Genomic DNA, 57,671 nt, shown 5'->3' with positions numbered 1-57,671 from the left:
GCCCTCCGACGCCGAGACGGTGGTTTTCGTCGAAGGTATCGGCTACGGCCGCTGGATGTGGCTGTGGCAACAGGAGGCACTCGTCGACGAGTACCAGACCCTCGTATGGGACAACCGCGGCACCGGCGACTCCGAGGAGCCCGACGGGCCCTACACGATGCGCGAGATGGCCAGCGACCTAGAGGCCGTACTCGACGACGCCGGCGTCGAGCAGGCCCACGTCGTCGGGGCCAGTATGGGCGGGATGATCGCCCAGCAGTACGCACTGGAGTACGATCGGGCGCAGTCGCTGACGCTCATGTGTACCTCGCCAGGCGGGCCGGAAGCCAAGGCGGTCCCCGAGGAGACCCAACAGCGGATGTTCAACGTACCCGAGGACCTCGACAAGCGCGAACTCCGGCGGTACAAAATGCAGCCCGCGCTTTCGGATCGGTTCATGGGCACCCACGAAGACCTCATCGAGCGCATCATCGACTGGCGCATCGACAGCGACGCCAGCGACCAAGCCCTCGAATGGCAAGGCGCGGCTGTGCAGGCCCACGATGTGTCGGACCGCCGCCAGCAGATTACGGAGCCGTGCCTGGTCATCCACGGGACCGCTGACGAGGTCGTCCCCTACGAGAACGGGAAACTGCTGGCGCGGGGCTTGCCAAACGCCGACTTCATCACCGTCCACGGCGGTCCGCACCTGTTGTTCATTGAGGAGTACGACCGCGTCAACACACAGATACGGGAGTTCATCGACGATGTCTGAGGGGACGCCACAGGAGTGGGTCGGTGCCTGGAGCGAGCGCCGGGCCGCGCTCACGCCGGACCGCGAGGGATTGGTGGATGCGACCACCGGCGAGCGGTTCACCTACGCCGAACTGGACCGGCGAGCGAACCGGACCGCTCGCCTGCTCCGGCAGTACGGCGTCGGCGCGGACGGCGACGACGCCCGCACTGCGACGGACGCCACGGCGGCAGCCGGCACCGTCGCCGTCGTCTCGCGGAACCGCCCCGCCGTCGTCGACCTGTTCTTCGCCACGGGCAAGACCGGGAGCCGACTCGCCCCGCTGTCCCATCGGCTCGCGCCCCCTGAACTCGCCGAACTCCTTGACCGCGTGGACCCTGAAATCCTCGTCGTCGAGTCCCCCTTCGCAGAGACTGTCTCGACCGCTCTGGAGACAGCTGACGCGACTGCGCCCGAAATCATCCAGCTCGAAACCACCGACGGCGCGTCCTCGGATTCCACGCTCGACAGCACGCCCTACGCTTCGGCCCTCCCCGAGGACGACGCGCCCGTCGAGACGGCGACTCCCGCCCCCGGCGACACCCACCTCCTCCTCCACACCGGCGGGTCGACGGGGACGCCCAAGGAGACGGAAATCACGCATCGCGGCATCGTCTGGAACTCCCTGAACACGATCACGGCCTGGGGGCTGCGGGCCGACGACGTGACGCCGATGGTGTTCCCGATGTTCCACACCGGGGGCTGGAACGTCCTCACCGTCCCGCTGTGGCATCTGGGCGGAACGGTCGTCATCGCCCGCGAGTTCGACCCCGGCGACGTGCTGGAGACCATCGATACTGAGGGTGGGACCGTCCTCGTCGCCGTCCCCGCAGTGCTGCGAATGATGACGGACCACGACCGCTGGACGGAGACGGACCTCTCGACGCTGCGCTTCGCCAAGTCCGGCGGCGGCCCCTGCCGCAAGAGCGTGATGGAGGCGTGGTGGGACCGCGGTGTCGACCTCTCACAGGGCTACGGCCTCACCGAGTGCGGCCCGAACAACTTCGCGATGCCGGAGGGCTGGCCCCGAAAGAAGGCCGATTCCGTCGGCAAGCCGGCGATGCACGTCGACGCCAGAGTCGTCGAACCCGACGACGGTGACAACGGCGATGGTCCCTCCGACGCGCGAAAGACGGTCGACCCCGGCACCGTCGGCGAACTCCAGTTGCGCTCGCCCCACGCCGCGACGGGCTACCTCGACAACCCCGAGGCCACCGCCGAGACGTTCGGCGACGGCTGGGTGTCGACTGGCGACCTCGCCCGCGCCGACGCGGACGGCTACTACTACATCGAGGGTCGAACCAAGCATATGTTCGTCAGCGGCGGCGAGAACGTCTATCCCGCGGAGGTCGAGGACGCTATCGCCGACCATCCGTCGGTCGGTGAAGTCGTCGTGATTCCGGTGCCCGACGACAGGTGGGGCCAGGTCGGCAAGGCCGTCATCGAACCTGCGACCGATAGCACGACAGGCGGGGCCAGCGACCGGTCGCTGACACTCGACGGCCTCCGGACGTTCCTCGACGACCGACTAGCCCGGTACAAACACCCCCGTGAGATTGCGTTCGTCGAGGCGATGCCGACCAGCGGTCCGGACAAGATCGACCGGGGTGCAATCTTGGACCGGTTCGGGGCGTAATCCGTCAATGCAGGCGTATCTTCAAGAGGGGTGATGCAGTTCCACTTACACAAGATGGCTGACACATATGCGACGACGGATTCGATACATGTGTTGCAGGTGGACGACACCCCGCTACTCGACGAGACTGTCGAGTTCCCGGATGGACGAGACCCGGACTCGCTTACCCTGACTACGACTGACCGGGCTGACAGTGCGCTCGAACGTCTCGAAGACAACGCTATCGATGGTATCGTTACCGCGGACGACCTCCCGGACCGGTCCGGCCGTGAATTCGCTGAGATAGTCCGCGAGCGGGATAGCAATGTCCCGGTACTGCTGCTGACCGAGTCGGAATCCGTCGCCAGTGACGCGGTCTCGAACGGAGTCACCGACGTTTTCAGCAGAGACACGGCTCTCGGGCGTGGCGATCTCCTCGCCAATCGGATTCGGCTGCTCGTCGAACACCACCAGTCGACAGAAACCGCTAGCCGGACCAGACGGCAACTCACAGAACTGGCGGAACAGTCGAACGAACTGCTGTGGGTGTTCTCCGGGGACTGGACCGAGATACAGTTCGTCAATTCGGCATACGAAACGCTCTACGGCCGCTCCGTGGAGTCCCTGCAGGCTGACCCCGCAGAGTTCATGACAGCGATTCACCACACGGACCAGGAGAGAGTCATGCAGGCGATGCAACGCGTGTCAGCCGGCGAATCCGTCGACCTCGAATTCCGTATTACCAAACCAGATGGCGAACAGCGCTGGGTGCGGGCCGAGGCGCAACCGATCGTCGACGACGGCACAGTCACCAGAATCGTCGGGGCCTCGTGCGACATCACCGAGCGGAAGCGACGCGAGTCCGAACGCGTCACGGAACTGGATAGCCCCGACGCGCCGGTCGATGCAGTGCCGGATCTGTTCTATGAACTCGACGAGAACGGCGATCTGGTTCGCTGGAATGATGCACTGGCGGCAGCCACCGAGCACGAAGACGCTGACCTCGAGTCGATGGCTCTGACAGCCCTCTTCGCCCCGTCCGACCGCGAGACGGTTCGTCAAGGTATTGAGACGGCGTTCGAGACCGGTGAGGCGTCGTTCAAAGCCGACCTGCTGACCGCCGACGGAACGACAGTCCCGTACGAATTCACCGGCGGCCGGATAACGGCTGCTGACGGCTCGACGCTCGGCGTGGCCGGTATCGGACGGGAGATCTCTACCCTCGACAGCCGTCAACAGGCTCTCGAACAACAAAACGAGCGCCTCGACGAGTTCGTCAGCGTCGTCAGTCACGACCTCCGGAACCCGCTTGACGTCGCCCGGGGCCGGCTAGAACTCGCACAGATGGAACACGACAGCGAGCATCTCGATGCAGTCGAGCGAGCCCACGACCGTATCGGCCAACTCATCGAGGACCTCCTGTCGCTGGCCCGGAACGGCGAGGCCGCGCTCGACAGCGAGTCAGTGCCGCTCCAGACCGTCGTCGAGCAGTGCTGGCAAACCGTCGAGACCGGCGACGCGACACTGGAGCTACGGACCGCTGCCGTGGTCCGCGCGGCCCCCAGCCGGCTCCGGCAACTGTTCGAGAACCTCATCCGCAACAGTGTGGAACATGGACAAACGCCACACACCGAGAAACAGGGAGACACCGGCGAGCAGCGTGCGACAACCTCGATATCACAGTCGCAGGGAGCGGCCACCGACCTGACGATAACTGTCGGCGAACTGAACGACGGCTTCTACGTCGCGGACGACGGCGTCGGGATTCCGGCCGACGAGCGCGAGGACGTGTTCGAGGGCGGGTACTCGCTGGCTTCGGGTCCCGGGTTCGGCCTCCGAATCGTCGATGAGATCGTCGACACCCACGGCTGGTCGATAACGGTCGCAGAAAGCGACGCCGGCGGTGCTCGCTTCGAGATCACCGGCGTCGAATTCGATGCGGCGTAACTGTGCCGCCGTGATATCGGGTGACCACCACGTCACCCGGTGCCGTCCCAGTCAACACCAACAGATGGGGGGCTGAACTTACGCTTCGTCGAAGACGGTGTCGCCCTCGACGACGTGCTCTTCGACGGCGTCGAGATCGAGCGTCAGACCGAGACCCGGCTCTTCCGGAATCTCGATGTAGCCGTCCTCGATGACGGTCTCCTCGACTAGGTCCTCCCACCAGCCGAGTTCGTAGGAGTGGTACTCGACGGCGAGAGAGTTCGGGACAGACGCCCCGACGTGGGCGCTCGCCATCGTCGCAATCGGCGAGGAGACGTTGTGCATCGCGACCGGGATGTAGTACTGGTTCGCCACATCGGCGACCTTGCGCGTCTCGCGCATCCCGCCGACCTTCGGCATGTCCGGCGCGATCATGTCGACGGCCTGGTTCTCGATGAGCCGCCGCTCCTCGGTGACGCGGTAGCGGTTCTCGCCCACGGTAATCGGCGTGGTCGTGGACTTGGTGACTTCCTCCTGCACTTCGAGATTCTCCGGCGGAACGGGGTCTTCGAGCCACCAGACGTCGTACTCCTCGATGGCGTCGGCGAGGCGCTTCCCGGAGCTGCCCGAGAACGTCCAGTGACAGTCGAAGGCCACGTCGGCCTCGTCTTTGACCTCCTCGGTGACCTTCTCGACGATCTCGGCCTTGTGGCGGATTTCGCCCGGGCGGAGGTGGCGGTTCGCGCGGTCCTTTTCGAGGCCGCTCGGCACGTCGAGATCGAACTCAACGCGTCGTAGCCCAGTTCGTCGACGACGCGGCGCGCCTCCTCGGCGCAGGCGTCGGCGTCAGCCTCTTCCTCGGTATGGCAGTCGCAGTACACGCGCATCTCGTCGCGGTACTTGCCGCCCAGGAGCTGGTAGGCCGGCACTTCGAGGATCTTGCCCGCGAGGTCGTGCAGTGCGACCTCGATGCCAGCGATGGCCGTCACGGTGACGCCCTCGACGCTCCCCTCGCCGCTCATCTTCTGGATGAGGTGCTCATAGAGGCGGTCGATGTCCAGCGGGTTCTCGCCGACGACGAACGGCTTCATCCGCTCGATGAGTTCCGGGACGCCCGCGCCCCAGTATGCCTCGCCCGTACCGACGATGCCTGCGTCGGTGTAGATCCGGACGAGCGTCCACGGGAAGTTCCCGTCGACCATCGTCGTCTGAACGTCTGTGATCTCCACGTCACGGCCGCCACCGCGCTTGGCGGTGACGCCCATTGTCTCCGCAGAGAGCTCCCGCATGGTGTACTCTGCGTTCGGGTCGTGCAGGTCAGCGTAGTCTACGTCGTTTGCCTTTCCCATACCCCTCGCTTGCTATCGGCATTACAAAAGTGTAGAGGAAATCGGTCTCGTTCTGGCAGGGCCGCACAAATCACAATTTGGCTGTCAGCCTTCCTCTGCTTCCGCCTTGGGTGTCTGATTGATGCTTCCGTCAACCACTGTGGCAGCGCAACCCTCGCGGCCCGTATGAAACCGCTGCTGTCCAGTTGTATTCCTTGCACAAAGCCTTGAAGTGGGACCGCCGAGATTCGAACTCAGGTCCGACGGACCCCATCCGCCGAGGATACCGCTACCCCACGGTCCCGCACTCTGGGAGAAGAGGGTGTTTTAATTAAGGGCTTCGCTTTGGTGGCGAGAGTGGCAGCCCGTGACGGGGTAGGCAATGCCGGCGTGTCTGCTTCACTCGGCGACTTTGATATCGGGGCTGTCGATGGTGACGTTCTCAAGCGACCAGCCCTCGCTCGCGGAGCGGGCGTCGACACCGATGGCATTCTGCTCGGCGGTCACGGAGACGGTCGATTCAGAGACAGTCCACGACGCGTTGGTCTTGACGGCGTGGATTCCCTGTTGCCGGCTTTCGATGATCGTATTCTGGATGGTCCACGCGCCGGTCGTTCGAGCGCTGAAGACCCCGATATCCCGGGTTTCGAGGGTGGCATTTTCGAGCGTCCACGCACCGCCCGAGAAAGCGGTCACCAGGCCGGTGTCGCTCCGGCGGACCGTCAGGTCGGTCACCGTCCAGTCGCCGTCGCTGTCGATAGCTTTGACGCCGGTATCGCTACGACGGACCTCCGTGTTCTGGACCGTCCAGTCGCCAGTTGTCCCGGAGGCATCGACGCCGTCCGCGCCGGACCGGTCGACGACGACCGCTGCGACCGCCCAGTCGCCGGAAGACCTGCGGACGTCGGCGCCGTCGCCGCCGACAGCGACGAAGCGAGTGTCGCGAATCGTCCAGTCGCCGCTGGTCTCGCGGGCGAACACGCCGCTGTAGGTCGTGCTGGCGACGGCGGCGTCCTCGATAGTCCAGTTCCCGGACGAATTCGGCGCGTAGACGCCGACGTCGGCAGCGATAACGGTCGTATTACTGACCGTCCAGTCGCCATTGGTCCCGTTGGCCATGACACCGAAGCGGTAGTTCCGCACGGTAAATCCGGTGACGGTCGGTTCGGCTGGGCCGGCCACCGTAACGCCGGTACCGTTGACGAACCGCGAGCCGTCCAGTATCGCCCGGTCGGGTGCGACGAGGGAGATGTTCTCGTTGATTCGGACTTCTTCGTAGTAGGTGCCCGGCCGGACCTCGACGGTGTCACCGCTATCGGCGGCGTCCACGGCGGCCTGTATCGACCGGTAGTCGGCACTCCCGTCTTTGTCGACGGTTAGTGTCTCCTGTGCCGTCTGTGTTCCTGCTACGCTTGCCGGTACCACGGCGAGGGTCAGCACTGCCGACAGCAAGAGGGCAATTACTGCTGCTCGTGCGTCGTCCATACTAAGAATAGTGGGTGCGAACGGACGTAAACTGTATTGTTATTTTACCCGGTGGTGCCCCCGGCGATGTGGCCCACGAAAGCGTTATCGGCCGGACCGGCGAACCCCGGAGTGTGCTGGAGTTGACGTACGAGTCGGAGACCATCCGCGTGACGGGGGACCCGTCGTCGGACCTGCCCGGCGTCGAGTACGACGAGCGCTCGCAGACAGATCGAGCGCCGGCCTACCGGTACGCCGAACTCGTGAACGCACTCGACGAGCGCGGGCTGGCATACGAGGACCACGTCAGTTCGCTCCCGTCGCTGTCGCTCTCGACGACGTACGACCTCAGAGCGTACCAGCAGGCAGCGCTGGACGCTTGGCGAACGACCGGCGATAGAGGCTGTCTGGAACTCCCGACGGGGAGCGGCAAAACCGTCATCGGCATCGCGGCGATGGTCGCGCTGGGGACGCCGACGCTGGTCGTGGTCCCGACTATCGACCTGCTGGAGCAGTGGCAGCGCGAGCTACAGCGGGAGTTCGACCAGCCGGTCGGCCGCATGGGCGGGGGCGAACAGCGGGTCGAGGACATCACGGTGTCGACGTACGACTCGGCGTACCTGCGGGCCGACGAACTCGGGGACCGATTCGGACTCGTGGTTTTCGACGAGGTCCATCACCTCGGCGGCGAGGGGTATCGGGACATCGCTCGGCTGCTCGCCGCGCCGGCGCGACTCGGGCTGACGGCGACGTTCGAGCGGCCGGACGGCGCACACGAGACCATCGAGGCACTCGTCGGGCCGCTCGTCCAGCGAGTCAGCGTTGACGACCTGGCGGGCGAGCACCTCGCGGACTACGATATCAAACGAATCGAAGTCGCGCTCACGCCGGACGAGCGGGACCGCTACGAGGAGTCTCAGAGGACGTTCACCGACTACCTGAAGCAGTCCAACATCCAACTCCGGTCCGGCAGCGACTATCAGGAACTCGTGAAGCGGTCCGGCAACGACCCGGCGGCCCGCGAGGCGCTGCTGGCGAAACAGCACGCCCGCGAGGTGATGATGAACGCCCAACGGAAGGTCGACCGGCTGGCGACGATTCTGGACCGCCACCGTGAGGACCGCATCATCGTCTTCACCGCCCACACTGACCTCGTGTACCGCCTCTCCGAGCGGTTCCTTATTCCAGCGATAACACACGAGACCGGTGCGAGCGAGCGTCGGGAGATCTTAGAGCGGTTCCGCGACGGGACCTACTCCCGGGTCGTGACGGCGAACGTCCTCGACGAGGGTGTGGACGTGCCCGACGCCAACGTCGCCGTCGTCCTCTCGGGGAGCGGGTCAGAGCGGGAGTTCACCCAGCGACTCGGCCGGATTCTGCGGCCAAAAGCCGACAGCGGGCGGGCGCTGCTGTACGAACTCGTGACTGAGGAGACCGCCGAAGAGCGCGTCGCCAGGCGACGCAGATAGCGGGCGTCGCAGCATCGAGGTGCCCCTAAGTATGTTGAGAGATTGCCCTGACTCCCCGTGTTTTTGTCGTTCCGTCGCGGAGACACGCGTGTGCTGACGAAAGACCTCCTGCGGGTGTCTCGGGCGGGCGGCGGCTATCACCTGCAGTTCGCCGATGCCGATGTGGAGCGACTGGCGGCCCGCGTGCTCGGTATCTACCAGGGCCACGTCGGCGAATCCCGTGAGACGCTGGAGACGGCGCTCGCGGACGTAGAGCGAGAGGCCGACGATTTCAAACTCGTCCGCGGGCTGGCGAAACTCGTCGAACGGGAGGCTGCCTTCGAGACGCAAGCTCTGGTCGACCCTGTCCGCGCCCGCCGTCGGGTGTTCGAAGCCGCTGCGGACGTCGGCGTCGTGACCGAGGCCGAGCGCCAGCAGGCACTCTCCGAGGCGGCCGACCACTTCGGCACGGATGCCGAGACGCTGGCCGACACACTGTACGCCGACCGCGACTCACGACAGATTCTCACCGATGTCGACTCGCGCTGGGGGCCGGCCGAACTGCGGACCCAGTACAACCTCTCGCTGGCGCAAACGGCGCTGTTCGACGCGACCGAGGTTCGGGTCCGCTCGTCAGACCCGAACACGCTCGTCTCGGCGGTCAAACGCCTCCGGCTGATGTACGAGATCCGGCGGACAGAAAGCGGTCGGGAGGTCGTGGTCACGGGCCCGGACGCGCTGTTCTCGAATACACGCCGGTACGGCACCCGCTTCGCTCGTCTCCTTCGGACAGTCGCGGCCGCGAGCGAGTGGGAATTGACGGCGACCATCGATGACCGGGGTACCGAGCGGGAACTCACCCTTTCAGATGCGGATGTCTCCGTTCCCGGCGTCGAGCCCGTAACTGAGGTCAGCTACGACAGCGGTGTCGAAGCCGACTTCGCCGGGCGGTTCGCCGCGCTGGACCTCGACTGGGACCTGATCCGGGAACCGGAGCCTCTAGCGGCAGGGGAACACGTCATCATCCCGGATTTCGCCTTCGAGTGGCGACCCGGCGCTGATACCGGCGTTCGGGACACCGGGCGCAGTGGCGGGGGCTCGGACGGGGCTGACGGGGCTGCCAGTGACGCTCCCTTCCGGATTTTCTTCGAAATTATGGGTTTCTGGACGCCGGAGTACGTCGAGAAGAAGCTCGCCCGCCTCGACGCGCTGGCGGACGTGGAGATGCTGGTCGCCGTCGACGAATCGCTCGGTGTCGGGGACGAAATCGAAGCGACGGATAACCGAGCGATTCCGTACGCCGGGACGGTCAGCGTGAAAGACGTGCGGGATGCCCTGCGACCCTACGAGGAGCGGCTGGTGCGCGAGAGCGCCGCGGAGATACCCGATGAACTCCGGCCGGATGCCGACGTTACCTCGCTCGCTGACCTCGCCGCGGAGTACGGCGTCAGCGAGGATGCGCTGGAAGACGTGGCCTATCCGGCCCACGAGCGCGTCGGGCGCACGCTCGTTTCCCCTGCCGTGTTAGACGACCTGGCCGAGGAGATCGAGCCCGGAATGGCGTACGAGGCGGCGAGCGACAGACTGGCAGACTACGGTATCGAGGATGACAGCGCCGCCCTCGCACGCCTTGGCTACCGCGTTGCCTGGGAAGGGCTGGGTGAGGGGACAATCCAGCCACGGGAGTGAGCCGCCTGTGGGATACCGCTGAGAATCAGCCCCCAGATACAGCGAATCGTCGCCGGAACGAAGCGAGCGACTCGGCTGTTCAGGTCGCTTCGTCAAGTGGCTCTTCGGACCGCTGTCGCTGCCACTGTGGCACTTCGAGGAGGAGTCGGAGCGGCCAGATGACGTAGTATAGCGGATGCAGCGGACCGGGGAGCGGGCAAAACTGGTACTCCGAGTAAGTCGGGTGAAGCGACGAATGCAACAGCAGGAGCGGCACCAGCGCAGTTGCCGAATCGCTGGCAGCCAGGTGAAACTGAGCGGCCTCGAACTGCGTGGGTGCCTGTGGCGTCCCAGCGGCCAGCGACTCGACGACGGCCTCGGTTAACTCGGTGACGCGGTCGTCCGTGCGAAGGCGATCCAGTATCGGCGCCGGGAGGGCATACCCGAAGACAGTACGGGCGAGCGCGGCCCCGAGCAGTAGGTTCCGCTGGACGCCAGTTTCCCGCGCCCGAGCGAGGACGTGTGACCAGTCGGCTTCCGTCGACTCCAGCGCCGCAACGAAATCACAGAGCCACTTCAGGAGATACCAGCGGTGCTTGGTTCCGTGGAACGCTAACACGAGTAGCCGGTCTGGCTGTGCAAGCGCCGGAAGCGGTTGGCCGCCGACCGCGACTGTGTCGCGGCGGTCCCAGAGTTCACTGAACGGTGTGGTGAACGGTCGCTCGGCGTCGCCCACGCGCCAGCGGAGTTCCACGTCGAACTCCGGACCTCGCATCTCGTACTCGTGAACGATTGCCTTCGTCACGGGACCGCCCAACAGCGCGGCGTCGTCCAATCGCGGCGTGCCCCCGCGCCACTCGTAGCCTCGCTCTTCCAGAATATCCGCGGCGACGGTGATATCTTCAGGATGGACGAGCAGATCCAGATCGTTGTACTCTCGCACCGTTGCGTCGTCATAGGCGGTGGCGGACAGCGTCGGTCCTTTGAACGGTACCGCGCGTACACCGCGTGTCTCAAAACTCTCGATTATCTCCTGTAGCTCGGTCGTGAACGCGAGATTCCGCATCCGCTTTCCCTGTACTGTGCTGTTAAGTCGTGTCAACACGGACTCTGGCACGGTGAACTCATCACCGCTCTCGCGTGCTATCGGTTCCAGCCCCTGATAGAGGAGTTGCACGACGCCATGATATCGGGCGAGTTCAAGGACGCGGTCCCAGGCAGGTTCGGCATCCAGCGCGGGAAGCTCGGGGGAAGCGTCGGTGACGATTGCGGTACGAACACAGTCGACTACCAATTGGAGTTCGGGTTCAGCCTCCGTTAGCATGGCTTACTCTCGAGATCAGACTGAATCCGGTCTACGACCTCCGGGAGTATATCGAGATCGAACGGTCGGCGGAGCCGTTTTATATCTGTCATATCGACGATCTCCCCGCAAGCACTGAAATTGGCCACGGCCTGGCCGTCGGCATCCAGCGCGCCCAGCGTGTACGTGTTATCGACGAGCGCCATGACCTGTTCGTCCGGCCTGACTGAGTCCACCCCGATAGATTCACCGTCTTCGAGCAGATAGATGCGTTCTAGCGGCACCGGAGTCGCGGGCTGGTCGTGTCTGAGCCCGTAGAAGTGTCGCGGGCGCCCGCTGTGGACCTGTTCCGGCGGCTCGACCGGGGGGTCAAACGCCGCAACTGCCTCCGGGTCGAGTTTCATCGATGGGTAGCCGCTCCGAACGACTGGTCCCGCATTATCCAGCGTTATCGCAGCCACGTCGTCGCTCAGGACACGGTGCCCGTCAAGCAAACAGGCCATCGCAGTCGTCGTTTTTCCGACCCCGGACTCCCCGACGAACGCCACTGCACGCCCGTCGATGCTGACAGTACTGGCGTGCAGTACGAAGTAGCCCCGCTGGTCCAGCAGGTGGTTCAACGCCGGGCCGACCAGTACGTGGCGGAGGACTTCGCTTGGCACGTCCGAGGCCGGGTCTACAGCGATGGACGTCCCGTCGAGAATTCTGACCGTTGCGGCGTCGTATAGAAGGTAGTATTCGCGCTCGTCTACCGCGTGAAAGGTCGATTCGGAGTCAGCCGACAGTGGGCGAGGGAGCCGTTCTTCAGTGATGGTGACGTCGGCCCGCCCGTCGGGCTCTGTCTCAGCGGGCGGAAGCTCCGGTACGTCGAATGCCGAGCGGACTGTCAGTCCAAAAGCTTCGTACGTGGCTGTGCTTACTGTTGCCATCCTGCTAGGTCCCTCCCTGCGTAGTTGTCCATCGATTCCGTCCGTGCTGAAACACACCCCATCTACGACACCCCTGGTTCATACCAGATCGCTTGACTTCTGTGGTGGATAAGAATGCGCTCTCTACTTCCGACACACAGCCACGAAACCGTCACGACGTAGCCATTGACCGGTGCCAGTGTCGGGGATCAATAAAGGAGGGATCAGTTAGATACGTGAACCGACTGCGGACTTTAGCTCCACTTCCCGTATCCGTCGTCGTGGTCCCACCAGTTCGTCTTTTCTTCGACAGTTCCATACGTTTCGACCGACGGCGTTTCGTATTCCTTCATGGGTTACCCCCGCCTCTGGTTTCAGATGTAGGTGTATTTGTTATAGTATCCATTACCGTTGAATTCACACAGAATAGCGTGTTTACTATCCGTTAGCCACGTACTTCGCGTTCCGTGAGTGTGCGGAAGCGCCCGAAGTCGTCGACATCCCCGATAAGGACAGCCCCGTTAGACTCGATCCAAGCGTGAGCCTCGAACGTCTCGGACTGGGTGTCCACGCCGAAGCGGAGACGATGCGGCAGGTTGTTGGCTACCAGCAGTGTGCTACCAGTGAGCGCTCGGTCAAGACAATCGTAGGTACCCGGAAGACGTGATCCCGCTGTCAGAACCGCCCACCGCACTGACTCTGGTGACCCGGACTGACGATGACACGGGAGGTACTGAGAGACTATACCGAAATATCGCTCTGCGTCCTCCAGCCCAGCGACTGCAAGCAATACCTTGCTCGCAACGATCAGTACCACAGCTTCACAGAGCAATAGCTTCTGCGCCCGTGGCAACGCCCTGAACTCACGGAGTCGGGCTCGCATCGATCTTGACGAGTTGCTCCGCGGCAAGCGTTTCCAGGAATCGTTCCACGTCAGTTGCCACTCGGTCTCTGTCGACATCGTACTCCTCGACTAGCGTTGAGACGATAGCCGCTGGTTCCGTCGGTTCCTGGATTCGGTCCCAGATGTCCGGGCCGACGCCCGACAGGCCCTGGTACCGCCCCGTCTCGTTGTTGAGCAGCACGATCTCGCCGTCGATAGTCGTGGTCACACAGTTATCAGTTGCGACGACAGTCGATCCAGAATCTATCGCGACCATATGTGGACTCCAGGGATACTCGCACTATTTGTTATGGCCTCTTTTCGTCGCCGTCACAACCCAGACAGGTGGTAGACGCTCCCTTCGCTCCCGTACTGCCCAACCGTAGTGAGTCGGTAACTATGTTACATAGCACTCGCATCCGGAACAATGACTGATACTCCCTCCGTCAGTGAAAAATACGCATCGCTGCACCGTGTGGCACTGTATCGTCCGGCGCTGACGGGGAGTATCGTCGCCGCCAGCCTCTTCGTGATGCTGCTGGAGGGCGTTGGCCTCTCGTTCCTGTTTCCCATACTCGACGCTGCACAGGGCGGGCAAGGCCTCCCACTGCAGGCGGACGGCGTCACCGGCCAGTTCCTGTCCGCGTACGCCGCCGCCGGACTGCCGCTCACGCTCGAATCCCTGTTACTCGGTCTCGCGTGCGTGATGGTCGTCCGGTTCACGGCATCGTTTGCGGTGAAGTGGCTCGCGGCGAAGCTTACACAGACGTACGAACGCGATCTCAAGAACAGGGCCTATGAACTGGCGATGGGCGCGTCGGTCGCCTACTACGACGACAAGGGCTCCGACGACATCATGAACACGATTCTGACACAGACCCGGTACGCTGGCCGTGTCATCGGCCGGATTATCCAGTTCTTCCAGCAGGCAATCCTCTGTCTAGTGTATATCGGGATCGCACTCGCTATCGCTCCGGTGCTGGCAGTCGGTGCAGCTGTCGCTCTCGGCGGTGTCACGGCGATCATCAGATACGGCATCGAGCCCGGGTACGCCGTTGGCGACCGTGTGGCGACGGCAAACGAACAGCTACAGGAGACAACACAGGCGGGGACGCAAGGTATCCGTGACGTGAAGCTGTTCGGTATGCGCGACGGACTGCTTGCCGAGTTCCGGGCCACGCTCGACCGATACACCTCGACCAGCATCGCCGTTCGCCGGAACGAGGTCGCAATCGGTAGCTTCTATCGGCTCTCGGTCTCGCTGCTCCTGTTTGGGCTCGTCTACGTCGCAATCAGTTTTCGGGCGCTGTCTATCGCGGAACTCGGCGTGTTCCTGTTCGCGATGCTCCGACTCGCGCCCCGACTGAGTTCGCTCAATTCTACCATCTACGCCGTCGAGGGAGAGCTCCCACATCTGGTTCGCACCCACCAGTTCATCGACCGCCTCGAAACCCAGCAGGAGCCCACTGGCGGGCAGCCAGTCCCGGACTGCATCGAGGAAGTCGCGTTCGAGAACGTCTCGTTCGCCTACGAGGACGAGCCAGTGCTCGCGGACTTCTCGATGGCTGTCGAGCGAGGCGAGTTCGTCGGTATCGTCGGTGAGTCCGGTGGTGGCAAATCGACAGTCGTCTCGCTGCTCACTCGGCTCTATGCGCCGGATAGCGGTGACGTTCTGGCGAACGGGACGCCGATTTCGACCTATGCCCTCGATGAATGGCGTGACGCTGTTGCGATGGTCCGACAGGACCCGCATATCTTCAACGACTCCTTGCGGTACAACCTCACCGTCGGCAGGGATATCTCCGACGAGACGCTGTACGAGGTCGCCGAGAAGGCCCTCGTCCTCGAATTTCTCGATGACCTTCCGCAGGGGCTCGACACGGTGCTGGGCGACGACGGCGTGAAACTCTCCGGCGGGCAACGCCAGCGCGTCGCACTGGCCCGCGCGCTGCTGACGGACGCAGAGATACTCGTACTCGATGAAGCCACCAGCGACCTCGACTCGAACCTGGAACGGCAAATCCATCGAACCGTCGAGACGCTCGACGGGGACCAGACCGTGATCGCAATCGCCCATCGGCTCTCGACCGTCTCTAACGCCGACCGAATCTACACCGTCGAGGACGGGCAGGTCACAGAACGGGGCAGCCACGCCGAACTGCTTGACGACGACGGCACGTACGCGGAGTTGTACGCGATGCAGGGAACGCCGGCCGCGAAGTCTTCCAGCGGTTGAGCCGCTCTCACCTGCCCGGTTGTACCGCCCGGTTCAGACCTCTCGCCGGCGACCCTTCGGCACCTGGGACCTGAGTTCGCCGTACACGTACAGGCCGACGCCGACCGGTTCGGCCTCGCCGGCGAGGTCGTGGGTGACGACGAGATACCCCCAGTCGCCGTCCCAGTCGAGTTCCTGATCCTCGCCCGCGACGAACGCTCGGGCAGTGTCCTCGTCGAGGTGAATGACGTTCTGGCTGGCGTGCTCGCCGAATCGCTGGACGGCCTCCAGCGTCGGCTTCCAGTGTTCCTGGCGCGTCCGCAGGAACGTCATTCCAAGGCCCTCGATGTCGACAGGCGATGGCGGACTCCCCTGATACAGCCACAGTTTGCCAGCGCCGCGTTCCCAGAACGTGTATCCCTCGAAAGTCTCCGGCGGGACGCCGAACCGCTCGGTCCAGAAGTCGAGGACTTCCTCGCGGGTCGCCCGCTCGGGGTCTTCTCGCTCTTCGTCTGTCTCTGGGAGCCGTGTGAACTCCGTGCTCTGGTCGCTCATTCCGCGGGTACCTCCAGTTTCGCACAGAAGAACCCGCCCGTGTCGTTGTGATGCGGGTAGATGCGCTTGGCGTCGGCGACGCTGGGGTCGAATGTCTCGTCCTGCCACTCGGTGATGCCGGGGGCGTGGTCGAGTGGGAGGTCGTAGTCCACAATTTCGCAAGCCGTCTCGCCGAGAACGTAGTCCAGTACGGCCTCGTTTTCCTCCGGGGCGAACGTACAGGTAGAGTAAACGACGGTTCCGCCGGGTTCGGTCACTTCGACGGCTCGCTTGAGAATGCCTTTCTGGACGCCGGAGATGCCTTCGACGTGCGAGAGCGTCCAATCTTCCAGCGTATCGGGGTTCTTGCGAATGGTCCCTTCACAGGAACAGGGGACGTCAACGAGTGCCCGGTCGTATCCCTCGCCGCCGAAGGGCTTGAGCGAGTGGTTGCGCCCGTCCTCGTGGGTGACAGCGACCGTGGTCGCGCCCAGCCGCTCAGTGTTGGTCCGTAGCGCCGAAATCCGTCCGAGGTTGTTGTCGGTCGCGACGACTTCGCCGGTGTCCTCTATCAGCGCGGCGAGCTGGGTCGTCTTGCTCCCCGGTGCCGCACAGGCGTCCCAGACTCGCTCGCCAGGCTGGGGGTCCAGTACGGTCGCCGGAATCACGGACACTTCCTCCTGCCCGTGAATCCAGCCGTGGAAGTACGGCCAGTTCGCGCCGGGGGAGTCCTCGGGCAGGACGAACAGGCCGTCGTGCCAGTCGACGGGTTCGTAGGCGATGTCCGCGTCCGCAAGCGCCGTTCGGACCCTCTCGACGGAAGCTTTGATGGTGTTGACCCTGACAGCCGACGGTAGCGGGCGTTCACATGCGTCGATGAACGCCTCGAAGTCGTCGATGATGGGTCGGTAGCGGTCGAGTGGTTCCATTGTCCGGCGTTCGCTGGCGGTCGGTTTGTGGGTTTCGAACGGCACCGGCCCATGGCTTTCAAGCCGCCGGCGGCCGATACCACAGACATGGCACACATACAGGTCCACCGCGACGACATTTCGCTCGATTCCCCGACACTGGTCGAGGGGCTCCCGGGCGTCGGACTCGTCGGCAAGATAGCCGCCGACCATCTCGTCGACGTCTACGATATGGAGTACTACGCGTCAGCCCACTGCGAGGGACTGCCAGAAATCGCCGTGTACGGGACGGACGATCCGGACGTTCGCCCGCCGGTCCGACTGTACGCGGATGAGGGCCGTGACCTGCTCGTCCTCCAGAGCGATGCCCCGATCTCCCCGTCCGGCGCGAAGGAGTTCGCCGGCTGTATGGTCAGCTGGTTCGAGGCCAACGACGCGACGCCGATCTACCTCAGCGGCCGTCCTGCCGAGAAAGACGGTGTACCGGACGTGTACGGCGTCTCAACCGGCGACGGGGCGGCGATGCTGGAGGAGGCGAACGTGGACTCGCCCTCGGAGAACGGCGCGATCACCGGGCCGACCGGGGCGCTGGTCCACGAATCACAGCGGGTCGGGCTGACGAGCATCGGGCTCATCGTCGAGGCCGATCAGCGCTTTCCTGACCCGGAAGCGGCGCGGGCGCTCCTGCAGACGGCGATAAGCCCGCTGGCCGACTTCGAGGTCGATACCGAGGCACTGGTCGAGCAGGCCGAGGAAATCGGTCGAGCCAAGGCGCAACTCGCACAGCAGCTTCAGGAAAATCAGGAGGAGAGCACGAGCGCACAGCCGCTCGGGATGTATCAGTAATGGCGGGCACAGACGACATCGTTCGTGGGTTACTGGTCGTAATTGTGGTCGGTATCGGCACGGTCCTGGGCTGGGTGCTGTTCGTCAGACGCCCGACAACCTCGCCCAGTTGCTCGGCGTCCTGCTGGTCGTCGCTGTCGCCGTCGCCACCGCCCGTATCGGCAGCAACGTCGCCGGTTCCCTCCTCCCGGCACACAACGTCGCGGAGGTCGCCGTCGAAGGGCCGATCAGCCGTGACGGCGGTGGCGGCATCACCAGTCCACCGGTGGGCGCGTCGGCCGACGACATCGTCGAACAGATAGACCGTGCCGACGCGGACCGGGGCTCAGAGGCGCTGCTCCTGAAACTGAACACGCCGGGCGGCGAAATCGTCCCCAGCGAGGACATCCGCATCGCCGCCGAGGAGTTCGACGGCCCGACCATCGCCTACGCCACGGACGTCTGTGCCAGCGGCGGCTACGACATCGCCGCCGGCTGTGACGAGCTGTGGGCGCGCGAGGGCTCTATCGTCGGCTCGATTGGCGTCGTCGGCTCGCGGGTCAACGCCAAGGAACTGGCCGACCGGCTTGGCCTTTCCTACGAGCAGTTCACCGCCGGCGAGTACAAGGACGCCGGCGTGCCGTTGAAGGAGATGACCGAGGACGAGCGCGAGTACCTCCAGGGTATCGTCGACGACTACTACGACCAGTTCATCGACACCGTTGCCGAGGGCCGCGAGATGGACGCCGAGACGCTCAAGGACACCGAAGCGCGCATCTTCCTCGGCGACGAGGCCGAAGAGCGTGGGCTCGTCGACCGGCTCGGCACGCGCGACGACGTCGAGGCGAGCCTGGAGCAACGGCTGGGCGAGGCTGTGACGATCAAGGAGTACGAGCCCGAGCGCGGCCTGACCGGCAAACTCCGCGGAGGCGCACAGCAGGTCGCCTTCGCCCTCGGCGCGGGTATCGCCGGCGTCGCCGACGGCGATATCGAGGGCCTCTCCTTCCGGCGATAGCTCGGGAGGTTTTTTATTCGGGGACCGCCTTCGCCGTAGTGTGACTACGCTGGTGGTGTGTATCGACAGGGACAGTCCGGCCGCAGCGGCGTGTCCCGTCGTCGGCCGCGACGCCGTCGAGTCACTCATCACGCAGACGGGCGTCGTAGACCCGGAAGACAGCCGGGTCAACTGTTTGCTGGAAGGGCTCGCGGTCGCGGACGAACTCGAAGCCGAGGGGTCCTCGCCGGTGCTTGCCGTCGTCGGCGGCGGGAGCGACAGTGTCGGCTCGGACCGGGAGATCGCCAGCCAGATCGACAGCCTGGTCACCGAGCACGACCCGGACTCCGCGGTCGTCGTCGTCGACAGTGCCGACGACGAGCGGCTGGTTCCCATCATCGAGAGTCGCGTCCAGGTCGACGCCGTCGACCGGGTCGTCGTTCGTCAGGCCCGCGACATCGAATCCACGTACTACCTGCTCAAGCAGTTCCTGGCCGACGAGGAACTGCGCAAGACGGTGCTGGTCCCCGTCGGGATCATCATGCTCGCGTTCCCGCTGTTGCTCGTCGTCACCAGCCCGACCATCGCCGTCGGCGCTATCGCGGCCGCCATCGGCGTGTTCCTCATCTACAAGGGACTGGGTATCGACGCATACCTCTCCCGACTTCCCAGCCAGACCCGGGAAGCCCTGTACTCGGGACAGGTGTCGCTCGTGACCTACGTCGTCGCCGCCGGCCTTTCGCTCGTCGGCATCTTCGCCGGCGTGCTGGGCGTCTCGGCGGTCGGCGATATCAGCCCCTTCCTGCTTGCGAACCGCTTTGCCTTCGCGTCCGTCCCGTGGCTGACCGGCGCGGCGCTGGCCGCTTCGCTCGGTCGCCTGCTGGACGAACTCATCCAGCAGGAAGGGGTCCGGAGCGCGTACGTGAACCTCCCCTTCGGTGCGGTCGCGGTCGGGCTGGTCGTTCGCGGCTTTTCTGCGTACTTCCTCGAACGCGGTGGCGTGTTCGAGCCGTTTCAGGTGCCGGAGACGAACCTCGGCATCGTTCAGGTCCAGGGGTTCATACTGGAGGCGGGGACCCGCCTCGGGCTGTTCATCCTCGCAGGTATCCTCATCAGCATCGTCGGCGTCCGGGTGGCGACCTACGTCAGCCACACCGATATCGAGGACGAACTGGTGGAATAGACAGCGATTTACGCCGCCGCCGGCTACCGGCGGCTATGACAGACGGCGCGTGGGTTTCGCTGTTCTCCGGCGGCAAAGACTCCTCGTGGGCGTTGTACCGGGCACTGGAACGGGGCCACCCTGTCGAACATCTGGTGACGGTCCACCCGGAGGGCGACTCCTACATGTACCACGTTCCGGCGACTCGACTGGCCCGCCTGGCCGCCGAGAGCATCGGTATCCCACTGGTGGAAATCGAGCCCGATGACTTCGAGGCCGACGACGTGCTCGACTCCGGCGACCAGGGCGACGCCGAACTCGAACCGCTGGAGGCCGCGCTACGCGAACTCGACGCCGAACTGGACGGCGGCATCACCGGCGTCACCGCTGGCGCAGTCGAGAGCGAGTACCAGACGACCCGCATCGAATCGATGGCCGACCGCCTCGAAGCCAACGTGTTCGCGCCGCTGTGGCAAGAGAACCCACGCGACCTCGCCGACGCGATGCTCGACGCCGGCTTCGAGATACGGATCATCCGCGTGGCCGCCTACGGGCTCGATGAGTCCTGGCTGGGTCGCACGCTCGATGCCGACGCGCTCGACGAACTGGAGGCGCTCAACGACGAGTACGGCGTCCATATTCTCGGCGAAGGCGGCGAGTTCGAGACGCTCGTCACCGACGGGCCACACATGGACCGCCGGATCGAACTGGAGTACGAGACGGAGTGGGACGGCAGTCGCGGGACGCTACAGATCGAAGACGCGTGGCTGGCGTAATCGGGAGAATCAAGACGGCTAGGCGGAGTCAGTCGCCGTTCGTCAACTGTGTGTGTGCGCCGATGAGCGCTCCGGCGAGGTCCAGACTCTCGACCTGCGTATCCCGGTCGATAATCGACTCGCGGATGTCCGAATCGAGGATGGTCGTGTCCGGGAACACGATGGTGCCGTCGAGGCTGGAGTTGACGATTTCTGCCCCCGAGAGGACGTGGACGTTCTCGCCGAGCGTGGTGTTCTCGATGGTGGCGTCCTCTGCGACGACGTTGTCGCCGTCGAGTTCCCACGCGACGGCCTCCAGATAGCTTTCGGGCGTCCCGATGTCGTACCAGGCGTCGTCGAAGGTGAACGCCCGGACCGGACCGTCGTCGACGAGCCACTGGATGAACCAGCCGGGTTCGTCGGGGTTGTTTCCATCTTCGAGATACTCGTTGAAGCGAATCGCATCGGCCGGGAACGCGTAGCAGGCAATCGAGACGAGCGTGCTGTTGGGGTCGTCGGGCTTCTCTTGAAAGTCCGTGACTTCCTCGCCGTCCAGTTCGATGAGGCCGTAGGAACTCGCCTTCTCCCGCGAGCCGACATCGTAGGCGGCGAGCGTGGGATCGCCGTACTGCTCGAAGTAATCGACGAAATCGGCGATGTCGAAGCTGATGAGGTTGTCGCCGGCGATGACCAGCAGGTCCTCGTCGCCGAGCCCCTCCCGGTCGACCAGTTGGGCGAGCGCGCCGACGACGCCGAACTTCTCGTCCTCTTCGGCGGTTTCCTCGACGGTCAGGGACGGCTTCTCGAAACTACTCGCGGCGATGTGGTCCCGGAAGTCGTCGGCAAAGCGCTGATTCGTACTGACGAACACGTCCGAGATGCGATCGTCCTTCTCCAGTTCGCCCAGAATCCGGTCGATGACAGTCGTCTCACCGACTGGAAGCAGCATTTTGGGCCGGTTCTTGGTGACAGGCCAGAGCCGGGTGGCGTACCCGCCTGCGAGGACAATCGCTTTCATGTCCGGAAGCAGACAACCAGAATACAAGTTCTTTTTCATCGGCTGGACCGCGGCACTTATCGGTGGCCCGCAGTATCACCTCGTATGACTGGCGACGACACCCCGGCCGACGCGGAGGCCGGCGATGCGAACCTCACAGAGAAAATCAACCAGACGAACGTCGACAAGCGCATTGCGAGCCTGGAAGCGGCCTACGACGAGGTTCCGGTCACCGAGGAGGCCTTCGAGCTGTCGCCCGACGAATACGCTGACGTGTTCGCTGCGACACGCGGGACCGGCTACTCCGGAAACAGCGTCGTGTTCGTCACTCGGGACGGCTCCGAGTTCCCGGAGCTAAGCGACCAGATACCCGATCAGGCGGCCGGCGACACCCGCAACCGCGTTCTGCTGGTGCTGGGCCGCGGCGCTGATATGTGGGCGCTGCCGGGCGGCGGCAAAGGCGACGAATACGAATCGGTACAGGGGACCGCCGTCCGCCGCGTCAACGAACAGACCGGCATCCGCTGTACGGTCACCGGCGTCGCAGAGGTCGTTCACTCGAAGTACTATCCGGATACCGACGCACAGGGATCGGTACACACGCTAGACATCTACCTCGAAGCGGAGTACAAGAAGGGAAGCCTCGATGTGGACGAGTCGGAACTCGTTGGAGCGGCGTGGTTCGCGGAGCCGCCCGAGCGGCTCACGCCCGGTGCCGAAGAACGGTTTGCAGCGTTGCTCGACGACGAGTGAATCCGGGCCCGGGACGAGAAGCCGATTAGTGTTCGACTAACTCCACGAGCACCCCGCCGGTCGTCTTCGGATGGAGAAAGGCCACGTCGTGTCCCCACGCGCCGGGCCGCGGCTTCTCGTCTATGAGGTCGATGCCGCAGTCACTGACTGTCTCTAGCGCGGCAGCGATGTCGTCTGTCTCCAGGGCGACGTGATGGATACCCGGGCCGTTGCTGTCGAGATATCTGGGAATCGCGCCGTCGGCGTCCGGCAGCGGTTCCAACAGTTCGAAGTACCCGTTGCCCATCTCCAGAAACGTCACCTGCAGGCCGTCGAACGTCTCCTCGTGGACGACCGGTGTTTCGAAAGCCTCGGCGAACAGTTCCACGAGCGGAGCGGCGTCGTCAGTTGCGATACCGGCGTGGTCGAATCGCATGGACGGCCGTACACCGGGGTAGCTTATAATTCTGGAGCACAGATGGCTCGAAAACAGGACGGTCCCGCGTTTCGACCGACCTTACATCGACGAACCGGGCTGGTACTCGCCGAACACGTCCCGGAGCACGTCACACACCTCGCCGGTCGTGGCGTACACCTTCACGGCGTCGATGATGTAGGGCATGACGTTCTCGTCGCCCTCGGCGGCCCCCCGGAGCGCGTCGAGTTTCGCCTCGACGGCCTCCTCGTCGCGCTCCTCCCGGACGGTGGCCACGTTGTCTTGCTGGGCCTGTTCGACGGCCTCGTCGACTTCCTCGATGTCCTGTTCGCCCTCTTCTTCGACCTGATACTCGTTGACGCCGACGATGATGCGCTCGCCGGCCTCCTGTTCGCGCTGGCGCTCGAAGGCCACGTCCTGGATCTGGCGCTGGACCCACTGCTCCTCGATGGAGCGGCGCATCCCGCCGCGGTCGTCGACCTCCTCGATGAGGTCGCGGGCCTCGGCTTCGAGTTCGTCGGTCAGCGACTCGACGTAGTAGCTGCCGGCTAACGGGTCGATTGTGTCGGCCGCGCCGGATTCGTGGGCGAGTATTTGCTGGGTCCGCAGCGCAGTCCTGACAGACTGCTCGGTCGCAGGCCGATGGCCTCGTCCTTGCCGTTGGTGTGGAGGCTCTGGGTCCCGCCGAGGACCGCCGCGAGTGCCTGGTAGGACACGCGGACGACGTTGTTCTCGATCTGCTGGGCGGTCAGCGTCGAGCCGGCGGTCTGAGTGTGGAACTTCAGTTGCTTGGACTTGGGGTTCTGGGCGTCGAAGCGCTCGTCCATGATTTTCGCCCAGAGGCGACGCGCGGCCCGGAACTTCGCCACCTCCTCGAAGATGTTGTTGTAGGAGGCGAAAAAGAACGACAGTTGCGGGGCGAACTCGTCGACATCGAGGCCGGCCTCGATGGCTGCCTCGACGTACTCGATGCCGTCCCCCAGCGTGAACGCGATTTCCTGAGCAGCCGTCGAGCCGGCCTCGCGGATGTGATACCCCGAGATGGAGATGGTGTTGAACTTCGGCGTCTCGGCGGCGCAGAACTCGAAGATGTCGGTGATGAGCCGCATCGACGGCTCCGGCGGGTAGATGAACGTGTTCCGGGCGATGTACTCCTTGAGAACGTCGTTCTGGATGGTCCCGCGGAGTTCCTCGCGGTCGACGCCCTGCTTGTCGCCGACGGCGATGTACATCGCCAGCAGCACCGACGCGGGGGCGTTGATGGTCATGCTGGTCGACACCTCGTCCAACGGGATGCCGTCGAACACGGTCTCCATGTCGTCCAGCGAGTCGATGGCGACGCCGGTTTTGCCGACTTCGCCGGCAGCCATCGCGTGGTCGGAGTCGTAACCCATCTGCGTCGGGAGGTCGAACGCCATCGAGAGCCCAGTCTGGCCCTGGTCGAGTAGGTAGTTGAACCGCTCGTTGGTCTCCGTCGCAGTTCCCATCCCGGCGTACTGGCGCATCGTCCAGAGTCGGCCTCGATAGCCGGTCGGATACACGCCGCGGGTGTACGGTTCCTGGCCGGGGAAGCCCAGATCCTCTTCGTAGTCGAGATCGGAGATGTCTTCAGGGGTGTACAGACGGTCTACTTCGTGTCCCTCGGTGTCCGTGGTGAACGTCTCCTTGCGTTCGCCAAAGCGGTCGACGGTGGGCTGGACGTCGTCTTCCTCCCACTGAGCCTTCGACTCCCGTATCTCTTCCAGCTCGTCGGGGTCAAACATGGACGGATTGTCGGACGGCGGAGGCTTAAGGGTTCTTAAATCCTTCACGGTTTGTAATGCATCCCGTCACGATACGGCAGCGCGCTGTTCCGAGGTGGGTTTATATCGTCGGTATCTATCGAGGACGTATGCCAATCGAACCGGGAGACGGCGTCACCATCGAGTACGTCGGCCGCTTCGAGGACGGAAGCGTCTTCGATACGTCACGTCCCGAAGTCGCCAGAGAGCACGGACTCATCGAGGCACAGGGCGTCGAGGCGAGCGAGTACGCACCGCTTTCCTTCACCGTCGGTGCAGGGGATATCATCGAAGGGATCGACGAGGCCATCGTCGGAATGACTGCGGGTGAGGAGGCCACTGTCACGGTGCCTCCGGCGAAAGCTACGGGGAGTTCCAGGCCGACCGCGTCCGCGAGTACGACCCCGAGACGTTCGAGGGTATGGTCGGAAAAGAGCCGGAGGTCGGGCTCCACGTCGAGGCCGAGAACGGCCTCCACGGGGACGTGACTGCGGTCCGAGACGACGCTGTCGAGGTGGATTTCAACCACGAACTGTCCGGCAAGACGCTCGTGTTCGATATCGAAGTCGTCGACGTCAGATAATCCGTCCGTCGTCGGATAATCAGTCGCCCGTGTCGTACTTGTAGGTCGCTTCGTCGGGATCGATGCCGAAGTCCTCGGGTCCCTCCTCCGGCTCGGGTTCCTCGGACTCGCCGGCACTGGCCTGCTTGAACCGTTTGCGGAGGTGCCCCGGTACTTCGAAGCGGTCGATGGCCACCCGGAGCGGCACCGCGTCGGGCTGGATGTTCTCCTGTTTGGTCGCGAGCCGGTCCCGGAGCCGGTCGGGGAGTTGCGCCGGTTCGATGCGCTCGAAGCCGAACTGCGAGAGATACTCCGAGGCGTTCGTCAGCGAGTAGACTGTGTCGAACCCCTCGTCGCCGGCGTACTCGACCAGGCGCTCGATGACGTGTGCGCCGACCCCCTGGTTGCGCCACTCCGGCAGCACGCCGATACTGGTCAGTTCACAGACGGACTCCTCGTCGCCCTTGTGGATACGGATACGACCGAAGCCCGCCTTTTCGTGGCTCTCCTCGTCGATAGCGACGACGTAGTCCCGGGATCTGAAAGCCGTCTCGTCCAGCCCCATCTCCTCGATACGGTCGAGCAACCAGACTTCCTCTCGGTTTTTCGCATCCCGGACGTACATACTCGAAAGTTAACTGCCGCAGTCAAAAGGGTTTGCGGCGTGACTGGCACGGTCGGGTTACGTGGCGGATAGGCAATCACTAAGAGAGTTCAACATGATTGATTACCCATGATCTCGCTCGAGATGGACATGGTCCAGTACGACTGTCCGTATATCGACACAACACGGGACTACGAAGTGTCGTTTCTGGCCAAGCAGTGGGATTTCCACCCTGTCGAGCGGGAGTTGGAGACGCGGATCATGGTCAACGGCGCAGACCGGGAGGAACTGGATCGCGGGCTGAACGCGCTCGAAGCACACGACCACATGGAGTCCTATCAGCTCCTCCGCCGGAAAGGCGACCTGGCGCTCATCCGCTCACGAATCGACGAGACGAACGCGATGAGCGTCATCCGCGACCACAGCGGCTACATTACCGGGCCGTTCCGCATCCGGAACGGGTCGGAAATCTGGCACGTCGGCTTCGATACCGAACGCGTCGCGGAGGGCACCCTGTCTGAACTGGAGCGGGACAACGACTACACCATCCGGTCCCGCGAATCGGTCGACCTCGAAGACTACTACGACCTGCTGCAGAACATCGACTCGGCAAAGCGGCTGGTCGATGGCTGCCGGGAGCTGTCGGATGTGGAGCGGGACACGCTGGAGAAAGCCGTCGAGGGCGGCTACTTCGACACGCCGCGGGACGCCACCCTGTCGTCGCTCGCCGAGGAGTTCGATGTCTCTAAGATGGCTATTTCGAAGAATCTGCGCCGCAGCCAGCGGAAAATCCTCGACCGCGTCACGACGGCGATGAACGACGTGACCGAGTAGGCCACCGATCCGGCGCTCCGGTTTTCCGCTACTCCGTACCGCTCCCCTGCATCAATTTCTGGATGTCTTCGTCGGCCGCCAACTCCTCCGGGTCGCCGCTGGCGACGATGTCGCCCCGTTCGATGACGTACAGGCGGTCGACGACATCGGGGACGTGCGTGACGTTGGACTCCGCGATGAGCACCGCGATGTCGCGGTCGTTAATCTCCCGGATGTAGCGTTTGAGGCTCTCGACGACGACCGGGGCTAGCCCCTCTAGCGGTTCGTCGAGGATGAGCAGGTCGGGCTGAAGCGCTAGCGCCCGGCCAATAGCGACCATCTTTGCCTGGCCGCCACTGAGGTTCTGGACCTTCGCGTCCCGGCGGTCGTCGAGTTCGGTCAGCACGTCGTAGACGCTCTCGATGACCGCGTCCTCGTCGTCGATACCGCGGGCCTTCCCACTGGTCCAGATGGGGAGCCGGAAGTTTTCGTCGACAGTCATCCCGGTGAACAGCTTCCGGTCCTCGGGCTGGTAGCCGATGCCCCGCTTGGGAATCAGCTCCGAGCGGATGTCGGTCAGCTCCTCACCGCGGAACCGGACCGAGCCGCTCCAGACCGGCGTCAGGCCCATGATGCCCCGGAAGGTACTCGTCTTGCCGGCCCCGTTCCGGCCGACGAGGCCGACCGCCTCGCCGGCGTTTACGTCGAGGTCGACGTCCTCGGTCACCTGAAACCCCTCGACGGCGGCGTTGAGACCGCGGACGGAAAGCAGGGCGTCGCTACTCATCGTCACCCACCCCCAGGAGGAGCCGTCGGAGTTCGTCGTCCGTTTCGAGCATCGTCGGCGGACCGACCCCGTGGACGGTCCCCTGATGGAGGGCGACGACGCGGTCGGCGTACTCCGTAACGATGTCCATGTCGTGCTCGATGGTGACCGTCGTGACGCCTTCGGCGCGGCCGACCTCGACGATGGTCTCGATGACGTACTCCTTCTCGCGGGTCGAGACGCCGGAAGTCGGCTCGTCGAGTAGGAGGTAGTCCGGGTCGAGGCCGAAAGACATCGCCACGTCGAGCAGTTTCCGGTCGCCGTGGGGCAGTTCCTCGGCGACGGTGTCGGCGGCGTCTTCGAGCCGGAACTTCGCCAGCAGTTCCTCGACCTGTGCCTCGACCTCCTCGTGACCGTCGGCCATAGAGAACAGGCTCCAGGTCTTGCCCTGTTCGGTCAGCACCACCGTCCGGAGGTTCTCACGGACCGTCATCTCCTCGAACACCTTGACGACCTGGAAGCTCCGGGCGATGCCGGCGTCGACGCGCCCGTTTGCCGACATGCCGGTGATGTCGTCGCCGTCGAGGACGATGGAGCCCTCGTCCGGCGAGAGAAAGCCGGTCAGCAGGTTGATGAACGTCGTCTTCCCGGCCCCGTTCGGGCCGACGATGAAGACGAGTTCGCCGTCCTCTTTCCCGAACTCGAGCGTGATGTCGTCAGTCGCGACCAGTTCACCGAAGGACTTCCGCAGATTGCGTGCTTCGAGCATATCAGTCGACTCCGAAGAGGATTATCCGCAGGCTGGTCAGCGACTCGGCCACCTTCTGCTCTATCGATTGCACGGCGGTCCGGCCCCACGATGACAGGACGGAGGGTTCTCGACGCAGTTCATTGAGCCGCGTGTTGACGATGCCGCCGGACCGGAGCGAGCCGACGATTCCCCGCGGGAAGCCGTACACCAGGATCAGGAGCACTACGCCCGTCAGGAAATCGTAGTACTGGGTCACGTCCTGCCCAACGTCCTGCAGGAAGACGAGGACGACACCGCCGATGAGCGGCCCGACGAGTGTCCGGAACCCACCCAGAATCGCCATGAACAGGATGTCACCGGACCGGAGGAAAAACAGCGTCCCCTCCGGACGGACGTACTGGCGGACGACGGCGTACAGCCGCCCGCGACGCCGCCGTAGATGCCCGAGATGACGAACGCGGCCCAGACGTAGCGGCGGACCGGCAGGCCGATGAACCGCGCCCGGGTCCGTTCCTGCCCGATGGCGTCGAGGGCGTTTCGGAACGGCGACTGCGTGATGCGGTACATCACGAACAGGCCGATGAGGATGACGACCACTGTCAGGTAATACGTCAAGATCTGGTACACGTCGGGGCTAAACGCGGTCCCGAACAGGAGCGGCTGGTTCGCCGGCCCCGGCCGGATCGGGAGCCCGTCGCTCCCGCCGAGCGCGCTCTGGCCGAGCGCGATGGCGTACAGGAGCTGGCCAAAGGCCAGCGTCAGGAGGGCGAAGTACAGCCCGGTGTGTCGCAGGGATAGCACTCCGATGATGGCTGCCATCACCGTCGCGGCGGCGATGGCCCCGAGCAACAGCAGGCCGACGCTCTGGACGCCGGCGTAGCGGGCCAGCACTGCGGTCGCGTACGCGCCGGTGCCGAAGAAGGCCGCGTGGCCGAACGACGTGAGCTTCGTGTGGCGAAGCAGGAGGTTCAGCCCGACCGCCGCGAAGCCAAACAGCAGGCCCTGGTGGATGACGCTGAGCTGGAGGCTGTCCGAGAGGCTCGCGACGTCGGGAATGATGAACAGGAACACCACCCCGAGGGCGAGGAAGGCCGCCTCCCGCCGAGTCACTTCGACCCCGAGGAAGCGGTACGCCGGCGTCCCGTCGCGGTCGACGCGCTCCGGCATCACGCCGTCTCACCCCACGTCCCGAACAGCCCTTCGGGCTTGACTAGCAGGATTAGCGCCATGATAGCGAACGGGGCGGCGATCTCGCCCGGCGGGTACAGCGTAATCATCCAGCTCCGGATGACACCGACCAGGAGCGCGCCGACGAACGCCCCCCGGAGGCTGCCGAGGCCGCCGATGACGATGACGACGAAGGAAAGCACCAGCGGGTTGGTGCCCATTTCGAGCGTTGCCGACGTGGGCGGGACCGCCATTGCACCGGCGAAACCGGCGAGGAAGGCTCCGAGCGCGAACACCAGCGTGAACACGCGGTCGGTGCTGACGCCGATGGCGGTGGCCATCTCGCGGTCGATGGCCGTCGCGCGGATGATGCGCCCCGTCTTTGTGCGCTCGAAGAACCAGAACAGGCCCACGACGACGACCGAGCCGACGAGGATGACGAACACGTTGTAAGTCGGGTAGTTCAGCCCGACAAGTTCGCTCGTCGGAATCGTGTTGATGGCGCTGTACACGGCGTCGGTCCGTATCGAACTGTCCCCCCAGATGAACTTCTTCACGTCGAGGAGGATGAGCAAGAGGGCGAAGGTCAGCACCAGCTGGTACACCTGGTCGCGGTCGTAGATCTGCCGGAGGAACACCGCCTCGAAGAGGGTCCCGACGGGGAGGAGGATGGCTGCTGTCACCAGAACGGCTGCGAGAACCGCGAGAACGAACACGGCGGTACCGACGACGTCGCCACCCGGTGGGCCGACGACACCGATAATAAACCCGAACACACCGATGGCGGTGTACGCGCCGATGGAGAACAACTCTCCGTGGGCCAGGTTCAGGACGTCCAGGATGCCCAGGATGACGGTCAGGCCCGAGGCTATCATGAACAGAATGAACCCGAACTGGATGCCGTTGAGCGTCTGGACGAGCGCGGCTGTGGGTGTTACGGCCATGGCTCGGTATCAGGCGCTCCAGCTGTCCAGCCAGTCGCTGCCGGTGACGCCCGGCGGCGGCGCGGTCTCGGTCGCCGCGTAGGTGTTCACGTCGTTGAGCCTGGCCGCCCCGAGGTCGTCATCATACACCATCTGGCCGGCGAAGGAGTTCGACGCGCCCTGATGGTCCTCGGCGATGTTGTGGTAGCCGGCCGGCGTAAAGAAGCCGTGGCCCTCCAGAACCTGTGCGATCTGCTCCTGGCTGGGGTAGGTCCCAAGCAGGTCGATAGCCTTCTCGACGGCCGTCGCCCACGCGGTGACCGCGCCGTAGCCGCTCATGTAGTGAGCCGTCGGGACCGTCACGCCCTCTTGCTGTGTCGCGGCGTCGAACAGCTCCCGGCCGGGCTGCCAGTTGCCCAGCGCCGGCTTCCCCCAGTAGTAGTTGCGCGACCCGGAGTAGATATCCGCCCCGGCCAGCGCGTCGCCCGGTACGTCGCCGGCCGCGCTGTACAGCGTCGTGCCGAACACCGTCGTGTTCTCGAACATGTCGTTGGCGTTCGCTTGTCGCACGAATGTCGTCACGTCGCCGCCCCACAGGCTGGAGAAGGTCACGTCCGGCTCCTCGTTGTTGATCGAGGTGATGTGGTTCGACATGTCGCTGGCTCCGAGTTCCGGGAACCCCTCGTAGACGATTTCGGCGTCCGTGAGTTTCTGGATTGCCTGCGTGAACACCCGCATCTCGTCCTCGCCGAAGGAGTAGCCGGGGTTGACCCCGGCGACGGTCGAGATGTTGTCCGCACCGATGCGCTCGACGGCCTCGCGGGCCATCGTCACCACCTCCATGATGTCGTAGTTCTGGAAACGGAAGGAGTAGGTCGGGTCAGGGACGGTCTCCTCGTAGAGCGTCGTCACCGTCCCGTCGGTGCTGACGTTGATGATCTCGTTTTTCTCGACTTCGGGGGCGATCTGGCTGTGCGTGCCGCTGGAAATCGGGCCGAACGTGACCTCTTTTCCCTCCTCGATGAACTGGTTGTAGCTGTCGAGCGGGTTCGACCCCTCGTTGACGACGTCCAGTTCGATTTCGCGTTGTCCACCGACACCGCCCGCTTCGTTGATGCGCTGGACGGCGAGTTCGGCCCCGCGCTGGGCCTGGATACCGAGTACGCCCGGTGCGCCACGCGTGAACGTCAACAACCCGGCCTGTATCGGGTCGTCGGAGATATCGCCACCGGACTGCCCGCCCTGGTCCGCTGTTTCACCGTCGCTCAGCAGCGTCGAGCAGCCAGCGAGTGCTGCGGCGACGGCCGAGCCGCCGACGGCGGAGAGCAGTTGTCGCCTGCCGATGCCACCAGTGTCATGGTCCGTTGTCGTTTGTTCCATAGGTGTGTCCCAATACGCCCCGGATGAGTCCGGGATGTCTGGTCACGCGGTGTGTGCCACGCTCACAGGGATGACTGATTCTTCCGACGTAACCCCCGAATAACGGGAGGTTTACACGTAAACCACGTCGTCGGTGAGACAGCGGAGCAGCGTTCTCGCGCCGGGCTGTGACAGCACCACACGGTCAGTCGGGTATACATGTCAACCCGCCCCTATTCGGACATGTCTAGAGAACGTGTGACTGAATGGCATCCAGCACCTCTCACGAACGGCTCGAAGTCGAATCCATCGACGAGTCCTCGATCCTGTTCGTCGACGACCATCACTACACCGAAGACACCGTCTGTCTGGTGACCGGCGGCGGCTCGGGTATCGGTCGGGCGACGGCGCTGGCGATGGCCGCCAACGGGGTGACCGCCGTCGCCACCGATATCGACGAGGATGGCCTCGCCGAAGTCGCGGCGACCGCGGCGGACCTCGACCTTGATGGGGCCGTCGAGACCGTGGCCGGCGACCTCGCGAACGACGCGGATATCGAGTCCATCGTCGAGACCGCGGCCTCCCACGGCACCATACGGTATCTCGCGAACATCGCCGGCCTCCAGCACATCGACGCCATCGAGGACTTCCCGATGGAGACGTACGACCAGATGCACGACGTAATGCTTCGCGCGCCGCTCGCGCTGTCGAAGCGCGTCATCCCTCACATCCGCGGGACCGACGACGGCGTAGGTGCCATCGGGAACATGGCATCGGTCCACGGCCATTACGTTACCTCGGATAAGGTGGCCTACAACGTCTCGAAGTTCGGCCTGCGGGGACTGACACAGTCTATCGCCGCGGAAGGCGGTGACGGGCTCCGTGGGTTCTCTATCAGTACCGGCTACGTCAAGACGCCGCTGGTGGTCGACCAGATTCCCGACACCGCCGAGCAACGTGGCATCAGCGTCGACGAGGTCATCGACGACGTGATGCTGGGCCAGGCGCGGGTCAAAGAGATGATGGACCCCATTGACGTGGCGAACCTCTTCGTGTTCGGGCTCTCGACACACGCCGACCATCTCAACGGCGGGGACCTGCTGTTCGACGGCGGCATGACAACGACCTACGAGTGAGACAGTGGTGTGTGGACATGCACTGTCCCTGCGCCACACACAAGCGACGCGGAGTCGGGCTACCCCGACCGACCAACGGACGCACGGGGCAGCGGCGGTACGAGTTTATACCAGACGGCCAAACACTACGGAATACTGACGCTATGAGTGAACAAGACCACGTAGACTCCATCGTCCACGAACCGAGCCACGCGTTCGTCGAGTCGACGAACGTCTGGGAGTTCATGCAGGAATACGACATCGACAACTACGACGAACTCATCGAGCGAACGACCACGGACCTGCCAGAGGAACCAGAATCCGGCGTCGAGTGGTTCTGGGACCTGCTCCCGGAGTACCTCGACATCGAGTTCTTCGACGCGTACGACGAAGTCCGAGACGATAGTGAGGGACCACAGTTCACCGACTGGTACCCCGGCGGGACCATCAACGCCGCCCACAACGTTCTAGACCGCCACGCTGCGCGGGACAGCCCGACTCGAAACACAGTCGCGCTCATCTGGGAGGGTGAACCCGGCGACGTTCGGGAGGTCACGTACCACGAACTGAACCGGCAGGCCAGCAAGGTGGCGAACTACCTGGAATCCGTCGGCGTCGGCACCGGCGACACTGTCGGCCTGTACATGCCGATGGTCCCCGAGGTGGCGTCGATACTGTACGGCTGTCTCAAGGTCGGCGCGATCGCCGTGCCGATCTTCTCCGGGTTCGGCGTCGACGCGACGGCGACCCGCATCGCCGATGCCGAGTGCTCCGTCCTGTTCACTGGTGACGGCTTCTATCGCCGGGGCTCCGGGGTCCACCTCAAGGGGAGCGCTGACGAGGCAATCAAGCAGGCCGGCGAGGAATTGGGAACGACGCCGGTCGAACACACCGTCGTCTACGACCGCCTCGGCGTCGCCGACGACCCCGACGAGACGATTCGCTGGACCCGCCGCGACGAGTGGTGGGACGAAGCGATAGAGACCGCCGACGACGAGTACGCGGCGAAGGAACTCCCGAGCAACCAGGAGTCGATGCTGCTGTACTCCTCCGGGACGACCGGGAAACCGAAGGGCATCGTCCACACGCACGCCGGCGCACTCATGCAGGCGGCCAAGGAGATCTACTTCGGCTTCGACCACAAGCCAAGCGACCGTTTCTTCTGGGTGAGCGACATCGGCTGGATGATGGGGCCCTGGACGCTGCTCGGGAACCACGCCTTCGGCGGCACCGTCTTCATGTACGAGGGTGCGCCGGACCACCCCGAACCGGACCGCTTCTGGGAGATGATCGACCGCCACGACATCACCACGTTCGGCGTCTCGCCGACCGCAATACGGGCACTCCGAAAGAAAGGGGACGAGTGGCTGGAGGGCCACGACCTCTCCAGCCTCCGGTTGCTGGGCTCGACCGGCGAACCCTGGGACCCCGAGAGCTGGCAGTGGTTCTACGAGCACGTCGGCAACGAGGACTGCCCAATCATCAATATCTCCGGCGGGACCGAGATCATGGGCTGCTTTCTCATGCCGATGCCGATTCAATCGCTCAAACCCTGCACACTCGGCGGTCCGGGACTGGGGATGGACATCGACATCGTTGATTCCGATGGCGAATCGATAGCCGACACCCACGAGCGCGGCTATCTGGTCGCCAGGGACTCTTGCCCGTCGATGACCCGGTCGCTCTGGTCGGGCGACGACCGCTACCTGCATGAGTACTGGTCGACCTGGGACGACGTCTGGGACCACGGCGACTGGGCGCAGAAAGACGAGGACGGTCTCTGGTTCCTCCACGGCCGGGCCGACGACGTGCTCAACGTCGCCGGGCGGAAGGTCGGACCGGCGGAGGTCGAGGGTGCGGCGATGGAACACGACGCCGTCAATCAGGCCGCCGCCGTCGGTGCGCCGGACGACACCACCGGCACTGCCGTCGTCCTCTACGCCGTGCTGGAACCCGGCTACGAACCCGACGACGACCTCCGGGACGACATCCGCGCCGCCGTCGGCGAGGAACTCGGCAAGCCGTTCCGGCCCCGAGAAGTACTGTTCGTCGATGAGTTCCCCAAGACCCAGAGCGGGAAAATAATCCGCCGGGCAATCGCCGGCGTCTACCGCGGCGAGGACCTGGGCGACATGTCCAGCATCGAGAACCCGGACGCACTGGACGAGGTCCGCGAGGCGTCGTAGTCAGCCCCCGACGGCGTCCTCGGCCGGCTTCTCCAGCCGGAGCAATCCAGGGAGCGCCAGCACCGCGAGGACGACTTCTGTCCCGCCGGCGACAAAGAACGCGACTGCGTAGCCGAAGGCTCCCGCGACGGTACCGCCGATGAGGATGCCGGCGAGGAAGCCGACGCTACCGAAGATGTTGAACCCGGCCATAGCGGTCCCGCGCTCCGTCTCGCCGGCGAGGTCCGAAACGAGCGCCATTGTCGCCGGAGCCATCAGTGCGCCGATGACACCGGTCAGTACCATCCCCGCACCGGCGATGGTCACCGTCGGCGCTTGCCCGACGCCGATAACGGTGAGCCCGTACAGTACCGATCCGGCGACGATGGGTGCGGTTCGACCGATGCGGTCCGAGAGCACGCCGAAGGGGTACTGCAGGAGGGCGAACGGCGCGAAAAACAGCGCCAGCATGACGCCGGTTTCGCCGGGTCCCAGTTGGAACGTCTCCCTGAAGTACAGGGTTCCGACAAGCGCGAAAAATCCCGCGGTGAGCCGGTCGATGAACCCGAAGGCGTACGGCACGCCGAGGGTCGGTCGCTGTTTGAGCCCGGACACGGTCGCAGCCAGGCCCGACCGCCCGTCCGACGGTGCGCGGTCGGTCACGAGCAGGGCGGCCACTGCGACGACGAGCGACAACGCGCTCGCCACGTACAGCGGGAGCGTGGTCTGGATTTCGTACAGTTGGCCGCCCAGTGGCGCACCGAGCGCCGTTCCACTGCCGATAGCGATGCCTGCCGCCCCCATGTTCTTGCCGTGGCCGCCGCCGAGATCCATCAGCATCGTCATCGCCAGCGAGAACGCCGCGATGGTGGCTCCGCCCTGAAGCGCTCGCAGGACCAGCACGCCGGCAAACGGGAGCGAGACAGCGCCGGGGAGCCACGCGATGAGGGCGTACAGCACTGCGCCGGCGCCCGCCCCGCCGATGATGAACGGCGTGCGCCGTCCGGTGGCGTCGCTGAGCACGCCCCATACGCCAGCGAAGACGACGAAAGCCCCGAACTCAGCGGCCAGGAACCACATGCTCGCGTTCAGGTCCGTCGTCGCACCCAGCGACCGGACGAGCCTGTCGACACCCGGATACAGCAAGACCTGCGCCAGTAAAACGGCGAAGATACGCCCGCGAGAACGCCCCGGTCTGTGCGGTCCGTCACAGACAACGGATACAGCGAGCCGAGAAAAATAGATGTCGACCCGAATACGTGACGCTAATCGTAGGATTCCACAACTATCTACCACAGAACGTCGCAGCCGCTAACTCGGGCCAAACCGCCTTACTCAGCGCTATGCGGCGGAACGAAACCGCAGTCCGAACAGCCGTTGTGCTTCGTCGTCTGGTAACTCAGTTCCGCCCCGCAGTTTGGACAGTTATACTGGTCTGAACTCATTCACCTACTCGTATTGTTCGACAGTACCTAAACCTTTTCTCGACAATCGTCTATAACGTTTTTTCGGCCGCGTTACGGGACGTAGCGAGGCTTAGACTGCAATCAACCGGCTTGTGGGACGGATAATTGCATCGTTCAGAAAGGATGAACAAGGGTCTAAAACGGGTATTGGTCGCCGCCTGTAGCCGTTGCCGCGCACATAACGGCAGCCGTGTCCACTCTGTGCGTTCGACCACACCGGGTTCGGGATTGCTGCCGGCGCGGAATACATCGACTCCTGTCGAAGTGTTAGAGTGACAATATTCAGTGCTGATAGGGGCTTCTGTGCTCCGGGGGTCAGCTACCGGCGACCACTCGTCTCGGTCGACAGGCGGATTCGGCCGTGTATTTACTGTTTGTCGTGGCGAACGTCGCTACTGAGACAGCAAGAGAAACAGCGATACGGAACCGGCGTCGTTCCGTGGCCGTTTACATGTAGCCGAGGTCGCGCAGGCGCTCCATCAGGTCTTCCTTGTCCTGGGCGCGGCCGGCGCGCTCGGTCGTGTTCGCCATGTCCTGCAGCCAAGCGGGCTCTTCGGCGGACTTGTCGGTGCTGACCTCGCTCCCGAGCGAACGGAATCCGGCGAAGTACTTCGGCGAGACCGGCACGTCTTCCTTCTCGATGCCCTCAGGCAGGTCGTCCTGTCCCTGCGGGACGTAGCCGTCGTCCGGGTAGCCCTCGACGGTGTCCGGGACGACGAAGTTCCAGAAGGCCTCCCACACGTCGGCTTCCGCGAACTGGAGAATCGACTGGATGCGGTCGTGCGGCGGGTAGATGTCCGGGTCGTGACGCGGCGAGAAGAACGTCTCGTCGGCGCGGGACTCCTGCTCGTCCCAGCGGATGCCCGACAGGATGCCGTCGACGTCGTGCTCCTCGATAGTGTCGTTGAGCGCCACCGTCTTCAGGAGGTGGTTGCCGACGTAGGTGTCGAGCAGGAACGGGAACGTGTCCTCCTCGTATTCGAGGATGTTCCGAATGTGGTGCTGGTTGTGCTCAGAGAGTTCGTCGACGGGGATGTCGTCACCCGGTTCGAGGCCGTTTTCGTCGACGTAGTTGCCCACGTCCTCGTTGCGCGCCCAGATGACGTCGAGGTCCCACTCGTCGGCCCAGTGTTCGACGAAGTCGATGAGTTCGTCGAAGTGCTGATAGTGGTCGATGAAGACGACCGGGGGTACTTCGAGGTCGAAGCGCTCGGCGACTTCCTTGACGAAGTACAGCGTCAGCGTCGAGTCCTTGCCGCCGGTCCACATCACGACAGGGTTCTCGTACTCTTCGAGGCCGGTCTTCGTGACCTCGATTGCCTTCTCGATCTTGTGGTTGACAGTCGGGTACTCTTCGGGGTCTTCGCCTTCCCCGTCAGTGTAATCAACGTCCAGATAGTCCGGGAACTCTGCTGATTCGGACATAGTGTAATGAGATATAATTACGAGTGCCAAGTACTTTTTGGATGGCCGACAGGTGTGTGAGGCGGTGGCAAATAAAACGGCGGCCGCGCCCGTTCAGGTCACTCGGGTTTTTTGCTGCCGGCGCGAAAGGCGTGGTATGGACGACCGCCCAACCCTCCCGGCTCGCCTCTTTCACCGCTGGCTGTTGCGCTATGTCCCTGTAGCCGCGCTGATCCTGATAGTCAGTGGACTCCTCGGGTACGGACTCGGCAGTCAGGTACCCGCCGAGTGGCTTCAGAACCCCGGAACGACCGGCGAGAATCCCTTCATGCCGGCTGAGCTCACGACAGTCTCTCTGACCGTTAACAACCTCGGGGCGTTGCTCGTGATGGCACTCGGCGCTATCTCGCTCGGTTCGATGACGGTCCTGTCGCTCGTCTTGAACGGCCTGCTCATCGGGGTCGTCGTCGGTATCGCACTCAAGCAGGTCTCGCCCGTCGTCGTCGCCGCACTCATCGTCCCACACGGCCTCATCGAGATCCCCGCACTGCTCATCGTCGCCGCCGTCGGGCTCCGGTTCGGGTGGCGCACGATACAGTACATCCGCGGCCGCACGGACGAACTGGTCACCGGACAGGATCTCCGGGAAGCCGGCTGGCTGCTTGCGACGGCCGCCGTACTAATCGTGATTGCGGCCTACATCGAAGCGAACCTCACCATTGAAATCGCATCACGGTTTACCGACGCCGACCTCTCAGGTATCGCGTCGGCGTAGCGACTTGAACTGGCCGCTATACGGCGTTGAGCTACGGCTCGGCAAAATTGAATCCGTGACCGGACGCTCCGCAGGCTGCGTTACGAGATGAACTCGTTGTCGCGCCAGTTGACGCCCTCTTCTTCCTCGCCGTCGCGGGGCTCCTCTGCAACGTTTATCGCAGCGGGTCGCTCTTCCCCATCGACGATGCGAACGGCTTCGAGTTCCTCGTCGACCGCCGCAATCGCCGTCAACGTTCCTTTCTCAGCGACTTTCGCGACCTCACACAGGACCTCGAACATCGCGTACTGGAGCGCTGTGTTCTGGAGCACGGTCTCGCGGTCGCCCTTGAAGCAGGCGTACTCAACGAGTTCGGACTCGATTTCTTCCTCTTCCTCTTCGAGTGCGCCCCACTGGGGGCCACCGCCGGAACTCCCGGTACTCGCGGCCCCGGGCGGTCCCATCTCGTCGGGGTCTTCCTCGTACACCCGATTCTCCGTGACGCTGGCCTTGAGCTGGGCCGTCGGGGTGTACTTACTCATGGAGTCGTCTTTGGCGACAGCGCTGACGATTAGCGTATTGTTTCGACGGGTGATGTCGATGTCAGCGATTTCGGGGGGAAGGTCCGGATCCTCGAAGAAATCGTAGGCGTCTTCCAGTGGCAGTTCAAGTGTCGAGTGAAGTCTGTATACGCGGCTGGTCATGGTTGGGGAAGCGTGTATCAGTCGTCGAAGGCCGTCCGCTGACGCTGTAGTCACTACTCTATAGGGGCCACTTGCTTATATGACCTGTCCTTCATTCGCGGTTTCACCGCTCTATATCAGGCAATATATCAGGCGTATGTTAAAGGTATTTACAGACCTTCTAGCAGGCTATATGGTAGTGGTATTCAGTGCCTACTAGTCGTCCGCAGGCGTGGGATCGCCGTCCTCCAGGTCGACATCCGCTTCAATACTGGGCGGGTACTTCCCGCGGTCGAGTTTCAGGTCCGACTGCGGCCGCGCCATGCAAGTCAGTGCGTAGTCCTCCCGTTCCCGGTCGGTCAGTCCGCGGGCGGCAGGCTGGGTAACCGACCCCTCGACAATCTTCGCCGAGCAGGCAGGCACATCCCCACGCGGCAGGAGTACTCCTGGGCGATACCCTCCTCGATACACCGCGAGAGAATCGTCTCCTTCTCGGAGACGGTGATTTCCTCGCCCGTCCCCACGAACGTCACCGTGTACTCGGTCATGCTCGGCCCTTTGACACCCCCCAGCAAAACTCTTTATCACCGCTGTCCCGGAGTGAAACGGACCGCTGTCCGTCAATGCCGCATGACGCACCCGTAGTCGGCTGTGCATCGCAGAAACAGTTATAGCAGTGCGTAAAACCGATAGTCGGAATAATTTTCTCTCTCCGGGCAGGACGGGAGTGCATGACCACACACCAGGACGGCAACGCCGGCGGAGCGTCGGCGACTGCACGGACCGTTTCCGTGGACGTTGTCGTCGTCGGGGCCGGGACATCCGGCTGTTACGCCGCAGCGACCGTTGCGGACGCGGGCTACGACGTCGTCGTCGTAGAGCGAAAGGACGAGACCGAGGCCGGCCACATCGCCTGCGGGGACGCGCTCAAGGGAGCCAGCGACTTCCCTGAAGCGATTCCGAAGTCACAGCTCGAACCGGCGTTTACCAACACCGATGTCGACCACGGCCGGTTCGAGATTCCACAGGAGGACACCGTTCTCGAAATTCCCGTGCCGGGCGAACTCGCCGTCATCGACCGCTGGGAGTACGGTCGCTGTCTCATCGAGGGTGCAAACGACAGCGGTGTGGAGTTCCACTACGACACGGTCGTTCAGGACGTGTTGCAGGACGACAGCGGCCGCGTGACAGGCGTGAAAGCCATGCGGAAAGGCGACCCCGTCACATACGAGGGTGACATGGTCATCGACGGGGCCGGCGCGCTCTCGATTCTGCAGGACAAGACCGACCTCGAAGACGCGACCTTCGACACGAACGTCCAGTACTCGCAGTTCTGTTCGGCCTACCGGGAGATTATCGAGGTTGACGAGCCGGTCGAGTGGGACGACGCGCTCGTGTTCAAGCCGACCGAGCGCTCCGCCGGCTACCTCTGGTACTTCCCGCGTACGGACACGGAGATCAACGCCGGCCTCGGTTTCCAGATGAACGAGGAGCCGATGGAACTGGTCGACGACCTCAAGCGCGACCTGCAGGGCCGAAGCGAGTTCAAGGGCGCGGAGGTACAGGATAAACTCGGCGCTGCGCTGCCGACGCGCCGGCCATACGACTCCGCCGTCGCGCCCGGATTCATGGCCGTCGGGGATGCCGCTGGACACGTCAATCCAACCACCGGCGGCGGTATCGCCGGTGCGGCCTACGCCGGGACCTACGCCGCCGAACAGGCAATCGAGGCTATCGAATCCGGCCGGACGGACGACGAAGCCGCGCTCTGGGAGTACAACGAGCGCGTGATGGAGCACTTCGGCGCCCGGTACGCGGCGCTTGACGTGTACAACATCTTCACCACCGCCTACGACGTCGACGACCTGATGGCGCTGCTGGCCGCGTTACCCGGCGAGAAGCTCGCCGAGGCGCTGTACGGCGGCTCGACCAGTATCGGGCTCGGACTCAAAATCAAGATGGCAGTCAAGAGCATCGGCCACTTGGGGACCATCCGGGACCTCTACCAGACGAAGAAAGCTGCCGACCGGCTGCTGGACCATTACCAATCCTACCCCAGCGACCGCAGCGGCTTCGAGGCCTGGCAGCGCGAGCGTGATTCGATTATGGACGATATCTACGAAGTCACTGGCGCAGAGCCCAAGTACTGATTCCGCGGCTCGTTGCGTTTTCCGTTTGATTCTGATATTCTGGCGCGGGGTTGCCAGCAGCAGCGACGGCGTTTCGAACAGCTATTCGGATAGTAGTTGCTGAAATCATGAACTATAGTTCTGAACAACAAGTTTTATTATTTAACAACATGATATCAAAATGAAGTCACACTGGGGTCGGTCGACCGGGGGGTCACCGAGACGGAGACAGCGTGTCGACCGTCGCCCGAGTGGGGGTCAATCATGCTAGCACGCAGATTCCAATCCGACGATAGTGCAGTCTCGCCAGTTGTTGGTGTCATTCTAATGGTTGCAATAACAGTGCTGTTGGCGGCGACAGCAGCGACGTTCTTCCTCGATTTCGGTTCTGGGAGTCTCGGCCAAAGCGCGCCACAGGCGGCGTTTACGTTCGATTACGACGCGGGTAGTCCCGACAGCCTGACAATCGAGCACCGGAGCGGCGACTCTATTCAAGCCGGGAATCTGTACATCACCGTTAGCGGGGCTTCAACCGCCAACGGACAGCACGATTTCCCGAGTCTCGGCGGCGCACCGGCGGCCGGTTCGGAAATCACAGCCGGGTCGAAGGTGACGTTTTCGAAGGCCGCTGATCTCTCGGATGCGACGGTCACGCTGAACTGGAAGTCGCCGGATAGCGGCAAATCGATCCAACTCGCCAGCTGGGAAGCGCCGTAGCGTATTCACTCACTCAGTTGGCTAATCGCTTTACTGACGACATCGATACCGATTGCCAGTGAATTCTCGTCGACGTCGAACGTGGGCGTGTGGTGGCCGCCGGGGTGGTCGGTCCCGATACCGACGAACGTCGCCGTCCCGCTGCGGCCCTGGACGCGGTCCATCAGATAGGTCGCGTCCTCGCTCCCACCGAGGTCGTCGGTCCGAAGGCGGCTTGTGACGCCGGGAACTGATTCTGCTGCGTCGTACACTACACCCGCAAGCGCGTCGTCGCTCACCGCACTCGGCGCTTCTGCGGTCGTCTCGACAGCGACTTCGCAGTCGTGCATCTCGGCCGCGGACGACATGACGGTGTCCGCCCGTTCGCTCATGTATTCCTTGAGCGAGGTCGTCTCACCCCGGACTTCTCCTTCCAGCGTCGCTTCCTCGGGGACGATGTTCGTGGCTGTGCCACCCTCGACGACCCCGGCGTTGACCCGGGTCGCGCCGTCGCCGTGCCGTCGAATCGCGTGAAGGTTCTGGACGGCAGTCGCCAACGCTTGTACGGCGTCCCGTCCCTGTGCGGGATGCCCTCCAGCGTGCGCCGTCTCGCCGGTGAACGTCGCCTCGAACTGCCGAACCGCGAGGAAGCCGCCGACGCCGGCGACGATCTCACCGGTCGGATGATCGAGACCGATATGTATCGCCAGCAAGTGGTCCACGTCATCCAGATGTCCACTCTCGGCGACGGCCTTCCCGCCGCCGATAACCTCTTCGGCCGGCTGGAAGACGACTTTGAACGTCCCCTTGAAATCACTCTCTTTCACTGCCTCCAGCACGCCAAGGCCAATCGTCGCGTGGGCGTCGTGCCCGCAGGCGTGCATGTACCCCTCGTTGGCTGAGCGGAACTCCTCCGTCACCGGGGCATGTGCCACGCTGTCTGACTCCGTTATTGGAAGCGCGTCGATGTCGACCCGGAGCGCGACGGTCGGCCCATCGCCCTGTTCGAGCACAGCGAGGGCACCGGTGAATCCCCCAGTGGCGGCCTCCAGCACGTCCTCACGGGCCCCGGCCTCTCGGGCCTTCGCCTGCCAGTCTTCGAGTTCATCAGCGTCCGGGACTGCCATCCGCGCGTCGCCATCCACGACATCCTGACCGAGATGCAACTGGTCGACGCCGATCCGTTCGAGTTCGTCGACGATGCGACTGGTGGTGTAGAACTCCCGCCACGCGGGTTCGGGATAGCTGTGTAAGTCGCGCCGAACGGACCTGAGCCGTTCCTGTTGAGACTCGTTCATGCCGGCGAAACGGGGCACAGCTACTTATACGAATCCACAGGAGCGGACGACAGTCACTCCGGGGCTACGACCCGCTGCCGACCTGCGTCCGCTGTTCGACGCCGGCCTCGACGTGGATGGCGTTCGGGAAGGTTCGCTGAGTAACGTTCCGAGCGAACTCCTCGTACCCGACGATCTCTATCGTTCGGGTGTAGACGGTGTGAGTCCAGGACTCGAAGCGGCCGCCGCTTGGCCCCAGTGACTTCGACTGAGGAACCCGCAGCTCCTGTGGCTGCTTCGGATGCGGGCCTTTCAGTTCGACCCCCTTCTGTTCGGCGCTCTCTTTGATCTCTGTGACAATGTCCTCGAGGCGGTGTCGGTCCCCACTGGTGAAAGTCAGCGTCGTGACGAAGGGCATCTGTAGACGAACACTCAGCCGCGAGTGACAAAAGGCCATCTGTTTCCGTTGTGTCTCCGATATTCTCTTAAGTAGCGGTGTCATAAAATCCGATAATGATAGAGGCCACGAGCGCGGGAGCCATCCTCTTTCGCGATACGCGTGGCCGGCGGGAGTACCTCCTGCTCAAGAGCCGACCCGGCGATTGGGAGTTCCCCAAGGGCGGCGTCGAGGGCGAGGAAGAGCTCCAGCAGACCGCCATACGCGAAGTGAAAGAGGAGGCCGGCATCGGTGATTTCCGGCTTTTAGACGGGTTCCGCGAAGACTACGACTACGTGTTCGAGGCGAACGGCAACACCATCCACAAGACGGTCCACCTGTTCGTCGCGAAATCGTTCGAAGCGTCAGCCGAACTGTCCACAGAACACCGCGACCTGCAGTGGCGCGACTACGAGCAGGCCATCAACACAGTCACGCAGGACGGCCCCCGCGAGATACTCGAACAGGCAGACGAGTTCCTCGACGAACGAGCGGACGACGAGGAGTAGAGAGAGCGGCGACACTCGGCCGGATTCATCCAGCACCGACGCGGCGCTCTGGATAGCTACCGCTCCGTCGTCGCTTGCTGACCGGCTCAAGTGACCTCACCGGATAACCAGCCCATGAACACAGATCCCCTAAACTAACATATAAATTAAAATACAGAATTACCTTCGATAGTAAAATGCACGACTGCCCACCCCATATGTAGCCTAACCTTTATTTCCGCGATATCATCTGCCGTTGAGATAATTACGAATGGGGATTTATTTTATAAACAGTATTTCCCCCAATACTAACAGTATTTTTAAATAGGATAAGATTACAGTTTTCAAAGAGGCGTCTAAAATGTTAGAAGACGGACTATCGTACCCAATGCAAGGCGACAGTTGGATAGCACAGATGTTGATCGGCGGCGTACTGCTGGTGTTCTTTTTCCTCCTGATCCCAGTGTTCGCGTTCAACGGCTACTTGCTTCGTGTGATCGGAACGACCGTCGAGGGCGAATCCGAACCACCTGCCTGGGACGACTGGGGTGAACTCATCATCGACGGAGTCAAGTTCAGTATCGTCGGTCTCGTGTACTCTATCGTTCCCATAGCTGTCATCTTCGGTATCGGGAGCGTCCTCCTCGGATTGGGTGGTGCTGCTGGGAACTCTGGCGGCGGAATCATCGCCGGCTTCGGGCTCATGACACTGCTCCTTCTGATTCCGGTAATGTTTCTCATTTACTATATTGTCCCGGCAGCACTCGCCAATATGGCGGTCGAAGGCAGCCTTGGAGCAGCGTTCGACTTCTCGCTGCTGAAAAATGTCGTCCTTACGAGTGACTACTTCATCGCAGTCCTGATGCCGATTGTCGTTGGCATTATTACGAACCTCATCAGCAATATTCTGGCGTTTACTGTCATCGGACTCGTTCTCGTTCCGTTCGTCACCTACTACGGGCAGGTCGCCGTCTTCCGTATGTTCGGAACGGCATTCGCAAGCCAGACGAACAAGAGCGCACAGCAGGTAACAGGTCCGACCACGTCAGCCTAACCCAGCAGTTCTTACGCGGCCGGCTATTTTTTCGAGATACGTGACATCGAGTGGTGGAGCCGATTCAGACTCCGAGTTCGCCTTCGAACTGGCCGTCTGTCAATGGGCCGAGCGAGCGTGGTCGCCGTCCGACGATGCGGCGGTGCTGATCGCCAGACAGTTCGGGACGAAACACCGACGCTGGGACACGATTGTACTGGAGTGTGACCCCGACGGACTCCGCGAGCGAGCGACGTTCGGCGGAGACGCGTTCGACTCGGACCTCCTGCACGTCCTGCAGAACGCGCCGGCCGACTGGACGTACTACCGCGACGCGCTGCCTGACCCGGGCTATCCGTGGCGGTACGTCCGGGAGTCGATTCACGAGGCGGCCGACCGGGACGCCATCGAGACCCGAAAGCGGGGCAACCGCATCGAAATCCGTCGGGTGCGACCCTATCCCGACTGGCTCCGTCGGGTCGTCGCCATCGAGAACAAGCCCGACCTGACGGCCAGCGCCGCCAGGAATCTCGTCCCACAACTGGAGCGGGACATCGCGCTGTCGCTGGCCGACGAGGTGTGGGTCGCGACGGCGACGACCGACGAGCGCGTGGAACCGGTCCTGCTGGCGGACCTGCCCGCGGCCGCCGGCGTGCTGACTGTCGATCCCGAATCCGGCACAGCCGAGGCGGTCTGGCAACCGCGGTCGCTGTCAGTGACCGACCCCGGAACGCGCATTCTGGACCGACCGGACGACGACACCAGCGCGGCGCGGTTCGAGTACGCGAGTCCTGATTGGAAGCAAGAGCGGCGGCTCGCCATCGCCGAACGGGCATACGATCGCGGCTGGCGCGCGTACGCGGACACGATGCGCCCCGACTGCAGGCACTTCCAACTCAGCGCCGACGAAACTGGCGTCTATCCACACTGCGCCGCGAAAGGGTGTCTCCCGACGGCGGCGGAGTGTCGGGGGCAGTGTCCGTCTTACGAGCCGGAACCGCCGGCGTGGCGGTCGAAGGACTGGCCGCTCGACGGCGGGCCGGGCAAAGCAATAAAACGGGTGTTAGCGCGGCGACGCCGCCGCCAGCGGCCGGGGCTGTCGGAGTAGCGGACCGACACCGCGACCCGGACTTATTCTTCGGATAGCTCGATGTCGAGTTCGTCCCGGGGAACGGCGAGCCTGAACGTCGGCACCGTCTTCTCGACCGTCTCCACGATACCTTTGTCTGCGAGGCTGCGGAGCGCGGAGCGAACATCGTCGGTGTCGCGGTCCTCACCGACCTCACGGAGGGCGTGTAACACGGCGACGACGCTCTGGCTCTCCTCGTCGGGGCCGGCAATCACGTCGACGATAGCCTGCTGGAGCGGGGTGACTGTCACCGTCTGTATCCGTTCGGAGTCCTCCCCGTCGATGAGCGTCGTCGCCTCCGGCGTCGCACAGATGAGGCTGTTGTCGTTGCGGTAGTAGTACTCCTTGAGTTCGGATTCGAGGTACTGGTGCACCTCGCTCCCGCTGTCCATGTCCCAGCGCTCCTGCAACTCGCCGTTTTTCGTCGGCTGGAGTTCGACGATGTCGGCGAGTCGCTCGCGGGCCTCCTCCGAGAGGGTCATGGCCCGTCGGTACGACGACCACGTATTTCGGTGTTCTGAATCCCGATCACTCGTGCCTGAGTGCGTCGATGGGGTCGACCCGCGCCGCTCGCCAGGCCGGGTAGAGGCCGGCGACGACGCCGACGAGCACGCCCACGCCGACCGCGAGCGCCATCCACAGCGGCGCAAGCGAGAACGTGACCTCGGCGTACTGGGTCGCGCCGTAGCCGACGAGCAGTCCGAGCGGGACGCCGAGCAGCGAGCCGATAGTTCCGAGCAGTGCGGCCTCGACGAGGAACACCTGCATCACGTCGCGGTTGCGCGCGCCGACGGCTTTCATGATGCCGATTTCGCGGGTCCGTTCGGTCACGCTGACGAGCATCACGTTGGCGATACCGATAGCGCCGACGACCAGCGCGATGACGGCGATGCCGGTGACGAAGCGCGTGATGCGCTCGATGACGTCGCTGATCTCCTCGACGAAGTCGTTCCCGGACCGGGCGACCAGTTCCGTGTCGTCGGCCGACAGCGACCGCGCGTCAGAATTACCGGAGAGGTACGTCTGAATCGCCGACTGCGTCTCCGGAATCGCCCGCGGGTCGACGACGAGCGTCACCTGCGGGTACGCGCGCTGTCGCACGGCCGCAGACGGGCTCTCGACGACGGAGTCGTAGAACGGATCTATCGGGACGTACACCCGCGGCTGGCGGGCGAACTCGCTGACCGGGACCTCGCCGCGGGTCCCGTTGACGACGCCGACGACGGTGACAGTCCGCTCACTACCGTCGGGCATCGTCATCGTGAGCCGTTCGCCGGTCGTGAGGTTCTCGGAGAACGACCCGGCCATGCGCTCGTTGACGACGACTGCTTCTTCGTCAGCCTCGAAGGAACGGCCCTCGACGAGGACACCGTCGGTGATGCTGGCCGGTCGCGTCGCCGTGACCTGCTGTCTGGCGAGCGTCCGATTCCCGTGCTGTATCGATTGTGTCTGGACGATCCCGCGCGGGAGCACCGCCTGTACGCCCTGGATTCCTTCTAACTGCTGAATGTCGTACTCCGTGAACACCGGCTGGAGCGTCCGGTCGAAGTCGTCGTCGCCCGACGGCGTCCCGAACACGTAGATGTTGCCCGCGTTCGACGTCTCGATGTCGCCGACGATTTCGGCCTCGACGCTGGCCCCGAACGTGGCGAACGTGATGACCGACGCGATGCCGATGACGACGCCGACGACCGTCAGCGCCGACCGGAGCTTGTGCGCCCTGATAGATCGGAGCGTGATGCGGACACTCTCGCCGGTGTCCATCAGTGCCGCCCCCCGGAGACGTTCTCGACGGACTGGATGTGACCGTCCTCGACGTGGACGATGTGCTCGGCCCGCTCGGCGACGTGGCGCTCGTGGGTCACCAGCAGGAACGTGTTGCCCGCCGCGTGGAGGTCGTCGAACAGGTCGAGTATCTGCGCGCCGGTGTCCGTGTCGACGTTACCGGTGGGCTCGTCGGCGAGTATCAGCGCCGGGTCGGTCGATAGTGCGCGGGCGATTGCGACCCGCTGGCGCTGGCCGCCGCTGAGTTCCGAGGGGACGTGGTCGGTACGGTCGGCGAGCCCCACCTCCGAGAGGAGCGACACTGCCCGTTCGCGGCGACGGTCGCGGTCCCAGCCGTCGAAGACGAGCGGCAAGGCGACGTTCTCCACCGCGGACAGTCGCGGCATGAGGTTGAACGTCTGGAAGACAAAGCCCACCTCGGTGCCGCGGATGTCAGCCCGTTCGGCCTCGCTAGCCGACGAAACGTCCTGTCCGTTGACCACGACCTGCCCCGACGACGGCGTGTCCAGCCCGCCGATGAGGTTCAGGAGCGTGCTCTTGCCGGAACCGCTTGGACCCATCACCGCCGTGTACGACCCCGCCGACAGGTCCAGGCTCACGTCGTCCAGCGCCGTCACCGTCCCGCCGAGGTCGTACTGCTTGCTGACGCCGTCGACGCGGACAGTCGTGTTCGCTGACTCGCTCACAGCCCGGCGTACGGACTGGACAGCAATGAGGGGTTCGCCGGGTGCAGATTCCGCCGGATACAGTCCGTTTTCTGACAAGAGGAACCCACTTACCACTCCAGTCCTAAGCCCGGACAATGACAGCCGATACCGGACGGAGACTAGCTATCGTCGCGGTGTTCGTCACCATTGGACTACTGGCTGCTGGGGCGGTCGCCGGCGTGTCCGGCCTCAGCGAAATGGGGCAGCCGTCCGGCGACGACGTGCTCGACCGAACCGAGCAGCGCTACGATGCGGCCGAGACAATTACCGGGACCGCGACAGTGACCGTCACGAACGACTCGGAATCGAAGACTTCGACGGTGGAGTACGCTGCCGCTGAGCCGAACAAGACGTGGGCCGCCGTCACGAGTGAGAACCGGTCCTACGAGATGGGGACGAACGGAACCGTCGTCTGGGCGGTCGGCGAGAACCAGTCCTACGGCCGCGAACTGCCCGAGGAAGCCGCGGCGATGAACGACACTACGGACCCGGTTCCCGAGGAGAACGTCACTGCGACGCTCCGCGGGACCGCCGAAGTCGACGGCGAGTCGACGTACGTCCTGGACCTCGAACCGACGAACGAGAGCATCGACGCGCCGAACACGACGCTATGGGTCGATACCGAGGACTACCGGGTCCACAAGCTGACCACCGACGACGGGACGAACCGGACGGAACTCACCGTTGAGGAGACGAACTTCAACGTCAGCATCGACGACAGCCAGTTCGCTCCACCGGCTGACCGGGTCGCCGTTACGACCGTCGAGAGGTACGACTCCTACGACGCGGCCCAGTCCGCGACGGACCTGGACCTGCCGAAGTACGAGAACGGGACGTTCGAAGAGGCACGGTACATCAGCCGGCCCGAGAGTACGGCTGTGGCCCAGCAGTACGACGCTGACGGGGAGAACGTGACAGTTCTGACCGCTACCGGCGCGTCGAGCTATCTTGACGACGTGGAGAACGGGACGGCAGTGCAGGTGAACGGGCAGAACGCGACCGCAATCGAGCGCGACGACAGTGCTGTCGTCTACTGGACCGAGGACGATGTCACGACCGGCGTGGTCGTCGAGGGGACGACCGAGGAGGCCGTCGCCGCGGCTGAAGAACTGTAGCGACGCCCGCTGACTTTCTACGTTCTACAGGCCGTCCAGCGTCGCCTGAACTGACGCCCAGTGGCTCCCTTTCCAGAAGTGCTGCCCGCAGTCGGTACAGCGCCAGACCGTCTCGTCGTCCGCGTTCGGTGCGTACTCCGGCGTCGGTGCCACCGGATCGACCTGTTCGACCGGCCCGTTGCAGACGCCACAGTGGGCCGGCTCCGGAGCGAGTGAAAGATGGAAGCCGGCATCGGCGAGTTCCCGCAACTGGTCCTCGACTGCCCGCTCGGTGAGGAGCACGCTCTCGGGTGCGCGGGCGGCGAGGTCGCTGTCCCGAGTAATCACCAGCCGGTCCTCACGTTCCGCTATAGCGAGGAGGTCGTCATCAGCCTCGGCGTCCCGGTCCAGCGCGTACGCCGTGTCGTAGCCACACATCCGCAGATAGGTGGCGAGCTTGCCGAGCATCGCATCGAGCACGAGCCGGTCGCTTGGGGAATTCTCAGGCATCGAGGAACTCGCGGAGGTCCTCGGCGTCGCGGGTGTTCAGCACGTCGTCCGTCTCGACCCAGCCCCGCCGCGCCGTGTGGACGCCGTAGCGCAGGAGTTCGAGATCGCGTGGGCTGTGTGCGTCCGTGTTGATGGCGATTGTCGCCCCGGCTTCGAGGGCCTGCTTGACCGCGCCGCCGCCGAGGTCCAACCGGGCGGGGTTAGCGTTTATTTCCAGCGCCGTGTCGGTGTCGGCGGCGGCTGCTGCGAGGCGCTTGATGTCGACGTCCAGCCCCTCACGACGGTTGAGATACCGGCCTGTCGGATGGCCAATGACGTTCACGTCGGGGTGTTCCGCTGCGGCGACGAGGCGGTCCGTGCCGTCCCCGTCCAGCGCGGCGTGTGGCGAGGCGACGACCACGTCCAGGTCCGCCAGCAAGTCGTCGGCGACCGAGACGCTGCCGTCCGCGGCGATGTTGGCCTCGACGCCGGTGAACACGTCGATGTCGGCGTCCGCCGCGACCGACTCGACCTCTACTATCTGCTCGCGGAGTTTCTCGTCCGGGACGCCGACGCCGCCGACCATCCCCGGCCCCGTCGCGTGGTCCGTGACCGCGAGGTAGTCGTGACCGAACGCGGCGGCCCCTTCGACCATCTCCGCAATCGTGTTGCTGCCGTCCGACCAGTTCGTGTGGGTGTGGATATCGCCGCGGACCTCGCCCTCGGCGAGGAGGTCCGGGAGCGACCCGTTGGCGGCGGCTTCGACCTCGCCGCGGTTCTCGCGGAGTTCCGGCGGCACCCACTCCATGCCCAGCGCGTCGTACACTGCGTCCTCGGTTTCGCTGGCCACTAGTTCACCGGCCCGCTGGTCGTCATCCTCAACGCCCTCGACATCGAAGACCCCGTACTCGTTGACCTTCAGATCCCGCTCGATAGCGCGGTTGCGGACCGCCACGTTGTGGTCCTTGCTGCCGGTGAAATACTGCAGCGCCGCGCCGAACTCCGATGGGTCGACGATCCGCAGGTCGACCCGAACGTCGTCCGCGTAGGCGCTCGCTTTCGTCTCGCCGGACTCGATGACCCGGTCGAGTCCCTCCCAGTCGGCGAACCGCTCGACGACGGCCTCGGGATCGGTGCTCCCGACGAGCACGTCCACGTCGCCGATGGTCGGTCGCCAGCGACGAATCGATCCACCGAGCGCGCACTCCTCGACGGCGTCGCCGCCGGTCATGTACTCTCGAATCCGGTCGCCGTACGGCCGCGCCTCGCCGAGCAGCGACCGCTCGTGGGCCTCGCGGGCGAAGTCGATGTTGTCGAGGATGTTCTGCTCCGTTTTCGCCCCGAAGCCCGAGACTTCCTGTATCCTGCCGGCTTCGGCAGCCGACTCCAGTTCGTCGAGGGTGGTGATGCCAAGCGCCTCGTACAGCGAGCCGACGGATTTCGGTCCCACGCCCTCGACCGCCGTGAGAGCATCCATCTCGACGGGGAGTTCCTCGCGGAGTTCGGTTAGCTCCTCGATTTCGCCAGTGTTGACGTATTCAACGACCTTCGAGGAGATTGCATCGCCGACGGCGTCGATTTCGCCGACGCTGTCTTCCCCCTCCGCGGCGAGGCCCTCAATAGCCCCGGGGAAGTCCCTGATGTTCTCGGCCGCCCGGCGGTAGGCTCGGGGCTTGTACTCCACCCCTTTCGCGTCCAGCAGGTCGGCAAACTCTTCGAGCAGTGTCGCGATTTCGTCGTTCCGGCTCATATTAGTAGCTCCGCCCGGCACGACCCGTGCCGGAGTCCGCGTCCTCGTGACCCAGTGCTTTCTGGAGGAACTTCATCCAGCGCTTCCTGTCGGCCGTCTCCTGGGTCTGCGCTTCCTGTTCGATGTTGGCCGCACCGAGCTGTTCGAGCGCGTTGAGCGCCCGGTCGATACCGATGATGGCCGTGGCAAGCTCTTCGCCGCGCTCGTAGCTCACTTCGTTGTCCTCGATCCGCTGCTTGCGCTGGAGGCGCTCGCGCCGCAGGTTCTTTTTCGCCTGCTCGACGCGTTCGCGCTCGCCCCGCGGAATCGTCTCCCGACGCTTGATTTCGAAGACGAACGACTGGAGTTCGATCTCCTCGCCCTGCACGGTGATCTCATCGGGGATATCCGCACCGACGGTCGCGCTGTCGCGTTCGATGCGCTCCAGCAACTGTTTGCGCTCGAACTCTTTCACTACCTGAGTGTTAGACCGGGGTGCCCTTACCCGCTTCGCCCATCGGCTACCAGGGTTTCCACAGCGGTGCCTGTTTCGCACCATCCGCCTGAGCCCGGTCAGCGCCCTGTTTCAGGCGACTCTCGTGGGCGGCCCCGACCGATAGAAAACGAAGTCGGCGATATCTTTTTCATGGTTTCTGTCGTTCTCATTGTACGAGAGTAATACCGTCCCCCTCGCTTATTACATGACTCTAACGTTCGAACCGCTTGACGACCGCCCTGGACTTGCGGTTATTGATCAGATCGAGCGCCAGCGCTACCGGATACACACGCCGACCCCCGTCGCGCTCCGGGAGGCAGCGACCGACGTGTTTCAGTACCCGGTCGGGGACGCTGTCCGGATCCGAACGCGCGCTATCGAACTGCCGACAGTGGTCATGGTGTACGTCCGTGACGATGCCGGCGCGATAGCCGCCGAGGTTGCCCAGTTCGAGTCTGAGACGCTGCCGCCGGATGACTACGTGCTGGACCCGCTGACGCAGATCAAGACGTATATGCGGGTCGAGGACACCGCGGTAGAGGTCACCGTCGACTCGGACCGGACCCGTATCGAGTTCGACGCCCCGACAGACCTGCTCATCGGCGCTCGCTCCCAGCACGACCGGCCGGCGGCCACGGTCACGACGACCGAGCAACCGACCGACGTGATGGCCGCGGTCGAGACCTTCGGGTCGGCGCTCAAGGCCTACGACCCCGAGCGCTCCTACCCGACGCTTCGCGGCCATCCACCGGCGCTTGAGGTCGGAGACAGTCTGGACATCCCGTCGGATATCGACAGGCCGGACACTGGTGTCACGCTCGAACTGCCGCCTGACCTCGCTTCGATCTTCGTCGCCGCACCGCTGTCGTACTACCTCGGGGCTTCGCTCGTTCCCGCGTCCGAGCCGCGGCTCACAACCGACACAGGATTCACGTACTCGCTCGATACCGCACGGGGTTTCGAATCCGAGGTCGGACGCACGCTCAAACGCCTCTTCTTCCTCGATTGTGTCACGCGCACCGAGGGATTCCACCAGATCGACTTACACGAGCGAGCGGCCATCGAACCGTACGTCGACCTCAACTTCCAGTCGCTGTATCAGCAGCCGCTGGCGGAGCAGGTCGCTACCTATCTGCAGGTCCCGTACGACGTTATCGAGGACCATATCCCGAAGTGGCGGTTGACGACGCACATCGACCCGGTGCCGGCGAACGCGGAACAGCTCCCGTACGTCGTCGACGACCTGGCTATCGTCCGAACGCATCAGCAACAGCGGCTGAATCAGGCGAGCGTTCCGGCGGAGGTCGAGGCCGAATTCACCCGGGACGACGTCATCACCCGCGCCGCGAGTTCCGACGCTGCGACCGCTCCATCTGAGGCGGACTACGTCGAACCGCAGGCCGAGGACTCATTGGAACAGGCCTGGATCGGGGACAGCATCCCGATCGGTGCGAGCAAGCTGACCAAAGCGGCGTTCGAACACCGACTCGACCGCGACACGAACGCCGAGGACATCACGATTCGCGTCGTCCAGAACGACGCCCGCATGGACGAGGAACGGCAGGTCGTCGACGACGTGTACGGCACCCGCGACGACTTGCCGTTCGATGTCACGGTCCACGACGACCTGACGACGGCGGAGCTCAGGACCGTTCTCACGACCGACGCGGAGTTCTTCCACTACATCGGCCACACCGAACACGACGGCTTCGTCTGCCGCGATGGCAAGCTCGACGTGACGACAGTCGACTCTGTAGGGGTCGATACGTTCCTGCTGAACGCCTGCAACTCCTACAACCAGGGGTTAGCGCTCGTCGAAAAGGGTGCAATCGCTGGCATCGTCACGCTTAACGAAGTGCTGAACGACGGCGCGGTTCGCATCGGTGAAACAGTCGCCAGGCTGTTGAACTGCGGCTTCCCCCTTCGAGCGGCGCTTACTATCGCACGTAAAAAGAGCGTTCTTGGGGGGCAGTATATCGTGGTTGGTGATGGTGGTGTGACAGTTACGCAAGCGGAAAACGGGACACCGAATCTACTGAATATTTCTGCGACCACAGCAGGATACGACGTAGAAATGAAGGCGTATTCTATGGATAACAAAGGCTTAGGAGCAATCGTATTTCCGTTCTTTGAGAAGTGTGAAGAGTACTTTTTAGCGCCGGGATCAGTTGGAAGTTTCAATATTTCTAGCTCGGAACTATCTGAGTTCCTTCAGATGCAACAGGTCCCTGTCAAAACTGGCGGAGATCTCTATTGGAGTAATTCGATGGAACTAGAAGATATCGGCTGATTTTCTTGCCGGTTTTGCAAAGAACAACGCGATGAAAACGGCTGCTTATGTTGCCAGTTCTACGGTTTATGGCCCGATGTAAATATTATTATTAGCTGCTGCAGTCCCCGCCTGTGACAGTAGCATCAGGAGGGTGAACAGTGCGCCGGCCATTTTCGGGTGCTCTGCGAGGTATTCGCGCATGGTAGTATCGGACATGATACGATTTTGATGTAGGCGGGGCAATAATTAAATTTATCTGAAGTGTACCTACATATTATATATTGTATTAAGTATGGAATTAAAAGATAAATCCAGAAATCAACACAGACAGAGCGTTTATCGCCCGTCTAGCGATTAAATAGCACGGACGGGTCGAACGTTCTCAAGAAGGCCCACAGCGATACACCCCATCAGTAGCGTTTAGTAGACTGGTATGTAACTACGGCCAGGATTAGGTATTGATGCCTAGATGGAACTCGCCTGACTATTATTTGAAATATATACGTCCTGCTGGCTCGCTTCGGGGACCAGACGTGGTAGGATCGGGGTATAGAACAATCACTACCAGCCTGACTGGATGGCTGATTGCGTTCGTCTTCTGTACTATCGACAGCACCGGGGAAAAAAGATGACCTCTGAGGAGGAGTGGCGGCTCGGAGACAAGATAGTGGAACTCTCCAGCGAGGCCATCAGTGGAAGTCGCCGCGCGACGACGCGTCACACACCGCTTCTCCGGACCGAATCAGCGGATCAACACGACGAAATGCAGACAGAGGTACCGATTCCGCTGGCGAAAGTCGAGCAGTCCCAGCAGTGTACCGTGTTGCACGTCGACGACGATCCACAGGTGGGTGAACTGGTCGAGGTGTATCTCGAACGCATCAACGACGACTTCGACGTCGTGACGAAGACCAGCGCCGTCGCCGCGCTCGATTTCCTCCGGACCAAGCAGGTCGACTGTATCGTCAGCGACTACGACATGCCAAACACCGACGGGCTGGAGTTTCTGGAACTCATCCGCGAGCAGTACCCGGACATCCCGTTCATTCTGTTCACCGGCAAAGGGAGCGAGGAGATCGCGAGCGAGGCCATCGCGTCGGGCGTGACGGACTACATGCAGAAGGGTGGCCGGTCAGATACGTACGACGTCCTCGCCAACCGAATCGAGAATGCTGTCGAGCAACACCGCACCGAACAGCGGTTCTGGAACGCCCTCTCGTGGTATCAACGGCTCGTCGAACAGGAGCTCGCGGGTGTCTGTATCATTCAGGACGGGACGTTCGTCTACGTGAACCAGAAGCTGGCCGACATTTTCGGCTACGATCAGAGTGAACTCATCGACGAATCACCGACTATACTCACTCCAGAGGGCGACGAAAGCCGATTCCCCGGCGCACTCCGAACGGCAGAGTCAAACGAGCTTGATACGTTCCATTCGGAATTTGCGGGGCAACAGGCCGACGGCGAAACGCGCACCATTGAGGTGTCCGGCGGGTCAATCGAGTACGACGGCGAACCGGCGTGGATCGGCGTGCTCCGGGACGCTGAAAGCAACCCTGACATCGGCGAATAAGCCGCTGCGTCGCGAAACCCGTCACAGACTGACAGCCGACAGTATAAGCACAATCCCTTTCCACCGCCCACTCCTACCGTAGGACAATGTCGGAGTGCGATGCCTGTGGAAAGCAGGAGAACATGCCGTACCAGTGTGGGCACTGTGGCGGGACCTACTGTGCGGAACACAGACTGCCCGAGGCCCACGATTGCCCCGGACTGGATAACTGGAGCGATCCGGGCGGCGTGTTCGACAGCGGGTTCGACGAGAGTGTAAACACTGGCCAGACCTCCGGGGGCGGCGGCGTCGCCGACCGGCTCGGTATCGACACCGGACCCGGCGGGCCGCTGGCGTACTTCCGGGGGAACGTCACGTACCTGTTCCTGGCGATCATGGGTATCGTGTTCATCCTCGAACACGTCGTCATCCTTTCCCTCGGTCGCGAAGCCTTCCAGACGCTGTTCGTCCTCCATCCGAACAATCCAGAGTACGTCTGGACCTGGGTCACGTCGGTGTTCTCACACGCCCCATTTGGATTCTACCACATTTTCGGGAACGGGATTATCATCTACTTCTTCGGCCGACTCGTCGAGCAGCAGATCGGGTCGAAGAAGTTCGCGATTTTCTTCCTCGTGTCCGGCGCGCTGGCTGGCCTCGGACAGATCGCAATTCAGACCGTGCAGGGAACGTCCGCCGGCGTCCTCGGAGCCAGCGGTGCGGCGCTAGCTATCATGGCGTTCCTGACCGTCCTGAAGCCTGATCTCCGCGTGTACCTGTACTTCTTGATCCCGGTCCCGATCTGGGCGATCACCGGCTTCTACTTCCTGTTGAGCATCTTCGGGTCGCTCAATCCGATGGGGGCCGGCCTGCTCGGCGGGAACGTCGCCCACCTCGCCCACCTCATCGGCCTCGTCATCGGCCTCTGGTACGGCCAGAAAATCAAGGGGCAGACCCGGATGCCCGGCCAGATTCAGTTCGGCGGTGGCGGCGGCCCAGGCGGCCCCGGTGGCCCGGGCGGTCCCGGCGGTCCGGGCCGGCGTCGTCCGTGACGATGGACCCAGTTCGCCCCGATTTCATCCCCGACCGTCCGCTATCTCAGGCGGAGATGGAGGCGCTGCAACGCGACATTGCCGAGGTCGCGCGGTTCGAGGACGACCTGGATGTCTCGCC

The 57,671-nt window shown here is 63.5% G+C and carries 47 protein-coding genes, 1 tRNA gene and 7 pseudogenes (1 of these 55 running past the window's edge); 25 read left to right on the top strand and 30 right to left on the bottom strand.

Annotation, left to right across the window (positions count from 1 at the left end; all coding sequences use genetic code 11):
* The 3 genes in view from GJ630_RS01280 to GJ630_RS01270 are tightly spaced (at most 54 nt apart) and all read left to right on the top strand, a layout consistent with a single transcriptional unit that may run on beyond the window.
* Positions 1-754, top strand: the 3' portion of a protein-coding gene (locus GJ630_RS01280; protein WP_191449265.1) for an alpha/beta fold hydrolase. The gene continues 101 nt to the left of window position 1, outside the view; 754 of the gene's 855 nt are visible here — the last part of the coding sequence; its start codon lies off the left edge, out of view; the stop codon is at positions 752-754.
* Entirely contained in the window at positions 747-2,408 is a 1,662-nt protein-coding gene (locus GJ630_RS01275) for an AMP-binding protein (protein ID WP_151103282.1), read from the top strand. The genes GJ630_RS01280 and GJ630_RS01275 overlap by 8 nt, the downstream gene beginning before the upstream one ends.
* Before the next feature lie 54 nt (positions 2,409-2,462).
* A complete protein-coding gene (locus GJ630_RS01270; RefSeq protein WP_191449264.1) occupies positions 2,463-4,334 on the top strand; it encodes a PAS domain S-box protein in 1,872 nt (623 codons plus the stop codon).
* A gap of 78 nt (positions 4,335-4,412) precedes the next feature.
* Here GJ630_RS01270 and GJ630_RS01265 read toward each other — a convergent pair.
* The 3 genes and pseudogenes from GJ630_RS01265 to GJ630_RS01255 all read right to left on the bottom strand — a co-directional run bounded on the left by GJ630_RS01265 (position 4,413) and on the right by GJ630_RS01255 (position 7,126).
* Positions 4,413-5,662, bottom strand: a pseudogene (locus GJ630_RS01265) (mandelate racemase/muconate lactonizing enzyme family protein).
* 212 nt (positions 5,663-5,874) lie between these two features.
* Positions 5,875-5,945, bottom strand: a tRNA-Pro gene (locus GJ630_RS01260).
* Between the two features lie 95 nt (positions 5,946-6,040).
* Positions 6,041-7,126 (bottom strand): nitrous oxide reductase family maturation protein NosD, encoded by a 1,086-nt coding sequence (locus GJ630_RS01255; protein ID WP_014040151.1) that lies wholly within the window; start codon positions 7,124-7,126, stop codon positions 6,041-6,043.
* Between the two features lie 113 nt (positions 7,127-7,239).
* Between GJ630_RS01255 and GJ630_RS01250 the strand changes: the two genes are divergently transcribed.
* Positions 7,240-8,574, top strand: a complete 1,335-nt coding sequence (locus tag GJ630_RS01250) for a DEAD/DEAH box helicase (RefSeq protein ID WP_371726774.1) — start codon at positions 7,240-7,242, stop codon at positions 8,572-8,574.
* A 90-nt stretch (positions 8,575-8,664) separates the two neighbouring features.
* Complete coding sequence (locus GJ630_RS01245) at positions 8,665-10,242, top strand: DUF790 family protein (RefSeq protein WP_050037936.1); 1,578 nt, start codon at positions 8,665-8,667, stop codon at positions 10,240-10,242.
* 79 nt (positions 10,243-10,321) lie between these two features.
* Here GJ630_RS01245 and GJ630_RS01240 read toward each other — a convergent pair whose 3' ends face one another.
* The 4 genes from GJ630_RS01240 to GJ630_RS01225 all read right to left on the bottom strand — a co-directional run bounded on the left by GJ630_RS01240 (position 10,322) and on the right by GJ630_RS01225 (position 13,592).
* Positions 10,322-11,545 carry a nucleotidyltransferase family protein gene (locus GJ630_RS01240; protein WP_191449262.1) on the bottom strand — a complete coding sequence of 408 codons (1,224 nt, stop codon included), beginning with the start codon at positions 11,543-11,545 and terminating at the stop codon, positions 10,322-10,324.
* Complete coding sequence (locus GJ630_RS01235; protein ID WP_064287952.1) at positions 11,539-12,453, bottom strand: hypothetical protein; 915 nt, start codon at positions 12,451-12,453, stop codon at positions 11,539-11,541. The genes GJ630_RS01240 and GJ630_RS01235 overlap by 7 nt, the downstream gene beginning before the upstream one ends.
* Before the next feature lie 424 nt (positions 12,454-12,877).
* Positions 12,878-13,315, bottom strand: coding sequence for a lasso peptide biosynthesis B2 protein (locus GJ630_RS01230; protein WP_023843230.1), 438 nt, complete (start codon positions 13,313-13,315; stop codon positions 12,878-12,880).
* Positions 13,296-13,592 carry a PqqD family peptide modification chaperone gene (locus tag GJ630_RS01225; RefSeq protein ID WP_023843231.1) on the bottom strand — a complete coding sequence of 99 codons (297 nt, stop codon included), beginning with the start codon at positions 13,590-13,592 and terminating at the stop codon, positions 13,296-13,298. Before GJ630_RS01225 ends, GJ630_RS01230 begins: the two co-directional genes overlap by 20 nt.
* 150 nt (positions 13,593-13,742) lie before the next feature.
* On the opposite strand from GJ630_RS01225, the gene GJ630_RS01220 reads away from it, so the two are divergent.
* Entirely contained in the window at positions 13,743-15,551 is a 1,809-nt protein-coding gene (locus GJ630_RS01220) for an ABC transporter ATP-binding protein (protein ID WP_191449261.1), read from the top strand.
* 33 nt (positions 15,552-15,584) lie between these two features.
* Here GJ630_RS01220 and GJ630_RS01215 read toward each other — a convergent pair whose 3' ends face one another.
* Together GJ630_RS01215 and GJ630_RS01210 are read right to left on the bottom strand one after the other, a co-directional pair.
* Positions 15,585-16,085: a hypothetical protein gene (locus GJ630_RS01215; RefSeq protein ID WP_014040158.1), complete on the bottom strand. Its 501-nt coding sequence runs from the start codon at positions 16,083-16,085 to the stop codon at positions 15,585-15,587.
* Positions 16,082-16,993 (bottom strand): RsmB/NOP family class I SAM-dependent RNA methyltransferase, encoded by a 912-nt coding sequence (locus GJ630_RS01210; protein WP_014040159.1) that lies wholly within the window; start codon positions 16,991-16,993, stop codon positions 16,082-16,084. The genes GJ630_RS01215 and GJ630_RS01210 overlap by 4 nt, the downstream gene beginning before the upstream one ends.
* 51 nt (positions 16,994-17,044) lie before the next feature.
* On the opposite strand from GJ630_RS01210, the gene GJ630_RS01205 reads away from it, so the two are divergent.
* From GJ630_RS01205 to GJ630_RS01190, 4 genes and pseudogenes are all read left to right on the top strand, one after another.
* Positions 17,045-17,818 carry a proteasome assembly chaperone family protein gene (locus GJ630_RS01205; protein WP_079980829.1) on the top strand — a complete coding sequence of 258 codons (774 nt, stop codon included), beginning with the start codon at positions 17,045-17,047 and terminating at the stop codon, positions 17,816-17,818.
* Positions 17,818-18,812: pseudogene (gene sppA / locus GJ630_RS01200) on the top strand (signal peptide peptidase SppA). Before GJ630_RS01205 ends, sppA begins: the two are co-directional and overlap by 1 nt.
* A gap of 40 nt (positions 18,813-18,852) precedes the next feature.
* Positions 18,853-19,974 (top strand): DUF373 family protein, encoded by a 1,122-nt coding sequence (locus GJ630_RS01195; protein WP_129755071.1) that lies wholly within the window; start codon positions 18,853-18,855, stop codon positions 19,972-19,974.
* Positions 19,975-20,009: 35 nt separating this feature from the next.
* Positions 20,010-20,729 (top strand): diphthine--ammonia ligase, encoded by a 720-nt coding sequence (locus GJ630_RS01190; RefSeq protein ID WP_014040163.1) that lies wholly within the window; start codon positions 20,010-20,012, stop codon positions 20,727-20,729.
* Positions 20,730-20,757: 28 nt separating this feature from the next.
* On the opposite strand, the gene GJ630_RS01185 is transcribed toward GJ630_RS01190, so the two are convergent.
* Positions 20,758-21,726: a sugar phosphate nucleotidyltransferase gene (locus GJ630_RS01185; RefSeq protein ID WP_023843233.1), complete on the bottom strand. Its 969-nt coding sequence runs from the start codon at positions 21,724-21,726 to the stop codon at positions 20,758-20,760.
* 84 nt (positions 21,727-21,810) lie between these two features.
* Here GJ630_RS01185 and GJ630_RS01180 point away from each other — a divergent pair, with 84 nt between their 5' ends.
* Positions 21,811-22,458, top strand: coding sequence for an NUDIX hydrolase (locus tag GJ630_RS01180; protein WP_064287955.1), 648 nt, complete (start codon positions 21,811-21,813; stop codon positions 22,456-22,458).
* Positions 22,459-22,483: 25 nt separating this feature from the next.
* Here GJ630_RS01180 and mce read toward each other — a convergent pair whose 3' ends face one another.
* Both mce and GJ630_RS01170 read right to left on the bottom strand, forming a co-directional pair.
* A complete protein-coding gene (gene mce, locus GJ630_RS01175) occupies positions 22,484-22,873 on the bottom strand; it encodes a methylmalonyl-CoA epimerase (protein ID WP_014040166.1) in 390 nt (129 codons plus the stop codon).
* An 81-nt stretch (positions 22,874-22,954) separates the two neighbouring features.
* Positions 22,955-24,636: pseudogene (locus GJ630_RS01170) on the bottom strand (methylmalonyl-CoA mutase).
* A 128-nt stretch (positions 24,637-24,764) separates the two neighbouring features.
* Between GJ630_RS01170 and GJ630_RS01165 the strand changes: the two are divergent.
* Positions 24,765-25,237: pseudogene (locus GJ630_RS01165) on the top strand (peptidylprolyl isomerase).
* A 19-nt stretch (positions 25,238-25,256) separates the two neighbouring features.
* Here GJ630_RS01165 and GJ630_RS01160 read toward each other — a convergent pair.
* Positions 25,257-25,841: a GNAT family N-acetyltransferase gene (locus GJ630_RS01160; RefSeq protein WP_014040169.1), complete on the bottom strand. Its 585-nt coding sequence runs from the start codon at positions 25,839-25,841 to the stop codon at positions 25,257-25,259.
* A 108-nt stretch (positions 25,842-25,949) separates the two neighbouring features.
* On the opposite strand from GJ630_RS01160, the gene GJ630_RS01155 reads away from it, so the two are divergent.
* Complete coding sequence (locus GJ630_RS01155) at positions 25,950-26,654, top strand: helix-turn-helix domain-containing protein (RefSeq protein WP_014040170.1); 705 nt, start codon at positions 25,950-25,952, stop codon at positions 26,652-26,654.
* 28 nt (positions 26,655-26,682) lie between these two features.
* Here GJ630_RS01155 and GJ630_RS01150 read toward each other — a convergent pair whose 3' ends face one another.
* From GJ630_RS01150 to GJ630_RS01130, 5 genes and pseudogenes are all read right to left on the bottom strand, one after another.
* Positions 26,683-27,420 (bottom strand): ABC transporter ATP-binding protein, encoded by a 738-nt coding sequence (locus GJ630_RS01150; RefSeq protein ID WP_014040171.1) that lies wholly within the window; start codon positions 27,418-27,420, stop codon positions 26,683-26,685.
* Positions 27,413-28,168: an ABC transporter ATP-binding protein gene (locus GJ630_RS01145; protein WP_146417315.1), complete on the bottom strand. Its 756-nt coding sequence runs from the start codon at positions 28,166-28,168 to the stop codon at positions 27,413-27,415. Before GJ630_RS01145 ends, GJ630_RS01150 begins: the two co-directional genes overlap by 8 nt.
* 1 nt (position 28,169) lies before the next feature.
* A pseudogene (locus GJ630_RS01140) lies at positions 28,170-29,317 on the bottom strand (branched-chain amino acid ABC transporter permease).
* Positions 29,317-30,261: a branched-chain amino acid ABC transporter permease gene (locus tag GJ630_RS01135; RefSeq protein ID WP_050037949.1), complete on the bottom strand. Its 945-nt coding sequence runs from the start codon at positions 30,259-30,261 to the stop codon at positions 29,317-29,319. Before GJ630_RS01135 ends, GJ630_RS01140 begins: the two are co-directional and overlap by 1 nt.
* A 9-nt stretch (positions 30,262-30,270) precedes the next feature.
* Positions 30,271-31,620, bottom strand: a complete 1,350-nt coding sequence (locus GJ630_RS01130; RefSeq protein ID WP_146417313.1) for an ABC transporter substrate-binding protein — start codon at positions 31,618-31,620, stop codon at positions 30,271-30,273.
* Positions 31,621-31,865: 245 nt separating this feature from the next.
* On the opposite strand from GJ630_RS01130, the gene GJ630_RS01125 reads away from it, so the two are divergent.
* Together GJ630_RS01125 and GJ630_RS01120 are read left to right on the top strand one after the other, a co-directional pair.
* Positions 31,866-32,735: an SDR family oxidoreductase gene (locus GJ630_RS01125; protein ID WP_129755077.1), complete on the top strand. Its 870-nt coding sequence runs from the start codon at positions 31,866-31,868 to the stop codon at positions 32,733-32,735.
* A 143-nt stretch (positions 32,736-32,878) separates the two neighbouring features.
* Positions 32,879-34,900 (top strand): AMP-binding protein, encoded by a 2,022-nt coding sequence (locus tag GJ630_RS01120; RefSeq protein ID WP_191449260.1) that lies wholly within the window; start codon positions 32,879-32,881, stop codon positions 34,898-34,900.
* Here GJ630_RS01120 and GJ630_RS01115 read toward each other — a convergent pair.
* A pseudogene (locus GJ630_RS01115) lies at positions 34,901-36,090 on the bottom strand (MFS transporter).
* Positions 36,091-36,792: 702 nt separating this feature from the next.
* Positions 36,793-37,770 carry a phosphoadenosine phosphosulfate reductase family protein gene (locus GJ630_RS01110; RefSeq protein WP_005534748.1) on the bottom strand — a complete coding sequence of 326 codons (978 nt, stop codon included), beginning with the start codon at positions 37,768-37,770 and terminating at the stop codon, positions 36,793-36,795.
* 136 nt (positions 37,771-37,906) lie between these two features.
* Here GJ630_RS01110 and GJ630_RS01105 point away from each other — a divergent pair, with 136 nt between their 5' ends.
* Positions 37,907-38,524, top strand: coding sequence for a stage II sporulation protein M (locus GJ630_RS01105; RefSeq protein WP_064287965.1), 618 nt, complete (start codon positions 37,907-37,909; stop codon positions 38,522-38,524).
* Between the two features lie 80 nt (positions 38,525-38,604).
* Here the strand turns inward: GJ630_RS01105 and GJ630_RS01100 are convergent, their stop codons facing one another.
* Both GJ630_RS01100 and GJ630_RS01095 read right to left on the bottom strand, forming a co-directional pair.
* Positions 38,605-39,207, bottom strand: a complete 603-nt coding sequence (locus GJ630_RS01100; RefSeq protein WP_008309489.1) for a hypothetical protein — start codon at positions 39,205-39,207, stop codon at positions 38,605-38,607.
* Between the two features lie 195 nt (positions 39,208-39,402).
* A pseudogene (locus GJ630_RS01095) lies at positions 39,403-39,734 on the bottom strand (2Fe-2S iron-sulfur cluster-binding protein).
* 183 nt (positions 39,735-39,917) lie between these two features.
* On the opposite strand from GJ630_RS01095, the gene GJ630_RS01090 reads away from it, so the two are divergent.
* Both GJ630_RS01090 and GJ630_RS01085 read left to right on the top strand, forming a co-directional pair.
* Positions 39,918-41,336 (top strand): geranylgeranyl reductase family protein, encoded by a 1,419-nt coding sequence (locus GJ630_RS01090; protein ID WP_191449259.1) that lies wholly within the window; start codon positions 39,918-39,920, stop codon positions 41,334-41,336.
* A gap of 243 nt (positions 41,337-41,579) precedes the next feature.
* Positions 41,580-42,032, top strand: a complete 453-nt coding sequence (locus GJ630_RS01085; RefSeq protein WP_079980830.1) for a type IV pilin — start codon at positions 41,580-41,582, stop codon at positions 42,030-42,032.
* A gap of 5 nt (positions 42,033-42,037) precedes the next feature.
* Here the strand turns inward: GJ630_RS01085 and GJ630_RS01080 are convergent, their stop codons facing one another.
* Both GJ630_RS01080 and GJ630_RS01075 read right to left on the bottom strand, forming a co-directional pair.
* On the bottom strand, positions 42,038-43,309 hold the full coding sequence (locus GJ630_RS01080; RefSeq protein WP_050037956.1) for an amidohydrolase: 1,272 nt from the start codon (positions 43,307-43,309) through the stop codon (positions 42,038-42,040).
* A gap of 64 nt (positions 43,310-43,373) precedes the next feature.
* On the bottom strand, positions 43,374-43,706 hold the full coding sequence (locus GJ630_RS01075) for an uS10/mL48 family ribosomal protein (RefSeq protein ID WP_008309480.1): 333 nt from the start codon (positions 43,704-43,706) through the stop codon (positions 43,374-43,376).
* A 95-nt stretch (positions 43,707-43,801) separates the two neighbouring features.
* Here GJ630_RS01075 and GJ630_RS01070 point away from each other — a divergent pair, with 95 nt between their 5' ends.
* From GJ630_RS01070 to GJ630_RS01060, 3 genes are all read left to right on the top strand, one after another.
* A complete protein-coding gene (locus tag GJ630_RS01070) occupies positions 43,802-44,233 on the top strand; it encodes a bis(5'-nucleosyl)-tetraphosphatase (RefSeq protein ID WP_008309479.1) in 432 nt (143 codons plus the stop codon).
* Between the two features lie 367 nt (positions 44,234-44,600).
* Entirely contained in the window at positions 44,601-45,266 is a 666-nt protein-coding gene (locus GJ630_RS01065) for a DUF4013 domain-containing protein (RefSeq protein WP_225306753.1), read from the top strand.
* Positions 45,267-45,306: 40 nt separating this feature from the next.
* Positions 45,307-46,353: a DUF5787 family protein gene (locus tag GJ630_RS01060; protein WP_050007300.1), complete on the top strand. Its 1,047-nt coding sequence runs from the start codon at positions 45,307-45,309 to the stop codon at positions 46,351-46,353.
* Between the two features lie 23 nt (positions 46,354-46,376).
* Here GJ630_RS01060 and GJ630_RS01055 read toward each other — a convergent pair whose 3' ends face one another.
* The 3 genes from GJ630_RS01055 to GJ630_RS01045 are packed head-to-tail and all read right to left on the bottom strand — an operon-like array spanning position 46,377 to position 48,845.
* Positions 46,377-46,856 carry a DUF5797 family protein gene (locus GJ630_RS01055; protein ID WP_004516865.1) on the bottom strand — a complete coding sequence of 160 codons (480 nt, stop codon included), beginning with the start codon at positions 46,854-46,856 and terminating at the stop codon, positions 46,377-46,379.
* 46 nt (positions 46,857-46,902) lie between these two features.
* Positions 46,903-48,138, bottom strand: a complete 1,236-nt coding sequence (locus tag GJ630_RS01050; protein WP_191449258.1) for an ABC transporter permease — start codon at positions 48,136-48,138, stop codon at positions 46,903-46,905.
* Positions 48,138-48,845 carry an ABC transporter ATP-binding protein gene (locus tag GJ630_RS01045; protein ID WP_371726721.1) on the bottom strand — a complete coding sequence of 236 codons (708 nt, stop codon included), beginning with the start codon at positions 48,843-48,845 and terminating at the stop codon, positions 48,138-48,140. The genes GJ630_RS01050 and GJ630_RS01045 overlap by 1 nt, the downstream gene beginning before the upstream one ends.
* A gap of 116 nt (positions 48,846-48,961) precedes the next feature.
* Between GJ630_RS01045 and GJ630_RS01040 the strand changes: the two genes are divergently transcribed.
* Positions 48,962-49,981 (top strand): hypothetical protein, encoded by a 1,020-nt coding sequence (locus tag GJ630_RS01040; protein WP_050037959.1) that lies wholly within the window; start codon positions 48,962-48,964, stop codon positions 49,979-49,981.
* Positions 49,982-50,005: 24 nt separating this feature from the next.
* On the opposite strand, the gene GJ630_RS01035 is transcribed toward GJ630_RS01040, so the two are convergent.
* The 3 genes from GJ630_RS01035 to GJ630_RS01025 are packed head-to-tail and all read right to left on the bottom strand — an operon-like array spanning position 50,006 to position 52,653.
* Complete coding sequence (locus tag GJ630_RS01035) at positions 50,006-50,470, bottom strand: Mut7-C RNAse domain-containing protein (protein WP_023843238.1); 465 nt, start codon at positions 50,468-50,470, stop codon at positions 50,006-50,008.
* Positions 50,463-52,199 (bottom strand): DNA polymerase/3'-5' exonuclease PolX, encoded by a 1,737-nt coding sequence (gene polX / locus GJ630_RS01030; protein ID WP_191449256.1) that lies wholly within the window; start codon positions 52,197-52,199, stop codon positions 50,463-50,465. Before polX ends, GJ630_RS01035 begins: the two co-directional genes overlap by 8 nt.
* A 1-nt stretch (position 52,200) precedes the next feature.
* Positions 52,201-52,653, bottom strand: coding sequence for a DUF5788 family protein (locus tag GJ630_RS01025; protein ID WP_014040192.1), 453 nt, complete (start codon positions 52,651-52,653; stop codon positions 52,201-52,203).
* A gap of 226 nt (positions 52,654-52,879) precedes the next feature.
* Between GJ630_RS01025 and GJ630_RS01020 the strand changes: the two genes are divergently transcribed.
* From GJ630_RS01020 to GJ630_RS01010, 3 genes are all read left to right on the top strand, one after another.
* Complete coding sequence (locus GJ630_RS01020; RefSeq protein WP_191449255.1) at positions 52,880-54,964, top strand: hypothetical protein; 2,085 nt, start codon at positions 52,880-52,882, stop codon at positions 54,962-54,964.
* A gap of 610 nt (positions 54,965-55,574) precedes the next feature.
* The gene (locus GJ630_RS01015; RefSeq protein WP_191449254.1) at positions 55,575-56,519 is read left to right on the top strand and encodes a response regulator; all 945 of its coding nucleotides are present in this window, start codon (positions 55,575-55,577) and stop codon (positions 56,517-56,519) included.
* A gap of 86 nt (positions 56,520-56,605) precedes the next feature.
* A complete protein-coding gene (locus tag GJ630_RS01010; protein WP_050037963.1) occupies positions 56,606-57,550 on the top strand; it encodes a rhomboid family intramembrane serine protease in 945 nt (314 codons plus the stop codon).
* The last annotated feature ends 121 nt before the right edge of the window (positions 57,551-57,671 follow it).

Origin of the sequence: Haloarcula sp. CBA1122, assembly GCF_009741785.1 — an archaeon.
Lineage (GTDB): Archaea > Halobacteriota > Halobacteria > Halobacteriales > Haloarculaceae > Haloarcula > Haloarcula hispanica.
The sequence above is the reverse complement of the archived record's forward strand: the minus strand, read 5'-3'. Positions and strand labels throughout refer to the sequence as shown.

Coding starts and splice junctions, on each gene's coding strand:
- GJ630_RS01010 (WP_050037963.1), top strand. CDS start 56,606: ATGTCGGAGTGCGATGCCTGTGGAAAGCAGGAGAACATGCCGTACCAG.
- GJ630_RS01065 (WP_225306753.1), top strand. CDS start 44,601: ATGCAAGGCGACAGTTGGATAGCACAGATGTTGATCGGCGGCGTACTG.
- GJ630_RS01185 (WP_023843233.1), bottom strand. CDS start 21,726: ATGAAAGCGATTGTCCTCGCAGGCGGGTACGCCACCCGGCTCTGGCCT.
- GJ630_RS01110 (WP_005534748.1), bottom strand. CDS start 37,770: ATGTCCGAATCAGCAGAGTTCCCGGACTATCTGGACGTTGATTACACT.
- GJ630_RS01075 (WP_008309480.1), bottom strand. CDS start 43,706: ATGCCCTTCGTCACGACGCTGACTTTCACCAGTGGGGACCGACACCGC.
- GJ630_RS01015 (WP_191449254.1), top strand. CDS start 55,575: ATGACCTCTGAGGAGGAGTGGCGGCTCGGAGACAAGATAGTGGAACTC.
- GJ630_RS01160 (WP_014040169.1), bottom strand. CDS start 25,841: ATGTACGTCCGGGATGCGAAAAACCGAGAGGAAGTCTGGTTGCTCGAC.
- GJ630_RS01040 (WP_050037959.1), top strand. CDS start 48,962: ATGACAGCCGATACCGGACGGAGACTAGCTATCGTCGCGGTGTTCGTC.
- GJ630_RS01235 (WP_064287952.1), bottom strand. CDS start 12,453: ATGGCAACAGTAAGCACAGCCACGTACGAAGCTTTTGGACTGACAGTC.
- GJ630_RS01150 (WP_014040171.1), bottom strand. CDS start 27,420: ATGAGTAGCGACGCCCTGCTTTCCGTCCGCGGTCTCAACGCCGCCGTC.
- GJ630_RS01090 (WP_191449259.1), top strand. CDS start 39,918: ATGACCACACACCAGGACGGCAACGCCGGCGGAGCGTCGGCGACTGCA.
- GJ630_RS01135 (WP_050037949.1), bottom strand. CDS start 30,261: ATGGCCGTAACACCCACAGCCGCGCTCGTCCAGACGCTCAACGGCATC.
- GJ630_RS01130 (WP_146417313.1), bottom strand. CDS start 31,620: ATGGAACAAACGACAACGGACCATGACACTGGTGGCATCGGCAGGCGA.
- GJ630_RS01240 (WP_191449262.1), bottom strand. CDS start 11,545: ATGCTAACGGAGGCTGAACCCGAACTCCAATTGGTAGTCGACTGTGTT.
- GJ630_RS01100 (WP_008309489.1), bottom strand. CDS start 39,207: ATGACCAGCCGCGTATACAGACTTCACTCGACACTTGAACTGCCACTG.
- mce (WP_014040166.1), bottom strand. CDS start 22,873: ATGCGATTCGACCACGCCGGTATCGCAACTGACGACGCCGCTCCGCTC.
- GJ630_RS01105 (WP_064287965.1), top strand. CDS start 37,907: ATGGACGACCGCCCAACCCTCCCGGCTCGCCTCTTTCACCGCTGGCTG.
- GJ630_RS01125 (WP_129755077.1), top strand. CDS start 31,866: ATGGCATCCAGCACCTCTCACGAACGGCTCGAAGTCGAATCCATCGAC.
- GJ630_RS01120 (WP_191449260.1), top strand. CDS start 32,879: ATGAGTGAACAAGACCACGTAGACTCCATCGTCCACGAACCGAGCCAC.
- GJ630_RS01275 (WP_151103282.1), top strand. CDS start 747: ATGTCTGAGGGGACGCCACAGGAGTGGGTCGGTGCCTGGAGCGAGCGC.
- GJ630_RS01180 (WP_064287955.1), top strand. CDS start 21,811: ATGACTGGCGACGACACCCCGGCCGACGCGGAGGCCGGCGATGCGAAC.
- GJ630_RS01215 (WP_014040158.1), bottom strand. CDS start 16,085: ATGAGCGACCAGAGCACGGAGTTCACACGGCTCCCAGAGACAGACGAA.
- GJ630_RS01050 (WP_191449258.1), bottom strand. CDS start 48,138: ATGGACACCGGCGAGAGTGTCCGCATCACGCTCCGATCTATCAGGGCG.
- GJ630_RS01155 (WP_014040170.1), top strand. CDS start 25,950: ATGATCTCGCTCGAGATGGACATGGTCCAGTACGACTGTCCGTATATC.
- GJ630_RS01230 (WP_023843230.1), bottom strand. CDS start 13,315: ATGCGAGCCCGACTCCGTGAGTTCAGGGCGTTGCCACGGGCGCAGAAG.
- GJ630_RS01225 (WP_023843231.1), bottom strand. CDS start 13,592: ATGGTCGCGATAGATTCTGGATCGACTGTCGTCGCAACTGATAACTGT.
- GJ630_RS01205 (WP_079980829.1), top strand. CDS start 17,045: ATGGCTTTCAAGCCGCCGGCGGCCGATACCACAGACATGGCACACATA.
- GJ630_RS01190 (WP_014040163.1), top strand. CDS start 20,010: ATGACAGACGGCGCGTGGGTTTCGCTGTTCTCCGGCGGCAAAGACTCC.
- GJ630_RS01210 (WP_014040159.1), bottom strand. CDS start 16,993: ATGGAACCACTCGACCGCTACCGACCCATCATCGACGACTTCGAGGCG.
- GJ630_RS01270 (WP_191449264.1), top strand. CDS start 2,463: ATGGCTGACACATATGCGACGACGGATTCGATACATGTGTTGCAGGTG.
- GJ630_RS01070 (WP_008309479.1), top strand. CDS start 43,802: ATGATAGAGGCCACGAGCGCGGGAGCCATCCTCTTTCGCGATACGCGT.
- GJ630_RS01255 (WP_014040151.1), bottom strand. CDS start 7,126: ATGGACGACGCACGAGCAGCAGTAATTGCCCTCTTGCTGTCGGCAGTG.
- polX (WP_191449256.1), bottom strand. CDS start 52,199: ATGAGCCGGAACGACGAAATCGCGACACTGCTCGAAGAGTTTGCCGAC.
- GJ630_RS01055 (WP_004516865.1), bottom strand. CDS start 46,856: ATGACCCTCTCGGAGGAGGCCCGCGAGCGACTCGCCGACATCGTCGAA.
- GJ630_RS01020 (WP_191449255.1), top strand. CDS start 52,880: ATGACTCTAACGTTCGAACCGCTTGACGACCGCCCTGGACTTGCGGTT.
- GJ630_RS01220 (WP_191449261.1), top strand. CDS start 13,743: ATGACTGATACTCCCTCCGTCAGTGAAAAATACGCATCGCTGCACCGT.
- GJ630_RS01085 (WP_079980830.1), top strand. CDS start 41,580: ATGCTAGCACGCAGATTCCAATCCGACGATAGTGCAGTCTCGCCAGTT.
- GJ630_RS01035 (WP_023843238.1), bottom strand. CDS start 50,470: ATGCCTGAGAATTCCCCAAGCGACCGGCTCGTGCTCGATGCGATGCTC.
- GJ630_RS01080 (WP_050037956.1), bottom strand. CDS start 43,309: ATGAACGAGTCTCAACAGGAACGGCTCAGGTCCGTTCGGCGCGACTTA.
- GJ630_RS01145 (WP_146417315.1), bottom strand. CDS start 28,168: ATGCTCGAAGCACGCAATCTGCGGAAGTCCTTCGGTGAACTGGTCGCG.